This window comes from Phaeodactylibacter sp. (assembly GCF_022763345.1).
Classification (GTDB): domain Bacteria; phylum Bacteroidota; class Bacteroidia; order Chitinophagales; family Saprospiraceae; genus Phaeodactylibacter.
Genome location: NZ_JALEGS010000007.1, coordinates 1 through 49,240, shown reverse-complemented (window position 1 = coordinate 49,240; position 49,240 = coordinate 1). Strand labels below are relative to the sequence as shown.

Below are 49,240 nucleotides of genomic sequence, written 5' to 3'. Positions count from 1 at the left end.
GTCACGGCCACCGAGCAAGCGGAAACAGCCCCACTTGCCACTGCTTTCCCCAACCCCTTCCGGGAGCGCTTCAGCCTGTCGCTGCGGGCGGGGTGGCTGCCCGTACAAGTCAATGCCGTGGTATACGATGCGATGGGCAGGCCCGTCCTCACGCAGCGCCTGTCGGCCGGCTTCAACACACTGGATTTGAGCGGGCACCCGGCGGGCGTTTACACCTGGCGGTTGGAGGAGCAGGGGCGCGTGCTGGAGGTGGGGAAGGTGGTGAAGATTGGTAATCGGTAATGCTTCTCTTTTACAAATCCCAGGTAAATCGTCTATAAGTTTGCGGTCAAATCCATTGGTTTTTCAGCAGATTGGAGGGGTAAGGGAAAATCCGGGAAGCGTAAAAATTTGTACTTTATTACAAAAAATTACATCAAAATTTGTAGTTTAGTACAAAAAATATGATACAGCGGCAGCTTCAGGCGGTGGTTAACCGCTGGTTGTTTCGGGGGAAGATCGTCATTCTATATGGTGCAAGACAAGTGGGCAAGACGACTTTGGCCAAGGTGCTATTGCGTGAGCACGGTGGTGATTTAAATGCCTACTACAATTGTGAAATACCTTCTGTACGGCAAGTATTGGAACAGCAGGAGCCCGAATTGCTGAGGCGTGAGTTTGGTGCACACCGATTGATCGTGCTGGATGAGGCACAGTATATTCCGGATATCGGGCAAATCCTGAAGGTCATAGCAGACCACCTGCCGGAAGTACAGATTATAGCTACCGGTTCTTCAAGCTTTGAGCTGGCGCAGCGGACCGGGGAACCACTCACCGGGAGGGCACTTACATTCACCCTATACCCTTTTTCTTACGAGGAGCTCGGGCAGCTTCACCGGCCCGGCGAAAGGTTGGGCCTGCTGGGAAATTGGTTGCGTTTTGGCACCTATCCTGAGATCGTTCTAGCTTCACAGGAAGATACCAGGTTTTTGCTTGACGACTTAACATCCAGGTACCTTTATAAGGATATTTTCGTCTTTGAGAATATCCGCAAAGCTGATATTGTCCACCAAATATTGCAGTTGCTGGCCTTTCAAATTGGCAATGAAGTTTCGATTCATGAACTGGCTCTTAAACTGAAGGTCAATGAACGTACGGTATCCAGGTACATTGACCTGCTGGAAAAGGCATTCGTTATTTTCCGCCTGCCTGCATTGAGCCGAAATCTCCGCAAAGAGGTAAGTAAAAAGAAGAAGGTTTACTTCTATGATTTGGGCGTGCGTAACAGTATCATACAGCAGTACCAGCCATTGAAGGGCCGGGCAGACCAGGGTGCGTTATGGGAGAATTTTTTAGTTGCAGAACGCATGAAATACCTGCACGCACGCCTGCGATTTCCCAGACAATACTTCTGGCGCACACATGACCATCAGGAGTTGGACTATGTGGAAGAAACAGATGGTCATCTTTATGGGTATGAGTTTAAGTGGAACCCGAAGAAAGCTAAGAAGCCGGTAGCTTTCGCGAAAGCTTACCCAAAAGCGGAGGTCCAAGTACTGCATCAACATAATTTTGAGCCGTTCTTATTAGATTAATGAAGCCGTAACCTTAATTTTTGGGCACATAACGCTCCACCCGTACCTCATCCAAATACACCCGTTGCCCTGCCGGATTGCGCAGGTATAGCCGCAGCTGCCAATCGGGCTCAAAGCCGCGCGGGAGCCGGAAGAAAAAAGCCGCCTCGCCCCATTGATCAGGGGTGCCGGCCTGCCAGATGGAGTAGTGGCTGTTGCCGATGTAGGAAGTAGGGCGCATCAGGCGGCGTTTTTTGCGGCGCCCATCTGCATTTCGCAATTCAGCAAAGAGGATGATGCCCAGGTCCCGGTTCCAGATGCGGTCGGCTGCAGGCATATAGGCACGGAGGCTGATGCGGAGCCAGTCGCCGGGCTGTGCAGTATCCAAAGCAATCTGATCAGACAGGGTGTAGTCGCCATCTGGAGGCAGCAAAGTGCCCTGCCCCTGAAAAACCTGCTCAGTAGAACGGTGCGGAAGACCGGCAGACTCAAAGCCTTCCCGGAAAAGCAGGCCGGCTGCTTGTAGCGTGGTCGTGTCACGGGGTTGCCGCTCCTTCGTGTCGAAGGCAACCATGGAGTGCCAGGTGGGCTGTAGCGTGCCGAAGGTTTCCAGGTAGAAAGCGGCATTGCCCCGCTCTGACCAAATGACGCCCTTCTTCATCTGCCAGGTTTGAAACAGGTTGAGCCAGGCGAAAAACAGCAGCCCCAGCCCCAATCCTGCGGCTGCCCAACGGTGCCTAAGTAAAGGTGCGAAACAGGCCCCCAATCCAAAAGCTAAAAGGGGATAGGTCTCCACCATGGGCCGGGAGCCCAGCCCCGGGAGCCCAGCCCCGGGAAGTAGGTCCAGGCGTAGTAGGAGTAGTGGATGTAGGCGTGCAGCGCCACAAACAGTGCGATGGGCAGCAGCTTGCCCGGAGCATGCCGGCGCAGGCGGAACAGCCCGATCAGGCTGAAGAGCATCACCGGGGTGTAAATCAGCCAGCCATTGGAGAAGTCGAACCAGCCTTTGTAAATCATGGGCTGCAGGAAGTTGAAGCCTTCACCTTCGTAGGGATTGAAGTACAACTGCCCGCTCACATAATACCAGTAACCCAATTGCGGACTAAAGGCGAGCCCCTGCCCCAGACCGGCGAGCAGAAGGAAAGCCGGCCGGCGCAGGAAGAACTGCCAGCGCTCGCCCAGGGTTGTCGCGCTATTCACTCCCCACAGCAGAGGGATGAGCAGGCTGATGACTTCCGGCACTCGCGTCAGGGCAATCAGGCCCACAATCAGGCCGATACCGAATGCTTTGGCCCGGCCGGGGCGGTCGTAGAACCTTTCGGTGAGCCATAAGAGCAGGCAGTAATTGAAAAATAGAAAACCGTGCGCCATCGTAACGTAGGTGGCGTGGTAGAATACGTTGGTGGCAAAAGCAAGGGTAAGCAGCACCACCGCCGTCACTTTGCTGCTGAAATACCGCTGCAGGACCCGGCTGAGCAAAAAGAACCCTGCTATCAGGTAAACGATAGTCGACAAACTGACCGCCAGCAGGTAAGGCTTGCTCCAGCCATCTGCGGGGTAAGCATCAAAGGCTTTCGCCCAGGCGTGGGCCAAGAGGAAAAAGGGCGTTTCCATCACCGGCACGCCCAGGGTGTATTTGATGTAGCGCCGCCCGCGTTCTGTGAGGCGTATGCCAAATTCATCCTCGCGGGGATCGGCAGAACCGGGGTTGGCGGCCTGCAGGCTGCTGATGGTCGCATCGTAGTCGCCAACGTCCTGATTGACCCAAAAAGAGACCACGTGCAGGTAGTAGCTGTTGCTGTCGCCGTAGTACAGGGCTTCATCCCACCGGTCGATGAGCACGTAACCAGCCAGAAAAAGCAGCGTGATGGCGAGCAGGGCCCGTCTGATGATGAGAGGGATGGTATCCAATGGCCTGGGTTTGGTTTCGGGGCTGAAGATAAGAAAGGTTGGGTTGTTTTATGGGCGTTTGGGATTGAATTCGCGCAAAGATCGCGGAGGGGTTTCGCGCAAAGAAAGGCTTGACGATTCTACCCAGCCAGGTATGCCAAACGTAACGTTGAGTCCTTTGTGGCCCATTCTTTGCGCGCGTTGCGTGAAACCAGGGGCAGCGCATGGCTCTGCGCCCTTTGCGTGAAAAAAATGCCAGCCCTCTTACGGTCTATATGCGAGGGTCTTTCAGTGAAACCCCACCTCATTTCCTCCCAAAAACGTACATTTGCTCCTAAACAAGGAACGCCGCCACCATGAAGGACCGCTTTTCAGATGCAAACCTTGGCCGCCTGGCTGTTATCGTGCTTGGTATTGCCTTGCTTTGGTTGCGCTTCCCTGATTTCTTTGCCACGCCCAATCTGGTTATCGAGCCCTATGCCGATGGGCTCAAGGCGTACACCAATATCGAATACCACGCCCGCCATGACAGCTCCTTCACCTACTTCGAGGGGATGAACTACCCTTATGGCGATCATGCTTCGGCTGCTGTTACGCAGCCTCTTGTCTCCGGGCTCATTAAAGTCGTGAGTGATTACGTGGTGGACATCACAGGCTATACCCGGGCGATTGTCAACTTTTCGCTGCTGCTGGGAATATTGCTGGGGGCTTATTTTCTCTACTTGTCTTTTTTGCGGCTCGGGACGGCTCCGTGGTGGGGGGCTGCCGCCAGTTTGGGCATCGTATTCCTGTCTCCTCAAATTTACCGGTTTATCGCGCACTACGGTTTGTCGCATATTGAGGTGATTCCCATACTCTTTTACCTTCTCATCCGGCTGGAGGAAGCGCACAGCCTGAAGTACAGCCTTTGGATGGCCGTGGCGCTGCTGGTCTTCCCGCTTATCCACTTTTACTATTTCGTCATTATGGCGATGACCATATCCTTTTATTTTTTCTTTGGCTTTTTGCGGAAGCCTACGGTGCGCCGGTTTTTCCGCTATCTGCTGCACTTCAGTGTGCAAATTGGGCCGCCTCTGGTCTTCTTTTACCTTTGGATGTACCACAATAATCCGGTGACAGACCGTGCAGCGCGGCCCTGGGGTTTTTTCCACTTTCATTCCATCTGGGAAGATATTGTCACCTCCACAGCCATGCCTTATTTTGCATGGATCAATGAGGAGGTGATCGCTATTCAGGATGGGGGCTTTGAAGGCAAAGGGTACATTGGGCTGGTGGCGTTAATTGGGCTGCTGGTGCTTACCATTCGCTGGGTGAGCAGTGGCTTTAAAGCGCCATTTGTGCAGGCAGGCGGTGATTTGCAGCCGTTCCTAAATAAAATGATGCTGACGAGCCTGGTGCTCCTGCTCCTTTCTTTTGGGCTACCGTTTACTATTCCGGGGCTGGAAGGGCTGCTGGATTATACAGGCCCCTATCAGCAATTCCGGTCGGTGGGGCGCTTTAACTGGCCTTTTTACTATGCCATCAACCTGATTGTCCTCACTGAGCTTTGGGCATGGATAGACCAATCCAAAGAACAGTGGAAGCTGGGTCTGGGCATTGGGGCTTTGCTCTTGCTGGGCTTCGAAGCCTATCATTCCTGTACCGATCCCGACCTGAAACTGGACGACATCCGGCAATTGCACGAAGGGGAGACCTTTGCCGATTTGCCAGGCATCGACTACCGGGAATTTCAGGCCACCGTGCCCCTGCCGTATTTTAACCTAGGCAGCGACAACTTCTGGATTGAAACATCTGGCAATGTAATGCCCTGGACACTCCTACTGGGTATGCAAACGGGGCTTCCTACCACAGGTGCTGCCTTGACTCGTACCAGCCGGAGTCAGGCGTACAATCAGCTGCAGCTGGTTTACGAACCCTACCGCATCCCGAAAATTCTGGAAGACTTCCCCAATGAAAAGCCACTGTTGCTGGTACTGGGTAAGTATCAGTTTGAGCAGCAGAAAGCACGTTTTGGGCATATGCTCATCGGCGCACAACTGCTTTTTGAGAATGATCAGTATGCCCTCTACCGCCTGCCCCTGACGGCATTTGAAGAACGAATTGAGGCTAAGGTACGGGACATCAATTACACGCTCAAAGCAGACAGTGCGGCCTTGTACCCGGTGGCTGGCTTCCTTTCCCGGGATTCCACGCATAACTTTTTTTACGAAAGTTTTGACACCCTTGCTGCAGAGCATTACTACCGTGGCGGCGGGGCTTATGCCGGCGAGGTCAGCCAACCGAACGTCCTTTTTGACGGCACCCTGCCCCGGCAGTATGGTACGGGCTGGTACACGTTTTCTTCCTGGATTTATGTGGATGTCGACCGTCTGGCTACGGGCTCTTTTCACATTGAAGAATACGATGCGGAAAGCGGGGCGCGGTTGCAGGAACAGCACTACCGCATCTACGACCACTTCCGTACCTTTGATAGCAATGGATGGGCACTGGTGGAGATGGGCTTTATCCCGCAGCGTTCCGACAGCCGTATCCGGTTTTGGGTAGATAATCAGGACATCGGAGAGGCACCACTTTTTGTAGATGAGCTGCTCATCCGGCATGATATTGCAGAGATTTATCAGAAAGGGCAGCATTACCTTTTTAAGAACAACCGGTGGTATCCGGTAGAATAATCACAGGCGCATGGACTTGCATATTAAGAACGCTACCATCATCGCACCGGGCAATCCGCACCACGGTCAGGTGCGCAGCGTATTGATCCGGGAAGGGTATATTCAGAAAATCGGGGAAACACCTTTTGAAGGGGAGGATACCCCAGTATTGGAAGCGGAAGGGCTACACCTGTCAATCGGCTGGATGGACTTCGGCGTGCAGGTGGGCGACCCCGGCTTGGAGCACCGCGAGACCCTGCATACCGCAGGTGCAGCGGCAGCTGCCGGTGGGTTTACGGCAGTAGCTGCATTTCCCAATACGGATCCGGTGATCGATACAAAATCGGGGGTGCAATACATTTGCAAAAATGCTGAAGGCAAGCTCGTCAACTTCCATCCTATGGGCGCGCTGACCCTGAAGTGCGCAGGCCGGGAAATTACCGAGATGATCGACATGCAGCGTGCCGGCGCGGTTGCCTTCACGGATGGCCCCATCGCTCTGCAGCATACCGGGGTGATGCTTCGGGCGCTCAATTACGTTAAAGCCTTCGGTGGAGTAGTGGTCAATCAGCCGCTCGACGACCACCTGCGGCACGGCGGGCAGGTGCACGAAGGCATCGTTTCTACTTCCCTGGGCATGCCGGGCATTCCATCGGTAGCTGAGGAGGTCATGGTACGCCGTGATTTGCACTTGCTGGAGTACACTGAGAGCCGTTTGCACCTCGCTAATATCTCCACCGCGGGCGCCGTGCAAATGATACGCGAAGCCAAAGCCAAGGGGCTACAGGTAACCGCAAGCGTAGCCGTAATGAACCTGGTCTACGAAGACGAAGCCACCTCTACCTTCGACTCCAATTTCAAGGTACTGCCGCCCCTGCGCAGCGCTACCGACCGGGAGGCCTTGAAAGCGGGCGTACTTGATGGCACTATTGACATTATCGCCTCCAATCACCAACCGCTGGAAGAGGAAGCTAAAAAGCTGGAGTTCCCCTACGCCGAGTTCGGGGCAACCGGGCTGGAGACGTTGTACGCTTTATGCCGAACGCACCTGAGCGACTGGCTTACTGATGAACTGCTGATTGAGAAAATAGCCGGCAATCCCCGACGCATTCTGGGGCTGGATCTTCCCGAAATCAAAGAAGGCGCAATGGCAGAGCTAACCCTCTTTCAGCCGGATGCCCAATGGATCTACGACCGTAACCGGGTCTACTCCCGCTCCCTGAATTCACCAGTACTGGGGCAGGAACTGCGTGGGCGTGCGCTTGCCGTAGTCAACAACAATCAGTCGTTCGTAAATGCCCATTCATAGAAAATACCGGCAAGGGAATAGGAATTGACCGATATTGAAGCTTATTCACCAACTTTAACCATTACAATATGAGTACACTTGACAATCCTAATGAAACCATTGACCCGAAAGAAGTTTCTCCATGGCCCACAGTCCTACGTTTTGGCCTAATAGGCGGATTATCCCTGATACTTTATTCTTTGCTTAGTATCATTACAGGATACTTAAGTCCTTCATCAGGGGTTAGTGGGGTGATTATTAATTTTTTATTAACAATAGTAATTGTAGGAATATTTACAATTGTAGGAGTTCTGGGTTATCGCAATAATGATTTAAGCGGGAAGATTAATTTTAGACGAGCATATTTAGTAGGAGGATGCATTATATTTATAATGAACATGATTGCAGTCATATTTTCAGTCATATATATGAATTATATTGACCCTAGTTATGCAGACCAAATGATTAACGAATCTATAGCAATGTATGAAAAAATGGGGCTAAATGAGAAACAAATTGAACAAGCTATTGTGAATCTGGAAGAAAGCTCATTAGTTATTAATGCATTAAAGAACGGACTTCTATTTTCTATTGTTTTTTCTTTGATAGGGGGCTTTTTTGTTTCTATTTTAACCAAGAATTAACAGAATCTTGAAATTCTTAAAGGCATTTTTGTTTTTTAGGACCAATACATAGGATTGTAATTTAATTTTATTTATATTCACCGTTGAGGTGAAAAGAGTCAATCTTGTCACTTCGTTGTTTTATTGCGTATTTTTACAATCAGAGATCAAGTGTGTACCCCCATGTTGATATATCCATGATTTTAGCATATGTTAAGAGTTTTTAATTTATTTGTAGTACCGTTTCTAGAATTTGATTCTTTTACAAGAATTAAGTTTTAATCATCAAGGTTGAATGATATTTTGAAACTCAATTGATAGTCACTTATTAGATTGCTTTGCGGTGTGGAGGTATTTGTAAATAGAAACTTCCCTATAAATGATTTTGTTATTGTTTTTTTGCTAAATTTTTCTTCTAGAAGTGTCCTCTGGAAAAATTTTATAGTTTTCAGTTACTCTTTTCCAAAGGGGGGGCTACGTAATAGCGTCGAGCAAAAGAAATCAGGCTTTATAAAAAGTCATATATGCTATTATGTTAATGAAGTCTTTATACAATTGAATTCATTGTCTGCTGACGGTGCAATTATAGGGATAACTTTTAAGTATTTGATACATCTAATGTTTATTAGATCAACTCTCCAATCCTTTCGGATATGGACAGGTGTTTTGGTTTTCTTTCTCAGATATTAAACATAGAACTCATTTTTTCTTTATTTAACTCTCTTAAATTTTTTAAACATGAACGCTCTAAGATTTTTATTTTTTTGTCTCATTACCATTTTCCTTGGTTCCTGCCAAAAGGCTAGCGAAAAACCGCTCATAGAAAATCCTGTTGTGTCTAACAGTGTTTCAGACGAGGAAAAAGTCTGTGATCTTCTTTCTGAGGCTTACAACCTCTGGGATTCCCAAGCGTTTGATTCCTTCTTCAATGACAGTTTATGGGTTTTAATGGATGAAGACTCACTGACTGAGTTTCAATTAGAGATGGTTAGCCTGTATACTACTGAAGGGCTAGATTCAATGTTTGTTGTTAGTCCAGATCTCGAATCGGCTTTCGATGAAGTAGGGGCTTTAAACCTTACTAATCAAGAATTCGATGATCATACTGATGCATGTGCTGAGTCCTTTATTGTTACAAGAGCCTGTATTATTTGTAACGCGAAGGCATGCAGAAACTCCCAAGCTGTAGAGACAGTCGGAAATGTAAGCAACAATTGGCTTATGAGTTTAGCAGGAAATGTAGGTCAATGGATTCATTGTCCATAATTGAGTTTTGCTATAAATTGTAAACTTAGCCAAAGGAGTCTTCGTAGGGCTTAATTGTTACTACGAAGGCTTTTTTTGTGTAGATACTAGAACTGAAATCATTATGCTATTTTGGCTGCTAATTTGAAAAATCAAGCGTTTTCTCAAAAAAACAGCAGAGTAATCTGATTTTTTAACGTAGTAGCAAGTTAATAACGCAATAAGTCTACACCTAGCCATATGTGAATTTAGTGTAGTCCTAAACGAATAAAATCTAAAATTTTATACTTTTGCTTTAGCCCCCGTATATTTGCCGTACAATCAATAAGTATATGCTAAAGCAAAACATAGGCGTCAAGTACGGCATTATAGCAGGTGGGATTACCGTGGGTATCTACCTGCTATTTTATTTGATTAATAAGGAGCTGGTTTTCAATTCTTTCCTAAACTGGGCAACAGTGGGGCTCTATCTGGCTATCGCCTGGAAAGCGATCGATGATGAGCGGCAGGCTATTGGCGGAAAGCTGGAGTTTCAGCAGGCGCTTAAGGTCGGCTTTACGGTCTTCGTGGTAGCCAATCTGGTGTACTACCTCTACTACTATCTGCTGCATGGTGTCTTTGACCTAGGGCTCGAGGAAGTACAGCGGGCCGTAATGTCTGAGACCCTGGAAGCCCGAAAAGGTATGCTTTCGGAAGAGCAGTACAATGCCTTCCAGGAGTCGCTGGAGGGAGATGGCTTGAAAGTCGGCCTGCAAAACACCTTGCTGACCTACGCCCGCAGCCTGATCGGGTATTTCCTGATTTCTCTGGGTTTGGCGGCACTAGCCAGCCGGAAATAATCATCTTTTCTAACTTTTGCGCGTTCTTCACTTTAAGACCAGAAGCTGATACATGGATATTTCAATCGTCGTCCCGCTTTTTAATGAGGAAGAGTCCCTGCCGGAGCTGGAAGCCTGGATCCGCCGGGTGATGGAAGCACATGGTTTCTCCTACGAAATTGTATTTGTGGATGATGGCAGCCGGGATGGCTCCTGGGAGGTAGTGGAACGCCTGGCTCAGGAGAACACCTGTGTCCGGGGCATCAAGTTCCGCCGCAACTACGGGAAATCTGCTGCCCTCAACCGGGGTTTCGCTGCTGTACAGGGGGATGTGGTGGTCACGATGGATGCAGACCTGCAAGACTCCCCTGAGGAACTGCCGGAGCTTTACCGCATGATCACCGAAGAGGGGTACGACATGGTGTCAGGCTGGAAGAAAAAGCGCTACGATCCGGTACTTACTAAGAACCTGCCAAGTAAGTTTTTTAACTGGACAGCCCGCCGAATGACCGGCATTCACCTGCATGACTTCAACTGCGGGCTAAAGGCTTACCGGAATGCCGTAGTCAAAAGCATTGAGGTGTATGGTGATATGCACCGCTACATACCGGTCCTCGCCAAATGGGCGGGGTTTAAGAAAATAGGGGAGAAGGTCGTGCAGCATCAGGAGCGTAAATATGGGACCACTAAGTTTGGTATTGAGCGCTTTATTCGCGGGCCGCTGGACCTGCTTTCGGTCATTTTTATCTCCAAGTTCGGCAAACGGCCCATGCACTTTTTCGGTATGTGGGGCGTCTTCATCTTCGTCATTGGCTTCTTCGCGGCAGGGTATATTGGCATCAGCAAATTGTACCGCCTGAGCCAGGGGTTGCCTACGATTCTGGTCACGGATAATCCTTATTTCTACATTTCCCTTACCTGTATGGTTATTGGCACCATGTTGTTTCTTTCCGGCTTTCTCGCCGAGCTGATCTCACGTACGGCTTCCGACCGGAACAGCTACCTCATTGAGCGGGAAATTGGATCAGTCAAGGCGACAGCAGGGTAAAAAAAGGCACGTACCAATGTTAAACTATACTGACGATTAAGTGGTTTGCCACAGCAAACCTACTCAATGTCAGCATTTACGCTAGGAAATGGCTTGCTCCGATGTCGCAAACCACTTCGTATTGCGTATAATACGTGCCTTCCGTTCCTACTGGAATCTATTGCTTAGCGTTCGTACAATTGCTTGCCAGCTTCCTCGTACTTATCGCCTTCCACCCAGAAAGGGCGGTCTTCGTCATCCGCAATCAGCCGGGCCGTACGTGCCAGCGCCTGACAGAACTTCTGCAAATAATCGAAGTCGATAGAATCCGGGTTGTCAGCTGCCTGATGGTAGTAAGTGCTGATTTCCTCATCAAACTCGGTAAGGCCCGGGCTAAAGCACAATGCCGGTACGCCCAACTTAGCAAAGGAGACGTTGTCAGACCGGTCGAAGAGGTTCTGCTCCGGGGCAGGGTTAGGGAACACATCGAGCCCAAAGATATTGGAAGCTGCTTCCACAAGCCCGTCGGTGCCGGTACGGCCAAAGCCTACGATGGAAACGTAGGAGGGGTCGTTGTAGCCTGCGCCATCCGTATTCAGGTTGAAGATGACCTGTTCCATTGGGATGAGCGGGTTTTCAGCGTAGTATTGACTACCAAGTAAGCCGATTTCCTCACCCGTCACCGCCAGGAAGATAACGGAACGTTTGGGCGGCGCTTCTGCCAGGGCTTGCAGGGCACCCAGGAGCGCGGTCGTTCCCATAGCGTTGTCCCGGGCACCGTTGAAGATGCTGTCCTCCGGGGTGTAGGGAGAGCCGCCGTTCTTACCTGTACCCACGTGGTCAAAGTGAGCAGTGATGAGCAGGTATTCGTCCTTCAGCTCCGGATCCGTGCCTTCGAGCAACCCGATGACGTTGTTGGAAGTGACAGCCCGGCGGGAGAAGCCCTCACTGCTCAGCTCCACCTTTGTCTTTTTGCTATCCTTCATGGCATTGAAGGTCTCTTTATTTTCCTCCTTGATCCAGCCATAAACAAAGTTGGGACTGGATTTGGTGGTTTCCATTTTATCAGCCAGGTTAAGGCTTTCTTTTCCAAAGTAAGACAGGAAGAACTGCCAGGGGAACTGAAGGCGGTAGAGTTCGATCAGGCCAACCGCGCCTTTCTCTTTGGCCAATTTGCGTTTTTTGCTCATAGAATTGAAAACCGTAAGCGGGTCTTGGCCCTCCGGCGTGCCAGGCAATACGAAAACGAGTTTACCTTCCACATCAAGCTTATCGTAGTCATTCGCGCCTGTTTCCTCGTCAACCCAGCCATAATTGGCAAAGACGGCTTTGGTCTTAGTCAATTCAAGGTTGCCGGTCATCATCAGCAGGTTGTCACCCTGAGTGTAGGTCTCGTCTTCAACAACGATCTTGGCCATAGACGGTGGTGTAATGGCTTCAAAAGGGACGGGTTGGTAGTAGCCTTGCGCGCCTTCTACTTGCTTAAGGCCATAAGTTGCGTACTGAGAGGCGATGTAAGCAGCAGCAATATCGTTGCCCATTTCGCCGGTGCGCCGACCCTGTAGCGCATCAGATGCCAGAAACCGGAGATGGGCTTCCATATCCGCCTTGGTGATATCAAATTCAGGGGCCCGACTGTCGTTTTGCGCCTGAGCAGTCGTGAAGCAAACAAAGGCAAGCCAAGTTGCCAGGATTGTCAGTTTTTTCATTAATTCCAATAATTTGGTGAATACGAGTGCTGCCCTTAGAGAGGACTTTTTCGAATAGATGCTAAAGGTAATGATACGGGATGGATTGAGCGGTATTGAATCTACGTAAGTTTCGAATTGGAAGATTGATGACACCATGAGCCTGCTGAAAGGGCGATTGCCGCTGCTATCCGGCTGGTCTTCAACCGCTAGTGCTTCCCCACTGTTGTTAATCCTGAAAAATCCCCGTATTTTTGGAAAAAGGAATAGCGACTTTCCTGATCTGCAAAAGCCTTTATGAAGCGACTTCTACTTTCAATGCTGCTTACCATCCCTTGTGCTTATGCGCTATTTGCGCAGGGCGTGCTGGATCAACCGGTCTCTGCAGAGTTTTGGGAGGTGTCATTAGAGGAGGCGCTTTATCGGCTGGGGGATGAACATAATCTACGGTTGTCCTTTTCTAATGATATCCTTCCACCGAAGATCATTACGGCAAAGTTTGAGCAGCGCACCGTTGGAAGTGCGCTAGGTCAGCTGCTACAGGATACCCCCCTAAGGATTAAGGAGCTTGGAGGGCAAATCGTGATTTTCTTGCCGGTTGATCTTGAATTCACAATCAATGGTATTCTGGTTGATGGGGGCACGGGCGAGCGACTGATTGGTGCCAACATCTTTGATAATAAAAGTGGGAAAGGTACAGTCACGAATGAGTATGGCTATTTCAGCATTACCCTGCCGGCGGGTCCGGTAGCACTGGATTTCTCCTACGTCGGCTATGGTACCCTTTCTTCTGATTTCTATTTGATGGAGGATAAGCGACTTGATCAACAGCTTCGGTCAGACCTTCAATTGCAACCTGTGGAAGTGGTTGGGCATAAGCCCAGGCTTGACCCAAAAATGATTCAGCAGGGTGGGGCGACACAGCTAAACATGGAGCAGTTGGAACAGCTGCCAGCGTTGGCCGGAGAATCTGACCTGGTCAGGGCGTTACAGTTATTACCCGGCGTACAATCGGGTACAGATGGGTTGGATGGGCTGCATGTACGGGGCGGGAGCAATGGTCAAAACCTGATTATGATCGATGGCGTACCGGTCTACAACATATCTCACGCTGCGGGACTGTTCTCGGTATTTAATACAAATGCCGTCAAAAGCGCCCAACTCTACAAAAGTGGATTCCCTGCCCGTTTCGGAGGGCGCTTATCCTCCGTTTTGGACATCCGTACCCGTGATGGAAATAACCAACATTATGAAGCCGAAGCCAGCCTTGGGCTTTTGTCAGGCCGGATGACGCTGGAAGGGCCGATTCAGAAAGGCAAAAGCAGTTTCATTGTTTCCGGCCGGCGCAGCCTGATCGGCTGGTATCTACAACCGCTTACCGAGAGCATACGTTCAGAGGAGGACCGGCAGAGCCTGGTAGACTACGACTTTTATGACATTAATGCTAAACTGAACTTCACGCTTTCAGAGCGGGACGATCTTTACTTCAGTTTTTATACCGGCAAGGACGCTTACCGAAACCGGACCATTGCACTGGATACCCTGTTCGCACAGGATACAAGTGTCTCAGAGCCGGCGCCTTTTCTTTCCTCCCGAAGTGCGCTGGAGGAGATGACCTGGGGGAATACCGTGACTTCCATGCGTTGGACCCATCTGTTTGGTGATCAGTTATTCGCGAGCCTCACCGCGTCTTACAGTGGGCTTGATGTGGGCATCACTTACGAAAGGGGCGATTCTCTGACGAACGTAAGGTCAGGGAGCGTAACGGACCGGTACATTAGCATTGGGCGGTATTTTTCGCAAATTGATGATTTTGGTGCGCGGCTGGATTTTGATTACCGGCCTTCGCCAGTGCAATCTTTTCGGTTTGGGCTTTTTGCCACCCGTCATCAGTTTGAGCCAGGCCTTCTATCGCTGGAGCTGGTTGAAAAATCAGATACCCTCCGCCAGCCGCAGATGCAAGCGAGAGCCATATCTGCCAATGAATTTGGGGGCTACCTGGAAAATATCTGGCAGGTCAGTCCGGAGTTTAAGGTAAATGCGGGGCTTCACCTGGCCGCATTTCAGGTGGACGGCCGTACCTACTCCTCTTTGCAGCCTCGTTTGATTGCCAACTGGAGCATCAATACTCGGCTTCAGTTAAACGGGTATCTGAGCAAGATGACCCAGTTTGTCCATCTGCTTTCCAACTCTACACTTGGTTTGCCCAATGATCTTTGGGTGCCCAGTACTGCATCCGTTAAGCCAGAGCAGAGCTGGCAGTTTGGCCTGTCTTCGACCTGGCAGTTCCGGGAAGGCTGGCAGCTCACTGGCGATTTGTACACCAAGTATATGAGCCAGCTGCTAACTTACTCGGAAGGAGCGCTGTTTTTCAACAATTGGGAAAGCAATCTTACCTCAGGGACAGGGCAGGCATATGGGATGGAGCTATTATTGGAAAAACGGCAGGGAAAAACCACAGGATGGGCTTCCTATGGTCTGGCTTGGGCAGACCGCCGTTTCCCGCTTGTTAATAACGGACGGCGCTATCCCTACAGGTATGACCGCAGGCATAGCCTTACCTTTGCTTTTGTGCACACCTTCAATGAATGGCTGGAATTTTCCGGATCATGGGCGATGAATTCCGGTTTTGCCTTTAGCTTGCCGCAGGGGCGCTATCAGGTTTTCCTGCCAGGGGTTGGAAGCATTAACGTCGTTGATTACGGAGAAAAAAACAGCTTTCGGATGCCTGTTTATCACCGGCTGGATTTGGGGGTGAATCTTTATATCGAAACGGAAAGTGTTCGGCACACGCTAAATATTGGTGTTTACAACCTGTATAACCGCCGTAATCCATTATACTATAACCTGGAAACCCGTTATGTAACCGAGGGCAGCGAGATAAGAGAGGACCGCAGGTTTAGCCCGGTATGGTTGCTGCCATTAATCCCTGCATTGAACTATTCTTTGAAATTATAATTGTATATTCGCTGACATCTCCCTATATTTTAGGGAAAATTGTTGCTAAAGGTGGGCTCCTCACCGATTACCCACTTGTGTCAGAATAATATTTGGACAAACCGCTTTGGTTTTTAAGTTTGTTTTAAATGGTTTTGGCACGGAGAAAACGGATCGTCTATGCTGCGTTTGATTTTTCTGCCGATTTTATTTGGGCTGCTAAGCTTAGTGCTTAGCTGTGAGAAAGTCTTTGATGTCAACTCAGCAATAGACGCCCGCTCTTCCGAACTGGTTGTAGTAAGCAGTTTTACACTGGACCGTACGCTACAGGTCTATGTGTCTGCCTCCGGAAGCATTCTGGATGATGCCCCAATCACCTATATCGATAATGCCATTGTAGAGCTTTATCGCAATGAAGAGTTTCTTACTCAATTGAGTTTTTCTGAAGACAAGGATAAGGTCTCTAACCTGCCATTCTATTCTGCAGGTGACTTCCAGCCTCAAGTTGGGATTAAGTACACCATTAAAGTGGACGCGCCTGGTTTTGAGACAGTCACCGCTAATAGTCAAATTCCTACGCCCATTAAAATGGTTTCTTCGGAAATTTCAGATTTACAGTTTACTGAGATGATGGGAGAGAAGGAGACACAGGTTCGTTACCTTGTAGATATTGCATTCGAGGACCCAGGGCAAGTCGAAAACTACTACCACATCAACCTGCTGAAGCAATTCAGAGAATTTGCCATCATTGAGAGCGATACTCTTTATTTCCGGGAAGAAATGAGACCTGTCGTTTTTTCCAACCAGCTGAATACCAACTTTCAAGTTGCGCATGTCGGTGGCGGATTACTGTTGGAAGATGAAGGCCAGGATGGGCAAACGATTCGGATCACTCTACCTGTTGAATTTAGCTATTTACCTACCCGCGATGAGTTAGGTAAGCTTTTTATCGAGCTGCGCGCGGTTTCCAAAGAATATTACCAGTACTTCTCAACCATAAGCAGGCAGGATGGAGTTTCAGACTCTCCCTTTACTGACCCTGTAATCGTGTACGATAATATCAATGGTGGACAGGGTGTCTTCGCAGGGTTCAGTACATCCAGTGACTCCCTTGTTGTTGGATATTAGCTTTTCCTGATCCTTCATTTTGATCGTATCCCATCTACATCCTATCCGTACTTTAGTTATTTTGTTATACACTTCTTCTGAAAATATTTCTTCTTCGCATAGGGGGACTTCTGATATTTAGTGTCTCTATAGGTGAAATTGCAGAATACATGGCATTAAATACTGTCCATGTCTGAAAGTGAGATTACCTAAAAGAGCTAATATGAACGCCGAAGCAAAATCATCATTTATCGACCTTTTTCCCCTCTTCTCCGTCCTTTCTGCTGAGGACAAAGCGACGCTGGCAGAAATGATGGAGTATAAGGTGAAGCCGAAGTATTCCTTCATTTACATGCCGGGAGATGCTTCAGAATACATTTATTTCCTCGCTAAAGGGACTGTGAAAATTGGGACGCACTCTACAGATGGCAAGGAGATTATTAAGTCACTGATCCACCCTACAGCGATGTTTGGGGAGCTGGGTTTGATAGGCGAGCCTTATTATAAGGACTTTGCACAGGCACTCAAGCAGGACGTTCATGTGTACCAGCTCAAGGTAGCTGATATGAAAAAGCTGATGCAGAATAGTTTTGAGCTCTGCACCTCGGTTATGAATCTATTTGGTGGCCGGCTAGTCCGGGCGGAGGATAAGCTGGAATCTCTGATTTTTAAGGATGCCCGCACTCGTATTATTGAGTTTATCAAAGACGCCGTCAACAAGCGCGGTCGCCGGGTGGGCTACGAAATGCTGCTCAAGCACTCCCTGACCCATCAGGATATTGCCAATATCACCTGTACTTCCCGCCAAACGGTAACACTGGTACTTAATGAGCTTAAAAAATCAGACCTTATCTATTTCAATCGGGGGAAAATCCTGGTAAGAGATATGGCAAGACTGGTTTAGGTCAACAAATAAATCACGAGAATTGGATTAAAAAAGGTATAAGAATCGGATTTAAAGAGAGCCCCGGTAAGCGTACATCGCTCCGGGGCTTTTTTCGTTAGCCTTCATTGAAGAGAACTTTACCTGACGATAATCCGCTGCGCTCCGAATCGCCCTTCTGTATTGATGAGAAGTAGGGTATATACGCCTTTGGGCATAGCCGTCGTGGCTATGGTGTGGCTTTCTCCATTTAAACGAGCCGTGTGTATCAATTTTCCTTGCGTGTCGAATAGCTTTAACTCATATTCATCTTTCGGAAAATTCAGCTGCAGATAATCCCGTGCCGGGTTGGGAAATGCCTGAAACCGAATAGAGGGCTCTGCTTCGTGGGAAGTTGATGTCAACAGCAGGCCTCCTATATCCATACCACGCGCGTCCAGTACAGGGCGAGACCGGATGTCGTCGTCATTATGCAACGTCGCAACTGCAATGAGCCTCAGGTGTTTGGGGTCCCAGTCATTAGAAAGGTCAAAGCTGCCAACCCACGAGTAGGTTTCCCCTATTTCGGGCTGATCAGGTAATCCTGCACTGCTTCCCCATGTATCCTCAACAATATCCCGTACTACGTTCATAAAGGGGTACATCTGTATGGAACCACCCTGCCCAAACAAAGGGTGCCCTGCTACTTCGTTGTAGTAGTTAGATTGCTGGTAGCCAGGCTCTGCACTTCGGATGGAATCCTCTACTACGATAACGCTTAATCTGAGTGTTCCCGGCCCGGGCAGTTCCTGCAGTAGCTCAAGAGATACTTCAAAGCTCAAGCTGCCGGTCACCGCCTGGGGGGCAAAATGTATGTCAAGGTCCAGGTAATCAGGCTCCTCGAGTTGTGCTTCGACCAGGCTTTCCCATTGACCGGTACTGGCGTAAACTGGACCAGCCGGGCCCGGGGTGTCCGATTGATTACGCCAAGTGGAGTACCGAATATGAGGAACTCATTCTTCCAGGCGGTGCTGTGCGGGTTAGCCATCGGGTCTACGGAAGAATGATGGTACGCTAAGATAACCCGATCCGGGTGATCTTCAGCTATTTGAGAGGCAATGAGGTGTGCATTTGGGCACTCCCCACACCAGGAAGAGGTGTAATGTTCCAATAACACCCGGCGCTGAGCAGTAAGCTCAGGGATGCTGCTCAGGACAAAAAGTAATAGCAGGATATTTTTACTTAGCATTAAGCGCCCAGTTGTATTCCCGGAAACTCACCTTGGCACCGTCCTTCACATCCGTTGGAGTGTAACGATTCACGAACGCTTTGACATCATCAAAATCCTCACCGTACCAGTTGAAAATCTGGGACAATTCCAGTGATGTGGCGCTGATTGTATTGTAGGCTTCGTTGTTGATGAATGCTCGTGTTTGCTGCTCCAGGTATTGTTCAAGCTTGTCTGCTGTCCAGGCGTGGTTGAGCAGGGGAGGGCAAGACTGCGCTGCGCAATTGACCGCAAAGTGGATGCGGGGCTCATCATAGCGAGGGCGGATGATATCGTGCTCAATTTGATTGAGCGAATAGGTTTGCCGCCCCAGTTTTATCCATTTAATGTCCCAGGGGTTGCCATCGTAAAGGTCCCGGATACTTTTAACCGGATAGTTATCTACAATGAGCTTGATGGTAAATGCATTATAAGCATTGATCCAGTAGGCGAGCTTTTCATCCCGGCTCCAGCTGTCCATAGGTGGGTGGTTAGCCAGTTCTTCCAGATAGGCGTTCAGGTCTTTATCATTATTTGCCAGCTTTTTGTAGTTGACCGCGCCGTCCTCCGAGGCGTATTGCTGTAGTACTGCCTCCCAAAGACTGTGATCGGGTGTGGAGGCTTCAGGCGTAGATAGGGTGGTCATAATGGCCAGTAAAAAAGAAACGTAGATCATAGTTGAGTATCGATTTATGTGGGGGGAAGATAAACATTCTATCGTTCACAAAACTGATTTCCCGGAAGTGATGTTGCCCGCTCCGGCTTCAAATGTTCCGGAGCGGACATCTGTCTCCTTTTAGTAAGCATAAATCATCGCTTTCGTATCCACAGGCCGGCCATCGATCACCAGGCTGTAATAATAGGTGCCAGGTGTGTACCGATGGTTTTCATAGCCATAGACCACCTGCACAAGCCCAGGATTGAGCTCGACTTCATACCGTGCAAGTTCTCTACCTTGCGCATCTGCAATTCGGATAAAGGCGGTCTTGTAATCAATAGCGGATTCGACCATCACGCCGATCGTAGTGGCCTCATCAAAGGGGTTAGGCCGGTTTTGCAGCAGCGTGAGACCTTTGTAAGTTTTGACCTCCTGAGTGCTAGTTGTCAGGTTGGCAAAGGTTTCTTCTGAAAAATGGCTCTCGATATTGTTGGAGTCCAATGCAGCGGCTGACATGAGATAGACCGTGCCCGGAGGGAGCCAGGAAAGCGTATCCTCCAAAGCAGTTACGGTAACCAAGGTATCAAAGTAGGCGGTCTCTGTCTCAAAGCTCCGGATGCCGAGGCGGTAAAGCCCGGTGCCAGCCTGGTCTTCAAACTTGTAACGTACGCCTGCCAGGGTGGCTTCCAGCTCGAAGTTGTCTGGCGTTGCTGGTCCCATGGCACTCGCAGCAGCGGCACTGCCGTTCAATACGGTATTGCGGGCCAGGTAGTTGAAGTCAACGAAAAAACTGTCAATTTGCCCATCATCATTAGTGTCCACACCGAGGATGTCCTCCATGGTGTGCTGTCGGTCGTGATAGTCCGGTGTGCTGGGGTTGCCATTGCCATGCTCATTGGCAGAAGTAAAGCGGACTGCGGAGTAGCCTCTCTGCCGAAAAGGGATGTGGTCACCACCACGCCCGGCCCGGTCTTCGCGAGATATGATGTTGACTTCAGCAGCTACAGGCACAATGGGCGCAATATTCTCATCATACTGCAATTTGCTGTAGCGAGCCAGTAACCGGGAAGAAGAGGCCCCAAATAGTCCTCCGTTTGAGGAGTAGACCCGGACGTTGATACTGTCAATGGCATTTAAGCCCGGGCAGCCTGGAGGAGAGGCGGTTGCCCCGCAAATGATGCCGCCTACGATGTCGTTGTTGTATACACCGCGGATTTGGATATCCTCCTGCTCTGCGTATTCGGCGAAAGCGTTGGCGCCAAATAGCCCCTGCTCTTCTCCTGTAGTGATCATGAAGACGATCGTCCTGTTAAAAGCATACTGGCTCATCACTCGTGCCAGCTCCAGGACTAAAGCTGTACCAGTGGCGTTGTCCTCTATACCGTGCGCCATGCACTCGGTATCACAAACCTCAGCGCAGCGGCTGTCCATATGCCCTTCAAGGAGTACCACCTCGCTACGGTCCGGCCCAATACCGGGCAAAACCGCAAGGACATTCCGGTGCTGTCCCATGCCACAGATATCCTGGTCAAACTGGAAATATCCAACTTCAAGCCGGCCCTCCTGTGCTGCCGGGAAATTTTCGAACTTGCTATGCGCCCAGCGGCGGGCTGCCCCCATGCCGAAAGTAGCACTCGTTGTGTCAGCGCCTGTATTGCGGTTTTCGAAACTGCTTAATTCCACCAGATAGCTGTACAGCGAATCAGGGGAAACAGATTCCACCAAATCAGCAAAGATGGCATCCGGATGATTGATCAGGGTAGCCGGCTCGTAGGTGTCGGCCGGATAATTGCCCTTCAGGAGGTCTTCCATGACCGGATTGGTAAGCATCAGGTTGGTTTGGCTGTGAACGGCAATTATAGTAAGGACTGCAAAAAGGGAAAGTAAAAGTCGCTTCATGGCTCTTTTTTGTGAGGATTGTAGATTACTAATACCCAAGTATAATAAAGTTGGTTTTGAAAATGTTTTGAAGAGCAGCAAGGAGCGGTAATTGAATTTCTTTAATGTTATATTAACTTTTGCGGGTATGGAATTTCCCGCCCTGCACTATCTTACAGCTGAAACCAAAACCGAAATACAGTAAATGATGAAGTTCAGAATCCTACTCGTACTACTGCCTTTGTCTTTCGCACTGAACAGCGTGGCACAGGATTGTTCTACTTTTTTCCCTTTCAAGGAAGGGGCCTATATGGAGTATACTACCTTCAACAAAAAAGGCAAAGTGGAAAGCATAACTGAGAATACTGTAAAAGTCATCAATGAAAATGATGGCGAAATCGAAGCAGAAATTAGTACTGTCCTGAAGGATAAGAAAGGAAAAGAGTCTTACTCCGGCACCTATCAGGTCTTTTGCAAAGATGGCAAATTGCTTATGGATGTCAACTCCATGTTTAATCCGGTCATGCAACAGTCTTTCAGCGGCTACGAAGTAACAATAGAAGGCGATGCGCTGACTTTTCCCAATGATATTGAAGTCGGCGATGAGCTCCCAGATGCGTCTTCAAAGATTACCACGGCTGCCAGTGGTATCAATATCGCTTCTATGAATATTGAAATAACCGACCGCAAGGTAGAAGGTAAAGCGACGATTTCCACAGATGCAGGGTCTTTTGAGTGCTATAAAATCAGCCAGACTTCCAACATCAAAATGATGATCAGCCGCTCTTACTCTACGGTTGAGTACTTTGCTGAAGGCGTAGGCGTGGTCAGGTCTGAGACTTATGATCAGCGTGATAAACTACAAAGCTATATGGAACTTACCGCAATTGAAAAATAAGGCTCCCAAGCCAATTTGAAGGAAAACTATTGTATGCAGCTTCTTTCGGTCAACCGGGAGGGGCTGTTCTTTTAGAGCTTCGCGAAGTGGAGGATAGCCTTTCTTATCACTTCCGAGACAGCAGTGTAGAACACGGGCATAATCCGGTCTGCATCATCAGTGGGTTGATGATAATCTTCATGGTCCTCTACGCCAAAGTATAGGAAGGGAATATTTTTTTTGTGAAACTCGCCGTGATCAGAGGCGTAGGTCCAGTCGTCAGAGCGTGTTGGCGTTGGCGATTCGTGCCCAAACCTGACCTGTATCGGTGCATCTTTCGCAATGCTGTCTAATGGTGCGCGCAGTTCAGGGTAGTGGCCTGCCCCGCAGATATAAATTTGTTCTTTGGCATTGCGGCCGATCATGTCCATGTTAATATTCAGGACGATGTGCTCTAATGGCACCGTTGGTTCATCTACGAAGTGGTTGGCACCCCGTAACCCAACTTCTTCAGCATCCCAGGCTGCAAAGAGGAGACTGTAGGGTGTAGGATTGGCCTGAAAGTACCTGGCCAGCTCCAAGAGTGCGCCCACCCCCGAAGCATTATCGTCTGCGCCATTATATACTTCACCACCCCGCTCACCAACATGGTCGTAATGTGCGGAAATGACAATAATTGAGTCCGGTGCTTCCGTACCCTTTACCATCGCCAAAAGGTTAGTGGCGCTGTAAGTCTTTTTAGAAAAGCGGCTGTAGAATTGGAAGGGCTGCCGATAGCCTTCTTGTCCTGCAGGTGCTAACCCATATCCTTTAAACCGCTGTAAGACATAAGCGGCAGCGGCAGCATTGCCTTCACTATCGGTTGCCCTGCCTTTTAGTGCATCGGAGGATAAAAACCGGACATGAGCCATGAGCGAGTCGGCAACGATTGTGTTTGCTTGCGCAAATGCACCAACGGAAATCAGCAGGAGGAAAGAGGCAATGAGGTACTTCATAGATACTAATTAACGGCCCCACTCAAAACAGGCGGGGCCGTATGTTTTAACCAACCACGATATTGATCATTCGCTTGGGCACGACAATCACTTTACGGATAGTCTTGCCTTCGATCCATTTTTGGATGTCTTCCAGCTCCCGGGCAGCAGCCTCAAGGTCTTCTTTAGAAGCATCAGAAGGGAAGGAAGCCGTAGCCCGGGTTTTGCCGTTGATGGCGATCGGGTATTCCACCTCATCTTCTTTGAGGTATTCCGGATTGAAAGCCGGGTAACGGCCATCTCTGTGCACGCTGCCCTCGTGGCCCAGCTTTGACCACAGGTCTTCTGTTGTGAAGGGCGCAAACGGTGCCATAAGCACAACCAAAGGCTCCAGGATGTTCCGTTTGTTGCACTTCAGCTTACGCAGCTCGTTGGTCGCAATCATGAAGGCACTTACGCAAGTATTGAAGGAAAAACGTTCGATGTCCTGTTCCACTTTCTGAATAGCCTGATGCAGTATCTTAAGCTCGGCTTTGTCCGGTGCCTCATCGCTTACCGCGAAATTTCCCTCCTTATCGGAAAACAGATCATAGAAGCGACGTAAGAACTTATAGACGCCGTCGATACCCTGTGTGTCCCAGGGCTTGGCCTGTTCGATAGGGCCCAGGAACATCTCATACATCCGGAAGCAGTCGGCTCCGTACTGTGCCACGACATCATCCGGGTTGATGACATTGAATTTCGATTTCGACATTTTGCCGACCTCGCTGTAAGTCATCATTTTACCTTCTCCGTTGGTTTCGAAAGCCGCACCTTTGAACTCCGGACGCCAGTTGAGGAACTGCTGAACGCCTGCTTCATCGAGGTAGGAATCGTCCTTGCCATAATCGCTCACGAAGTCTACATGGACCGGTATTTGAGCCCACTCTGCGTCCGGGTACTGCCCGATCAGGTCAGCCGAGACAAAGCGCTTCTTCTCTGTGCTGTTTTTATCGAGGTAAATAAACTCGATCACGCCCTGTATCATTCCCTGATTGATCAGCTTCCGTGCATATTCCTTTTTGGGGACCAGCCCAAGGTCGTAAAGGAAGTGGTTCCAGAAGCGGCTATAGAGCAAGTGGCCTACCGCATGCTCAGAGCCACCGATGTACAAGTCCACGTCCTGCCAGTAGTCCACGGCTTCTTTGGATACAAAAGCCTGATCATTGCCAGGATCCATGTACCGGTACCAATACCAGGAGGAGCCTGCCCATCCTGGCATGGTGGACAGTTCGTAATCGTATTGCCCCTTGTACTTCCAGTCGTTTGCCCGGCCCAGCGGCGGCTCACCGGTCTCGGTTGGCAGGTACTTGTCGACCTGTGGCAAAACCAGTGGCAGTTCGGACTCGTCAATCAGATAAGGCACGCCATCTTTCCAATAAGCAGGCACAGGCTCTCCCCAGTACCGCTGACGGCTGAATACCGCATTACGCAACCGGTATTGAATCTTCCCACGCCCTGCGCCCTGTGCTTCGAGCCAGCTGATGAGCTTGGGTACGGCTTCTTCGTAAGCCAGCCCATTGATCAGCTCGGAGTTGATGTACTTTCCTTCTTTGGTGGCATCAGCTGCGTCCTCCAGATTTTGCTGGGCATCGAGTATGGGTACGATGGGCAGCCCAAAGTACGTGGCAAAGTTCCAGTCCCGCTGATCACCGGAAGGTACCGCCATGACCGCTCCCGTACCATAGCCCGCGAGCACATAGTCGGCAATATAAATGGGGACTTTCTCTCCGTTGACCGGATTGAGGCAATAGCTGCCAGTGAAGGCTCCTGTTACTTTCTTGACCTCTGCCATACGCTCCACCTCAGAACGGGAAGCCGTCCACTTAATGTATTTTTCGATTTCCTCCTGTTGCTCTGGCTTCGTCAGTTGACCGACGAGTTCATGCTCAGGCGCCAGCACCATGAAGGTAACGCCATAGATGGTGTCTACCCGGGTAGTGAAGACTTCAATTTTGGTATCCGGTGCTTCCTCCAGTGCAAACTTTACACTTGCGCCCTGAGAGCGGCCAATCCAGTTGCGCTGCTGCTCTTTCAGGCTTTCTGGCCAGTCAACGTCGTCAAGCCCGTACAGCAACCTGTCAGCGTAAGCCGTAATGCGCATGCTCCATTGCTGCATAAGCTTGCGTTCCACCGGGTAACCACCACGTTCGCTGACGCCATCTTTGACTTCGTCATTAGAAAGTACAGTACCCAGTTGCGGGCACCAATTGACATAACTTTCTTCCGGGAAGGTGAGGCGGTAGTTGAGAAGGAACAGCTGCTGTTCTCCTTCGGACATATTCTTCCATGCCTCTGCGGTGATTGCAGGCGTTTCCTCATCTGCAACAGCGTTAAGGTTGGCGTTGCCGTGTTGTTCCAGGTGCTTTACAAGCTTGTCGATCGGAAGCGCTTTGTCCGCTGCAGTATCGTAATAGTGGTTGTACAATTGCATGAATATCCACTGCGTCCACTTGTAATAAGCCGGGTCACAGGTTTGTACCTCCCGGCTCCAGTCGAAGCTGAAGCCAATATTATCCAGCTGCTCGCGGTACCGCTTGATATTTTCTGCCGTAGATTTTGCGGGGTGTACGCCAGTTTGAATAGCGTATTGTTCTGCAGGCAGGCCAAAGGCGTCGTAGCCCATAGGGTGCAGGACATTAAACCCTTTGAGCCGCTTGTAGCGGGAATAAATATCCGAGGCAATGTATCCCAGGGGGTGGCCAACGTGAAGGCCTGAACCGGAAGGGTAGGGGAACATGTCCAGTACATAGTACTTTGGCTTATCGGGGGCTATGTTTACTTTGTAAATCTCTTCTTTTTCCCAAAATGCTTTACACTTCTTCTCGATTTCTCCGGGTTTGTATTCCATGCTACAGCTGCGGTTTTGATGGTTGATTAAACGTTGATGGGCAAACAGGAGTTCCCCACTCCGTTTTCAGAGCGCGAAAATAGGTATTTTCCGGTGAAACCTCACGGGGCAGCAGGATGCAATTCGATGGGGGTGGCGTAAAAGCAGAAAGCGTTGTATTTTTATGGGCTAATATGTTTTAGAATATGGTGCAAATCGCGAATCCTATCTACGATGTGGTTTTCAAATACCTCATGAATGACGAAAAGCTGGCCAAGCTTTTGCTCTCTGCCATTATTGGGGAAGAAGTGGTCAGCCTTAAACTCCGCCCGACTGAGCATCAATTTCCTGTTGGTAAAGCGCTAATGGTCATGCGCATGGACTTCAGTGCCCGCATCAGGTACGCTAATGGGGAGGAGCAGCTCGTAATTCTGGAATTACAGAAGGCCAAACTGGCTACAGATATCATGCGGTTCAGGCGGTACCTTGGCGAGCAATACCGCAATAAAAATAATGTGGTACAGGAACCCGCAGAGGAGTATGCGCAGCGAAAGGCACTGCCTATACTCAGTATCTATTTCCTTGGGCATAAGCTTGACCATATCACCGCGCCTGTAATCCGGATCAACCGTTCTTACACGGATGCCGCAACCGGAGAAGTCCTTCAGGGAAGGGAAATATTTATCGAGAGCCTCACCCACGATAGCATTATCATTCAGATTCCCTATCTGACTGGTCGCCGCAGAAATGAGTTAGAGCAATTACTATCACTATTTGATCAATCTTTTATAAATGAAGACCGGCACCTGCTCAATATAGAAGAATCCGAGGTTCCGAAGCGCTACCGTGCACTGCTTCGCCGATTGCAGCAAGCCGTTGCTGAGCCGGAAGTCCGCGAAATCATGGATGCGGAAGATGATCTCATTGAAGAATTTGAGGACTATCAGCGCATGATAGCAGAAAAGGAACGGGAGCTCTTCGAAAAAGAGCAGCGGATCTCGCAGAAGGACCATGAACTTTCGCAGAAGGACCATGAACTTTCGCAGAAGGACCAGGCGCTTTCGCAAAAGGACCAGGCGCTTTCGCAAAAGGACCATGAACTTTCGCAAAAGGATAAAGAGTTGCAAAAAAAGCTTGAACAACTACGCAGAGTTGCTGTCACGCTGACAAAAGCAGGGCAGACCCGTGAAGAGGTTGCCGCCATACTCGGGATCGAGCTTGAAGAGTTGAACGACCTGCTTTTGTGACAAAAGAAAACCAATCAGATCGGCTTGCGCTTCTTTTACTGCAAAATCCAGCCTTATCTTTACACAAACAAAATTGGAAACATGCTGAAAAGTCTGATCAAAGTAGGGTTGCTGTTAGTGGGCGGCATCCTGGTGTACAATTACTTTTTCGGTACGCCGGAAGAGAAAGCACAATCAAAGGAAATATTCACTAGTGTAAAAGACCTCACAAAGTCAGCTTTTGACCTGCTCAAACAGGAAAAACAAAAGTTTGATGAAGGGAAATACGACGAAGCGGTCGATAAAATAGGTGGCCTTCTGGATAACCTCAAAAGCAAAGCTGAACAACTGGAAGACAATCGCGATTTGCTGGACAAGATTGCTGACCTCGAAGAAAAAAGAAAACGCCTAAGCGAGGATATCAACCGGGAAGTACCGGAAAATTATGACAATACATCAGGTGAACGGCCTCCTATGGACAGCTCCAGCCGAAAGGAAATCGAGGATGAATGGGAGGATCTCGTTCGCAAAACAGAGGGCTTGATGGAGGAAATGGAGAAAAAAGAACAGTAGGACCTTAATCGAGCATCGCTCGTGTACATTTTTCAATAGGCGAAATACCATCTATAAGTATGTTGCCCCGATAGGCCCGGCCCTGGTGCGGGTGATAGGCTTCAAAAACGAGATAGTGGACATCCTGTTTGACGAAAAACTCTATTTCGTATTCTTCCCAGCGGGCTTGCCGGATTACAGGAGATTCGAATAGTACCTGAGCTTGCTGACATTTCGTAGCACCGCCATAGATACGCAGCTGCAAATCGCCGTTGTACGTCTCGTAATTATCGGAGTGAGAAAGGAAAAGGGTTAACGTATAACAATCGTTTTTCTTCAGCGGCGCGGATAGCCGTTGTCCAATGCTTTCCCAGGTTCCGTCCTCCCGGGTAATTAGCCCTACGTAAGTGTCGCCATCCTCCGCCGGTTGATAAACGCCCCATTGCCCTGGAAGAATATCTGGCGTTGAGCCTAACTGGCATCCAAACCACCCACTGGGCACTGTGGCCTCCTGAGCACCGTCTTCAAAAGATGCGTTGTTCAGGAAAATAGGTTGCGCCAGTAAAGTAATGCCGGGCAAGCCCGATATTAACAAGACAAAGGCAAGGTTTCTCATGGTACGCTTTTTTAGAAAAACGAAAGCAAAATTCGCTTTGTTGCCTGGCCCATCTGCCTTTGTAGAGGTTTAGGGGTTCTGTTTCGCTTATATTTTCTAATTTTGCGCGTATTCGACAAACCGAACCCTATAATTTGCAGCCTCTTTTACGGCGCACATTGCAAAAACCTTCTATGCTCGAGCAGCAAGACCCACGTCGTTCAGGGAGCCGTCCTAATTACTGGCACTCCATCATCAGCGTAGCATTGGTGCTGTTCGCCCTGGGCTTCTTTGCTCTGACGCTTTTTAATGCACAGCTTATCGTCAATGAACTTAAAGAAAAAGTTAATCTGATCATTGAACTACAGGGGGAAGACACCGATAATATGTCCAGGCAAATCCTGCAGGAAGTAGACCAAATGGATTTTGTCCGTGAAGGCTCCGCTGAGTTTATCAGCAAAGAACAGGGGGCAGAACTGATGCGGGAAGACTTTGGTGACGACTTCCTGAAGCTTGACCTTCCTAATCCTTTGTATGATGTGATTACCTTCAACGTGAAGGCTGCCTATATGCATCCGGATAGTTTAAAGGGAATTCGTACCGCTCTGATTGAACGTGAAGGCATAACTGACGTATACTATCAGGAAAGCCTGGTAAATGATATTGCAGATAATATCAAAACGATTGGTATCGCAGCACTGGCTATCTTATTTCTTTTTCTTGGTGTTGCAGGCTTGTTGATCCATAATACTGTCCGGCTGGCCCTGTATGCTAACCGGTTCCTGATTAAAAACATGGAACTGGTCGGAGCGACATGGGAATTTATAAGCCGGCCATTCTTGAGGCGTGCAATGCTTCATGGCCTGCTTAGCGGTGGGCTGGCGTCCGGGATTTTGTTGCTCCTGTACCTCTATGTTCAAGCGGATGTACCTGGGTTACGGGATATTCAAGACTGGACCGGGATGTTTATGTTGTTTGGTTTACTGTTAACTATGGGGATGGCTATCAATACGGTCAGCACATTCTTAGTCGTCCGCAAATATTTGAAAATGAGAGTAGATGACCTCTACTAAATGATAAATAGTCTAAATTGAAGTCATGAGCAAGCAAAAACCTGGAAAGAAAAAGGTGGTGGTCACCACAGATAAGAAAAGTACAGCAAAAAAAGTGGTAAAACCCACGAGCTCCCGCCGCAGTACCCGGGAAGTTGAGTCACCGCAGGTGGAGCTGGCGTTCGGTAAGTCCAACTACATCCTCATCGCAGGAGGGCTTGGTCTGGTTTTCCTCGGGCTTATTCTTATGGCAGGCGGCGATATGCCTTCTCCAGATGTATGGGAGGACGACATCATTTACAGCGCCCGGCGCACGGTGCTTGCCCCTATCGTCATTTTGATGGGCCTGGGGATGGAAATTTGGGCGATTTTCAAGAAATAGCCGCTTTTCAACGCTCCCTGTCCTATGGGCAGGAAGTTTAATTATGCACAATCATGGAAGAAATCCTTCGTTCTGCACTGCTAGGGATTATTCAGGGAATAACAGAGTTTCTGCCTATCAGCAGCAGCGGACATTTGGAACTGGCTAAGTTTTTTCTGGGCGACGACAGCATGGCACAGGAGAGCTTGCTCATGACTGTAACTTTACACGCCGCAACCGCCCTTTCCACCCTGTTAATCTTCCGAAAGGATGTTGCTGAAATCCTCCGGGGATTATTTCAGTTCAAATGGAATGAAGAGCTGCAGTTCTCCCTTAAAATCATTCTCTCCATGATTCCTGCCGCATTCGTAGGGCTTGTTTTTGAGGAGCAGATTGAGCAATTGTTCGAACAGCGCATTATGCTGGTTGGGTTTATGCTGATTATCACCGGTTTGCTATTATTCTTGGCAGACCGGGCCCGGCGAACGAACAAAAGTGTTTCTTACGGTAATGCCCTGATTATCGGAATCGCTCAGGCTATCGCCATACTGCCCGGGATTTCACGCTCCGGTGCTACCATCTCAACTTCTGTCTTGTTGGGCATTGACCGGGAAAAATCGGCCCGCTTTTCATTCCTTATGGTCGTACCCCTAATACTGGGCAAAATGGCTAAAGATATTCTGGACGGGGAAATGGTGATGTCGGCTGGCCAGGCTGTGCCCCTGGCGGTGGGTTTCGTGGCTGCCTTTATCACTGGCGCAGTAGCCTGCCTTTGGATGATCAGTCTGGTGAAGCGTAGTAAATTGACCTATTTTTCTGTATATTGTTTTATCGTTGCTGCAATTGCCATTTTCATGGTGGCCTCTTAAGACTTGTAGCCGCCTTATTTTATGGGTAGTACCTGATGATACTACCCGTTTGTTGTTTACAAAACACTTTGATGGACATGGAGGGAGATGACCAACCGGTTCCCAGGTATGACTTTAAAACAGGTGCAACACTTTTAGTCGATAAGCCGCAAGGCTGGACATCATTCGATGTCGTAAATAAAGTCCGCTACAAAATCAAGCATCGCCTGAAGGTGAAGAAGATCAAAGTTGGGCATTCAGGCACCCTTGATCCTATGGCTACAGGTCTTCTTGTGCTCTGTACAGGTAAGTTCACCAAAAAGCTGAACGATCTGCAAGGGCTTTCCAAGTCCTATATAGGTACCATGTTTGTTGGTGCGACAACGCCTTCCTACGATGCAGAGTCTGAAGTACAGGAGCGATTCCCTACTGAACATATTACGCCCGAACTTATCGAGCAAGCCCGTCAGCAGTTCACGGGCAAAATACAGCAGGTGCCTCCTATGTTCAGCGCAATAAAGGTAGATGGACAGCCCCTTTACAAGAAAGCCCGGAAGGGAGAGGTCATAGAGGTGGAGCCTCGTGATGTAGAAATCTTTAGCTTTAAGATCACTCGGGTCGAGTTACCAGAGATCGGCTTCGAGGTCAGTTGCAGCAAAGGCACCTACATCCGTTCGCTAGCTCATGACTTTGGGATAGCTTTGCAAAGCGGCGCCTACCTGACCGCTCTTCGGAGGACCAAAGTTGGAGATTTTGATATTAAGAATGCCTGGTCGCTCGACAATCTGGTAGAATTTATCGAAAATGGGCCGGTTGTCGGGGCTGAAAAGGCCGCTGAATAGCGCCTACCGTACAGTTTTTAACTGTTGTGCCTCCTAAAGCCAGATAGGATTTCCTTATTTTGAGATCAAAAATGGGTGATCTTCTTGCTTTTTTCCGTCTGATACTGCTTTTTTCCATTTCCCTGAGCGCCTGCACTGGTGTACAGCAGACTGAGCCTTACGAAGAAAAGGAAAGTGGTGCCGCCCTTGCTATGGAAGAATGGGGCAGGGTCCGGTCTTATCCTGATGGAAAAATTCAAATGCGCAACCTGGCCATTGCCCACGAAGCACAACAGACTCTTCTGGAGTTTCGTGGCAATTCAGCTCAATGGGAGGCAATGGGGCCTAAGAATTTCGGTGGTCGAACGCTCTGCCTGGCTTTCCATCCTAACAATCCAAACATTCTTTATGCCGGTTCTGCCAGTGGAGGGCTTTGGAAGTCCACCTCAGCTGGTGTTGGTGTGGAAGCTTGGGAACGTGTACCCCTGGGGCATCCGGTACTGGGGGTCAGCAGCATTGCCATCAATCCGGATAACCCGGAGGAAATGTATATTGGTACCGGAGAGGTGTACAACTACACGGTCGCTATGCCCGGTGTTTCCAACCGGCTTACCCGGGGTTCATATGGCATGGGCATACTGAAAACGACTGATGGCGGACTGACCTGGGAAAAATCCCTGGATTGGGCATACGAAGAAATGCGTGGCGTTTGGGATGTCCTCATCAACCCGCAGAACACCAACACGGTATGGGCAACTACCACAGAAGGTACTTACCGCTCCCTGGATGCTGGGCAAACCTGGAGCCTGGTGCATGACTTCCCCATGGGTATGGACCTGAACTTACATCCGACCGATACCTCAGTACTGTTCGCGACCTATGGCGGATATGAAAGCCCTCAGGCTGGTATCTTTCGCTCTGCCGATGGGGGCGCAAGCTTTCAGCCTGTACCTGGCTTGCCTACCGACTATTCCGGAAAGGCGATGTTGAGCATCAGCCCTTCTAATCCGGATGTTATCTACATCTCTCTTGCGGATGCCTTCGAGAGCCGTGGGCTTTATAAATCTGAGGATGGTGGAAATAACTGGGACCTAATCAATACCGACGATATAGCCCGCTTCCAGGGCTGGTATTCTCATGATGTGGCGGTTAAGCCTGACAATCCGAATACTATTATTTACACCGGCGTAGACTTGTTCAAATCCGTTGACGGTGGCGCAACGGTTGCTCAGAAAGCCTTTTGGTTCAATTGGTTCTTTGGACAGACACCGGTGGGTGGCCCGGAAGGGCCCTTCGACTACGTGCATGCTGATATTCATGCCGCTTACTATTCCCCTTTTGACAACAACACGGTCTTCGTGGCTACAGATGGCGGTGTTTTTGTATCTGAAGACAATGGCGAGTCCTGGTCAGGGCGAAATGGAGGTTATCAGACCCAGCAGTTTTATGCTAAGTTTTCCAGTAGCCTGACTAACCCTAATCTGGCGATTGGTGGCCTACAGGATAATGCAACAGCCGTTTATCTTGGGGATGACTCCTGGTATCGCGTAATCGGTGGCGATGGGATGTGCACCGCTATTGATCAGGAAAACAACAGTCGAGTATATGGCTCTGCCCAACGGCTGAATATTCGGCAGAGCCTTGATGGCGGGCTGAGTTTCACGCCATTGCCTATCAGCAGCCTTAGTGACGAAATGACAAACTTTAATGGCCCTTTTATCCTTGCTCCTCAAAATCCGGCAACTATTTATGCCGGAGCCCAGCGCTTGCACAGAAGCAATAACTATGGATTAAATTGGGCAGCCACCTCCAGCGAGCCAGTCGACAGCGAAACCGCAAATCCAATCTTAACCATTGCTGCTTCACCCTATGATCAGAATATACTGCTGGTAGCAACGGCTCCATTGCTGGGCGGTACCGCAAAAGTACTGCGCAGTTCGGACGGTGGGGCTTCCTGGAGCCCTGTTAACGGTTTGCCAGACCGGGTTTTTATGGAGATCACTTTCGACGCTTCGACTCCGGGCACCGTGTATGCAGTTTGCTCCGGCTTTGGTACGGATCATGCCTTCAAATCTGAAGATGGAGGCCTCAACTGGTCAGTGATCAGCGCAGGCCTACCAGATGTTCCCGCTAATTCTATCCTAGTTGATCCCGAACAGCCCTCTGACTTGTATGTAGGTAATGATCTGGGCGTTTACGCTTCCTTTGATTACGGGCAGAGCTGGGAATGGTACTCAGATGGCATTGCGGATGCCGTTATGGCTATGCACTTAAGTATCGGGGCAGGGCGCAAACTTCGCGTAGCCACTCATGGATTAGGCGTTTACGAAACTGATCTTCGAGAGATTGTAAGTACTGAATCCCCAATGGCTAGTCGTTCCCGATTGTTGCCGGCTTTTCCAAATCCTGCTGGTGCGGAGCTAACTGTTCCCTTCGAATTAGGCGGTGCAGCTCAGGTAACCCTGCGGGTATACAATAGTCAGGGGCAACTGATGACCACCCTGCTGTCCGGGCAATACTCTGAAGGAAAGCATCAGGCTGCTGTTGATGTCTCAGGTTGGCCGGCCGGTCATTATGCTCTGGTACTGGATGGCACCTTCGACAACGGACAGGCTTTACGCAAAGTGAGTAGTCAGGTGGTAATGCACTAGGTCAAAAATTAACGTTTAGCTTACACAAAGTACCTAACGCTAGGTAGTTTTTGAAGCGCGGTGCCTTAATTTGGGTATTGTGAGCCCGAATATCACCATTTACTTTTGCATCTGTATTTATTTAGATTTAATCCACTTAAATAAAAACGGATGCCAAACTACAAATTACTAAGCCTTACCCTGGCTATAAGTGTACTGTTCTGGAGCTGTGATTCCGAAGAGGATAACAGTTATACCGTGCCCGATACCTACAGCTTTGAGAATGTAAGCTACGATGGACAGGTACAGCGCCTGCAAATGCTCCTGGAAATGAAAAGCTACCTGGGTTCTGCCAATACGCCCGGTACTGTACTCGATGCAGGTCGTCTGAAAGCCATGTACGCTAACGATGCAGCCGCAGCCAATTGGGCTTTGGAATACGATGCCTCCAAACAGCTGAAAAGCAAAACCTTCGAACAAGAGCAAGCCCGGTTTGAAACCCTGATGGAGGCCATCGCCCAGCACAGCCAGTCAACAGTGCCTGGTGAAGAAGGCGTTGCCGGTGTGGTGGTCAGTCTGGATGGTGCCAAGCAATACCTGCTGAATGAAAAAGGCGTGGAATTTGCCCAGTTGATTGAGAAAGGCCTCATGGGCGCCTGCTTCTACTATCAGGCACTGACCGTCTACTTTGGCGATGACCGTATGAACGTTGATAATGAAACTATAACCCCCGGCGAAGGCACCGATATGGAGCACCACTGGGATGAAGCTTTTGGCTACTACGGTGTGCCCACAAACTTCCCACTCAATAAAGATAATATCGCTTTCTGGGGTGTGTATTCTGACCGCCGCGACCCCATCCTGAGTTGCAATCAGCAAATGATGGATGCTTTTATCAAAGGTCGGGCTGGCATCAGCAATGACGACCTTACCGCCCGTGATGAAGCCATTGCAGAAATCCGTCAGACCTGGGAAACCATCACCGGGGCGACTGCGATCAGCTACCTGAACACGGCCATCGGAAGTTTTGATGATATGGCGATTCGTGCACACGCCCTGTCTGAAGCCATTGCCTTTACCTACGCCATTCAGTTCAGCCCGGAAAAGCGTATGAGTAACGCGGAGGTTGCAGCAGTGCTCGAAGACATCGCCGGCAGCAGCGATTTCATGGAAATGGACTTGTACAATACCACTCCGGAACGCCTAAATGCTGCTAAGACCAAACTGGCAGAAGCGCTGGGGCTTATGGAATCCAAGGACAGTTTCTAGGGATTCCGCCGGAATTTATCTCATAGTTTTTAGGCCTGCGCCCATGAAATGGGCCAGGCCAATACCAACCAACCCACTAAATTTTATGCAATTGCTAAAGCCAATTTTTTGTTTTGCCGGCCTTGCTGCCCTTCTTTTGTTTGCGGGTTGCGAGGACGATATGGGCGGTGCACAGCGGCCCTGTGAAAGTGATTTTGATCAGCAGGCTCTGTTTGCCCATACTGTGGATGAAATAATACTGCCGGGTTATACAGCCTTGCAGCTAAATGCAAACAACCTACATGCTGCTGCTTTCGATTTTGCGGAAGCCCCTTCCCCTCAAACCCTGGCGGACGCCCGGGCAGCCTTTGAAACGGCTTATCTGAGTTGGCAGGAGGTCGCGCAGTTCGAGTTTGGTCCTGCGGAAGCGGTAGCCCTGCGTGCCACACTCAATAACTTCCCGCTCAATGCATCCGCTTTGGAATCTAAAATTGACGAGGAAGACTACGACTTCACCAATCCCAACACCTTTGATAAGGGGTTTCCCGCCCTGGACTATCTGCTCTATGGATTAGGAGATGGGAGTGAGGAGGCTGTATCCGCGCAATTTTCGGAGACCAAGTATGCCACTTTTCTAACGGAGCAAACGGCATTTATTGCGGATGTTGCCAAGACGGTCAATGATGCCTGGAAAAACGAGTATCGCGATCAGTTCGTGGTCAATGAAGGTACTGCCGCCGGTGCGTCCCTCAGTCAGATTATCAATGGGCTGAATGAGCATTATGAGATGATCAAGCGGGACAAAATCGGCATTCCGGCGGGTGTGGTTACCCTCGGCTTTACCAATCCGGATAAGGTGGAGGCACCTTACTCCGGGCTGTCACTGGCACTGGCCCAACGAGCCCTGCTTGCTGCCGAACGTTTCTACCTCGGCATCGGGCAGGATGGTCAGAATGGCCCGGGCCTGGATGACTACCTCGAAGCGGTCAACGCCACTAAGGAGGGCGAAAGCCTTAATGCCCGCATTCAGCAGCAGTTTGAAGCGGCAAAAGCGGCCCTTGAAGCGGTGCCTGCACCCTTACGAACCGCAGTGGATGACAATAATGACCTGGCCGTTACCGCCTACAACGAGATTACGAAACAAATTGTGAACATAAAGACCGACATGCCCTCGGTTTTATGTGTGGCTATCACCTATATCGACAATCCAAGTGATTCCGACTAAACAATATCGAGATTGGCTTTCTGCGCCCCGGCGCATTGCCCCGCTTGTCACTTTCCGTATCCTTTTTGGCGGATTGATGGCAACCGGGGCTTTCCGGTTTATGGCGAGCGGGTGGATCGAGCGCCTGTACGGAAAGCCAGATTTCTTTTTCAAGTTTTACGGCTTTGAATGGGTGGAACCGCTCAGTGTAGCGGGCATGTATTGGGTATACGGTGTCGTTGGACTAAGTGCGCTAGGTATTATGGTGGGCTTGTTTTACCGCTGGTCAGCACTGGTCTTCTGGCTGAGTTTTACCTACACCGAGCTGACCGACGTGACCAACTACCTCAATCATTATTACCTTGTTGTGCTGTTGGGGTTGCTGCTGATCTTTTTGCCGGCTCATCGCCGTTTTTCCCTTGATGTATGGCGCAAACCCGCGTTAAGAGTGGAGACCGTGCCAGCCTGGTGTATTTATGTGATCATGCTGCAAGTCGGTATCGTTTATTTTTACGCAGGCTTTGCCAAATTGAATACGGACTGGTTGTTTCGGGCGATGCCATTGGCGGTTTGGTTACCGACAAAGGCAGACTGGCCCGTGGTGGGTGCCTTTTTTGCGCAGCCCTGGGCGGCCTATGTGTTCAGTTGGGCGGGGGCGTTCTTTGACCTTACCATCCCATTCTTCTTATTGGGCCGACGCACCCGTCCCTGGGCCTATGCCGCTGTGGTTGTCTTTCATGTGCTCACTAAATTACTTTTTAATATCGGGCTTTTCCCGTTCATCATGATCTTTAATACGCTCATCTTTTTCCCGGCGTCAGCACACGAGCGCTGGCTGGACAAACTGGGCTACGGCAGTGGAGCTATTGGCAAAAAAATGAATATTCCGAAAGTACAAATATCATTGTTCCGCACTGGGCTTCTCGTTTACTTCGCCATTCAATTCCTGCTGCCGTTGCGGTACCTCTGTTACCCGGGCAATGTCCTGTGGACGGAGGAGGGCTATCGTTTTGCCTGGCGGGTCATGCTGGTGGAAAAGGTAGGGCAGGCCACTTTTACCGTCCGTGATCCGCAGACCGGGCGACAGTCTGAAGTCAATAACGCCGATTACCTGACGGCCTATCAGGAAAAGCAGATGGCTATACAGCCGGACCTGATCCTGCAGTACGCTCATCATTTGGCAGGGGCGTACCAACGGGATTACGGCATTACCAACCCGGAAGTCACCGTCAACTGCTTTGTGGCCCTAAACGGACGGGCAAGCCAACGCCTGATTGACCCCAATGTCAACCTGGCAGCTGAAAGGGACCATCTGATGCCTAAACCCTGGATTTTGCCCTTCAGGCAAAACGAAATCATTACTCAGCGATAAAGCGTGTTGTCATGCTACGAATACTGCATACTGTTTCTATTGTCCTTTTTCCGCTATTACTGCTTGGTCAGCAGTACGGCATTACGGGTGTTGTGGTGGCGAAAGCCAAGGCACAGCCGGTCGGCGGAGCCACGCTTTTTCTGGCGGAAACGGGTGCAGTTGCGGAAACCCACCCGGATGGCACTTTCGAGCTGGAAGCAGAAGTTCCCGGCCCATACAGCCTGACCGTTTTCATGCCGGGCTTCACCACGATAGTCCGGGAAGTCACCCTCAGCCCCGAGCAACCGGTGGCGGAGCTTGAACTGGCGCTGGAGGGCCTGAGCATTGATATGGAATCGGTGGAAGTGCATGCGTCACGGGGTGCCTACAGCATGTCCCGACTAAGAAACGTGGAGGGGGCCGCCATTTATGCGGCAAAAAAAAGTGAACTCATAGAACTGGAGAAAGCCATGGGCAATATGGCTGCCAACAACGCCCGGGAAATCTACAAAGGCGTACCGGGGCTCAATATCTGGGAAAACGATGGCGCTGGCCTTCAACTGGCCATCGGTGCCCGGGGGCTGGACCCCAACCGGACCTCCAATTTCAATACTCGCCAAAACGGGTACGATATCAGCGCCGATGCGCTGGGCTATCCGGAAAGTTACTATACACCACCGGCACAGGCCCTGCAGCGAATTGAAGTGGTGCGCGGGGCGGCTTCTTTGCAATATGGCACGCAGTTTGGCGGGTTGCTTAATTTCGTTTTCAAAGAAGGGCCCCGGGATAAGCCTTTTGAGTTCACTACCGAAAACACCTACGGCTCATTTGGGCAATTCAATACGTTCAACAGCGTGGGCGGCACTGCTGGCAATCTGAACTACTATGCTTTTTACCAATACAAGCAGGGCGATGGCTGGCGCCCCAATTCCGGCTATGAGCAACATACGGCTTTTGGCCGGCTGCAGTGGAAGCCGGCTAAACGGCTTGAGCTGGGATTGGAGTTCACGCATATGAACTACCTGGCACAGCAGCCCGGGGGACTGGCAGACTTCGAATTTCAGCAAGACCCACAGCAGTCCAAACGTGCCCGCAACTGGTTTAAGGTAGACTGGAACCTGGCAGCATTTACCCTGGATTACCGTCTTTCCAGCCGGACCCGTATCAACTGGCGCAACTTTCTCCTCATGGCACAACGGGACGCCCTTGGCGAGCTTGGCCCCATCAACCGGCCGGATCCGCTCCGCGAGCGGGATCTGATTTCCGGACAGTATCAGAATGTGGGTTCCGAGGCTCGGCTTCTGCATCAGTACAAAACCAATCAGCAGCTAAGCACCTTTTTGCTGGGTATTCGGCTATACCGCGGCTTTACTGAAAACCGGCAGGGTGATGCTTCAGAAACTGCCGGCCCTGATTTCCGGTTTCTTAATCCCGAAGACCTGGAGCAGTCCAATTATGAGTTTCCCAGCCGCAATGTCTCGGTTTTCGCAGAGAACCTTTTCAATATTACGCCCCGGCTGAGTATTACGCCGGGCGCACGCTTTGAGTACATCCGTACGTCTTCAGATGGGTATTACAAAGAGCGGGTTTTCTCCGGTGGGGAAGTGATCTTCGAGCGCCGGCTGGAAGATGCACGGGTGAATGAGCGTTCATTGGCGCTGTTAGGACTGGGCATAGGCTATCAGCTCAGGCCAGGAATAGAGCTATATGCCAATTACTCCCAAAACTACCGGGCGATCAACTTCAGTGACCTGGCTGTGGTAAATCCTAACCTCATCATTGACTCCCTGCTGACCGATGAGCGGGGCTACAATGCGGATATTGGTGTGCGCGGAGATGCCCTTGACGGTCGGTTGCGCTTTGATGTATCCGCTTTCTATCTGCGTTATAACGACCGTATTGGGCTGGCAGAAATCACTGTGCCGGACCCCATTGTGATTGAACGCCTTGTAGCCTTTCGGACCAATATCGGAGATGCCCGAATCCTCGGGTTGGAGTCCTTCGCCGAGGCAGACCTCTGGAAGCTTTTCGTGGATCAGGAAAGCCCATGGTCCATACTCGCCTTTGTCAATTTTAGCTACTTGCAGGGGACTTACATCAGTGGTCAGCGGCAGTTTGTGGGCAACGATGTAGAGCTTATCCCACCGGTGAGCCTTAAGACAGGCATAACCGTTCGCCGGGGTGGATTTTCCGGCAGCTATCTGCTGTCCCATGTACGTGCGCATTATTCGGATGCGACCAACGCAGAGGTTGTCGCTAATGCCACCCGGGGCATCATTCCAACCTATACGGTGATGGATTTATCTGCAAGTTACACCTGGAAGCGCTATCGGATACAGGCGGGCATCAATAACCTGGCTGATACCCGCTACTTTACCCGCCGGGCTACAGGTTACCCTGGCCCGGGGATTATTCCCGCAGAGCCGCGTCGGTTGTACATGGGGCTCCGCATCCGAATCTAGGCTTACTGTTCGTCCGGTTTGAACTTCTCCAACTGCTGCCCGCTGCCTGCCTCCTGCTTGTCAGGTACGGGAAGACCGGATTGGGCCTGGTTGATCTCATTACTTTTGATTGGGACAACGGTGTCCTTACCGGTAGCCATCTCTGATGCTTTGTTTTCCGGTTGCGTGGCTTCTACTGTTTCCGGTTCCGGGGGCAGAATTTCCCGCAGTGCTGGGAAGCGTAGGATACCTTTGATGGGGCGGACACTCGTAACGGCAGTGCGGGCACTTTCCAGTTGAATGTCCAGGGCTAGGTTGTAATTCTGCATGGCGGAGTTGTCGATGCGTTCGAGCGGGTAGGTGCTTTGCGTCTCCAAGGTCACAAAGAAGCGCTTTCGGCTCGCATCGGGCTCTACGTCTACAATACGCACATTCAGCGTTTTATCACTACGGCGCACGACGAGATTGCCGATGTAGGGCGTGGCATCGAAGTTGACCGGATTGTAGTGATCTTCAATGTCAATGGCAAACTTCCATTGGAAGGCGAACTCCCAGCCATCCTTTTTCGTCAGGTCGAAGCGGCCGTCCGCTACGTTGGCGATAGGATGGGAACTGGTCTGAATCTCTTCATTGATATCAAAGTATAAATATTTGCCTCCAACAGGCTCTTTGCTGCGTATACGGTAGCTGGCATTCAGTTTGCTTGGCCGGTGATCAATAGGCCCGGCGAAGTTAGCCGATAGCGGCCGGCCGGTGATCGTAAACCGGCAGCCACCCACTTGCCCCTCGGTATCAAAGTAAGGCTCTGCATTAATCGTAGGCTGCCCGTCGTAAAGCCCGGACTGTACCTGCTCAATGGTCCAGAAGTTGCGGGTCATGTATTCCGGTATCCCCTCTACAATGAGGAAGTGTTTGTGCTCAATACCTTCGATCATGAGGGGTAGATCCTGCGCGCTTTGGAAGACCGGGTTGATGCTCTGCAGATAAGCCTGAATGTCTTCAGGGGAGGGCAGTGGGCTAAACATTTTCCACTTGTCACGAATGTAGTCGAACTCTGTGTAGATAATAGTTTCCCAATCCGTACCGGAGAAAGTGGCACTGCCAAGCTTGCCAAAACCCAGGCTTGTGCTTAGCCGAGCGGGCAGCGGCCCGGTGAGATTGAGCCCGCCTTCCATTTCTATACGGTAGTTTTCTTCTGCTGAGGTCAGGTGCTTGAGCATGACCCCCTCAAACTCCCGCAGGTAGTAGGCATTCCCAATAAACTCCGGATTTTCCTGGTAAAAACGCCATAACTTGAGCATGGCTTCGGTGGTGCGGTAGTCGTTGGCTTCGAGCACAAACCGCATAGGCGATACGAAGGATCCCGATAAGGCTACAACAGAAGATTCTCGCTGATGGTCTGTGTCGAGTGCAGCCTGAAAAGCGGCGTATGGAGGGTTCACACCAGCTTCAAGTGCCGCGCGCAGGTAACCGCTACAGGTTTTGTGCATAAAATAGGAGTCGAAGTTTTCATCCGGGTTAACGACGAATTGATTTTCCATACTGCTGAGGGTGAACACGCGGTTGGGGCTGAAGTCCACCTCCTCAAACGAACGCTCAATATCCTCCTTCTGGAAAATATAGTAGAGCAGCCCACCGCCCCGGATGTCTGCCGTTTCCACATCGGTACGCAAGGTGCGCCGGCCGAGGAACTTACTGATGTCCTGTGGCACATAATCCCGGCGGCTGTTTTCGGGCGTAGTGAAGCCGCAATACTCGCAGTGCTTTTTGAAAATGCGTTGCAGGGCATATCCGAGGCTAATCCGGGAATAGCTGCGCTCAGGCGGCCAGCTTTCCCGGCGTGCTTCCTCAAGGCGGCGCTGATAGCGGTCAATGCGTTGCGCATCAAGCTCAGCCATTGGCAGTAAGAATAAAGCAGACAACAGGGCAATCCAGATTCTCATCGCTTCGTATTGGGATTTTTGTTATTTATTCCGGCAAATATAACAATACATAACGCGGTTTGGATGGCAAAATTTTGTGCTGCGATGGTATATTCTCTATCGTTACTTTCAGCGAAGCCGATTATTTATCTCATCAGCATTACATCGCCTGTGAAGACTTCCGTTGCTCCATCGGCAAAGGTGATTTCGGCATAGTAAACGAAGATACCAGGGTTGAGCTCTTCGCCTCTGAATCTGCCATCCCAGCCCATCATATTATTATTGGGCATGATATCCTCCCGCTCGAAGACCAGGCTGCCCGTACGGCTAAAGATCCGCATGACCGGGATGTTGACAAGCGCTTTGTCTCCGTGGATGAAGAACTCATCATTTCTGCCGTCCCCATTCGGGCTAAAGGCGGTGGGGATGTACACCCGTCTGACCCGCTCCACCTTCACATTGATGATGTCCTGTTCGGTACATAGGCTCAGGGAGTCAAAAACCTGCAGGATATAGGTGGTCGTTCGCTGCGGGCTGACATTAATCGATTGCCCGGTGAACCGCAGCTGACTGCTGTCTGATGCAATCCAGGTAAAGACTGGTGCGTCAGCAGAGGTGATGGCACTGAGCAGAATGGTATCACCGAGGTTAATGGTACGGTCCTGCCCGGCGTTGGCTGTTAATACAGGTGCAGGCGCTACAGTTTGTATTTGTTCTGTTTCGCACCCAAAGGAGTCACGTACAATCAAACTGTAACTACCGGCGAACAGGCTCGAAAACACTGGGCTATTGCCGAATACCACACCATCAAGGGAGTACTCGAAGGGGGATGTGCCGCCAGTTACGGTATCAATCCGTAGTTGCCCGCCGTTTTCACCGCTTATACAGGTGATATCGGTAGCGGAAGCTTCGAAATCGAGTGCAGCGGGCTGTGGCAATTCAAAAGATACGCTGTCGAGGCAGCCGCGCTCATTGGTCAGTGTCAGGCTGTAGGGGCCGGCAGTCAGCCCTCTGTTATTGGGCTGAGTGTTACCGTTGGACCAGGCGTAGGTGAAGGTCTCGCCCGGACCAATAGGAACGGCTTCCAGTGCGCCATCTGAAAACCCGAAACAAGTGACGGGCTCAGAAAGGGCGATGGCGGCTTCCAGGGGAGCATTTGGTTGGGGGAGTAGGGCTTCCGTGGTATCCTGGCACCCATCGGTATTCGTCACCGTCACGGAATAAAGGCCTGTGGGCCGGTTGTCCAGGGTATCTGTTGTGCTGCCGGTACTCCAGTTGAAGTCTGTGGGTTGGCCATTGGTACTGACAGACAACTGCCCGTCGCTACCTCCAAAACAGGAAACTTCCTGCTCTACCGCGATGGTGGCGATAAACTCTTCAGGTTGCTCGATTTCGTACGCTACTGGGAGCTCGCATCCATTGGCATCAGTGAGGAGTAAGGCGTAAACACCGGCACAGAGGTCGGTTAGTGCTATCGTATCCGCTCCGTTGGCCCAGCTGAAGGTGTACGGTGGTGTTCCCCCTGATGCTTCTACACTAATGGCACCATCACAAAAACCGAAGCAACTGGTACTGCTTTGGCTCAGGATAGTGAGCTCAAGGGCACTGGGTTCTTCCACAATCATGGTGAAAGCGGTATCGAAAAAGTTGTCCGCAATCGTGATTCCATAAGTGCCAGCGGTCAAATTGGGGAGGCTGGCGATCTCGTTGTCTTCGTTGAGTACACCGGTGCCGGAGAGGCTGAGGTCGGTCTTTTCCCAGCTGTAATCATAGGGTGGGATGCCCCCCATGGCGGAAAATTCGATACTGCCGGTATTCCCGCCATTACAAGCTACTGAATCGGCCTGTGCCATTGGTACGATGCCGGTCAGGAAATCCATCGTAAAGCAGGTATCGCCCACGCACCCAAAGTCATCAGTAACGGTCACGCAGCATGCTGCACCGCCCACCAGATTGTTATTGGAAGGACCTGTCGTGCCGTCGCACCATTCAATGGTGTATCCGCCATTACCTCCGGTGGGGGTAGCTAAGGCCTGCCCATTGGCGTTGCCTTCGCCAATAGCCGGTTGTATTTGCTCAACATTGACTGAAATGGGCTCCAGGACTGTGAGGTTCGTATTGATGATGCTGTCGCAGCCAAGGAACAGGATAATGGTATCCGCATAGGAGCCGGTCTCCGTATAGGACGAGCTGCCGACCTCAAAACTATCACCGGCACAGATGGTCGTGTCAATCTGCGTTACCGGGGTAATGTCGCCGGCATCATAAATATCGAGGGAGAACATACCGGTTGCATTCGAACCATCCCCATCAATCAGTATGTAATAGGTAGCACCGCCCACCAGGCAGCTGAAGTTCAGGGCTTCGTCTTCGTCGCTGGGATCGTAAGAACTTTCGAGGTGCTGGAAGAACCCACTACAGGTGGAAAAAGCCCGGTAAAGGCTGAGCTGAATACCAATGGAGTCAACCAGCCGGTCAGAATTGGCCTCAATCCAGACGTTGCCGGATGGCGGTGCTTCAAAGGAGAACCAAACGGAAGTTTGCACGACAAAATTCGGGCTGAAGGGGTCGTTATTGCTGTCGGCGCAGTAGTTGCCGTAGAGGGTATTCGTACCGATGGTATCTCCGGGCGGGACAGCGCCCAGGTGAAGAGCATCGCATCGCTCGTTAGGTGCATCATCGACATCTGTACTGATTAGCCGAAGGCCGAAAACACCTTCTTCGTCTCCGGGGTCTGTGAAAGCACCGTCTACTAAAATATAGTATCGGGTATCCGGCTCCGGGCAGCTGACCCGCATGTAGACATCCCGATTGTTGGTGGGGGCAGACCAGCTGACCAGTTCGAGGTTGCCGGTACAGGTATCGTTATCAGAGCGGTAAAGGGCTACTTCCACATCAAAGGCATCTCCGGTGTTTTCCGGGTCGCCCAGGGCTTCAATCCAGGCTACGCTTCCGATATCAGGCCCGGTGGTGAACTCGAACCATACGCCGTTGGAATTGGTGAAGCCTCCGTCGTCTGCAGGGTTAGGTTCATTTTGGTTATTGGCGCAGAGGTTATCATACTGTCCGATGGTGGCATCGCCAAGTGTATCACCACGCAGTAGGGTGCCCAGTGTGATGGCCTGGCAGGGCAGATCATTGTAGTTGCCATTCCCGGTCACAGATATAGTGTATTCCAACGTTCCGCCACTGGCGCCACCGTTGGGAAGAGACAGGGTCAAATTTTGTGTTTCATCGAGTCCGGGGAGTGTGACATTTTCGCAGATTTGCTCTTCGCACGAGCGGTCTATAAAACATCCAATTGGGAGTAGTGGGTCATTTTCAAATACTGTAAAACAGACTTCTATGGTTGCGGGGAGGTCATCGGGGCAGCTGAAATCTTCAGCGTACTGCACGTTGGGCAAAGCCGTGTAGCAGGCACCCTGAGCCGGGTAAATAACGATACCCTGGTCTTCTACCTCTACCTGCCAAAGAGGGTCAGGGGCTGAGAAGAGATCGTCACAGGTGGTGGTCACTGTGGCGTCAGTTACGGTCAGTTCAACGGTAACCTGAGCTGGCAACCATAAGCCAGATAGCACAAACAGAACAAGCAAAACGATACGCTCCATACTGAGGGGATTTTTCAGTAGCAAAAATGGTAAAAAAGGATCATCGCGACCTCTAAGATGAGGGTAATAACCCGCAATCTATATTACAGATGAGGCTTAAAGATGCCTCGATCCATAATACAGCAGCACAGTTTAGGACAATTTTAACAGAATTCGGGCGAGAAGGAAAGGGAAGTGTAGTTGCTCGTGCTAAGGTAAGCGATTTTTAGAAAAAGAGCAGAAAAGAGTGGGGGAGTGCTGAAGCAAAATACGGGGTTTAGTGAAAAATAGCTACCTGCATTTGATGTTGCTGTCAGGACTCCCCCAAAATTCAAAGTTTTAGGCGTTCATGGCTTTAATGCCGGGGAGTTCCTTGCCTTCAAGGAATTCGAGCATGGCGCCGCCACCGGTGGAAACGTAGCTAACTTTGTCTGCAAGCCCCATTTGGTTGACCGCTGCAACGGAATCTCCGCCACCAACCAGGGAGAACGCACCGTTTTGAGTGGCTTTGGCTACGGCCTCAGCAATGGCTTTGGTACCGTTGGCAAAGTTGGGCATTTCAAATACGCCCATGGGGCCATTCCAAAGTAAGGTCCTGGAGTTGGCAATCGCCTCCTCAAATTTGGTGCGCGCGTCCGGGCCGACATCAAGCCCCATCCATCCGTCAGGGATTTCATTACTTGCGGCTGCTCTGTGTGCAGCATCATTTGCGAAATTATCGGCAATAATGCTGTCTGCTGGCAAGTGGATAGTGACGTCATTAGATTTGGCTTTCTCAATAAGTTCAAGGGCAAGTTGAAGGCGGTCTTCCTCCACCAGGGAGTTGCCGACCTTGCCGCCCTGTGCTTTCACGAAAGTGTACGCCATGCCGCCACCAATGATCAGGTTGTCGACAAAGTCGATCAGGCGTTCCAGAAGTAGGATCTTATCGGAAACCTTAGCACCACCAATGATCGCTGTGAGCGGGCGTTCAGGGCTGTTGAGCACTTTGTTGGCGTTTTTGATCTCCGCCTGCATCAGGTAGCCGAATGACTTGGCCCCTTTATCAAAGTATTGTGCCACGGTGGTGGTGGAAGCGTGGGCGCGGTGTGCCGTTCCGAAGGCATCATTAACGTAGAGGTCTGCCAGTTCAGAAAGGCTTTTGGCGAAAGCCTCATCTCCCTTTTTCTCGCCCTCATTGAAGCGGGTATTCTCCAATACCAGGATTTCGCCCATAGGCAGTTCGGCTGCCATTTTTGTGGCTTTGTCGCCAATGGTTTCGTCGCAGAAGTGGACCTTAGCACCGGTCAGTTCAGCCAAATGACTGGTAATATGGTTCAGGGTGAACTTCTCCCGGTCGATACTGCCATCTTCCTTAAGCTTTTTCATTGGGCGGCCCAGGTGAGACATCAGAATTGCAGCGCCGCCGTCCTTCAGTATTTGACTGATGGTAGGCAGGGCGGCCCGCATACGTGTATCATCCGTGATGTTATAGTCTTTATCGAGCGGCACATTGAAGTCGACCCTTACCAGTGCCTTTTTGCCTTTGAATTCGAGTTGCATAGAGTTGGAATTTAGGCTATAAAACAAAGAGACCGGAGCAAAGGCTCCGGTCCTGATCTTTTGATCTGCTGATGCTTACTTGTTCAGAATCATATCCGTAAGGTCAGCAAGGCGTGCAGAGTAGCCAGCCTCATTATCGTACCAGCTTACTACCTTTAGCAGTTTGCCGTTGACGTCCGTCATTAAGCTATCGAAGATAGAGGAGTGTGGATTGCGCACGATATCGCTGGACACAAGCGGATCGGTGCTGTACTGTAGGACACCTTTCAATTTGCCCTCTGCCATTTCCTTGAATTTGGCATTCACCTCTTCGGCAGTAACTTCCTTATCCAGCATCACATTGAGCTCGACCATAGAGCCGGTGATGACCGGAACACGCAGGGCGATTGCCGAAAGTTTGCCCTTCAGTTCAGGGATCACTTTACCTGTAGCTGAAGCGGCTCCTGTGCTCGTAGGCACGATATTGAAGGCAGCAGCCCGGGCGCGGCGCAGGTCACTATGTGGCGCATCCTGAATATTCTGATCGGCAGTGTAAGCGTGGGTAGTGGTCATAGAACCTACCTGAATGCCCCAGTTTTCGTGGATGATCTTGGCAACGGGAGCCAGGCAGTTGGTGGTGCAGGATGCATTAGAGAATACATTTGCACGGCGGTCAAGCTCATCGTCATTGACACCGAGCACGATTGTCTGTACATCGCCTCCTTTAGCAGGTGCGGAGATAACAACGTCCTTGGCGCCTGCTTTGAGGTGCAAACCAGCTTTCTCTTTGGAACGGAAGATGCCTGTACACTCCAGCACAAGATCAACACCCAAGTCTGCCCAAGGCAGTTCCTCCGGGTTGCGGATGGCATAGGAATGGATATTTTTTCCGTTCACGATGAATCCATCGTCATTGGCTTCTACAGTGCCTTCAAAAGGACCCTGGGCAGAGTCGTACTTGAGCAGGTGGGCGAGGGTCTGATTGTCTGTCAAGTCGTTAATGGCAACAACTTCGATGCCTTCTTTTTGGAGGAGGTTGCGGAACGTCAGACGTCCGATACGGCCGAAGCCATTGATAGCAACTTTTTTTGCCATGGTTTTTTCGCGATTTAATGATGTTAATGATTTGGTCCGGGACGGAGGTATTGCTCCGTTAAGGGTTCAAAAGTATAAAATTCGCTTTTGAACAGTACACCCCCAGATTATACAAATTTAGGGGGTTTTGCAAGCGGTTGGCAATGATATTTCGCATAGCAGACCGATTGAAACTGACTTAGTGTAAAAATAACAATAATTACCAGATTATGGTTGTTTTTACGCTTTTTTCTCTGTGGCGTTGAACCAAATTTGTGTTGCCGTAGTTCATGAGCATGGTTTTTACAGCGAACCGGGTATCCCTAAAAAGGATTCTTTGATATTTTTTCATGGATGCTTTTGGAAATTCGTGAAAGCCATTATCTTTGCATCGCTCTGGCAAAAAGGTGCCGGGCAGACTTGAAATTAGAACTCGTTTTACGGCTTTTTTACAAAAAGAAGTTGGCAAACGTTTCCAGTTTTAAGTGCAAATATTACTTTTGCATCCCGCATTGAGAGTATGGCCCGTTCGTCTAGGGGTTAGGACGCCAGGTTTTCATCCTGGTAGCACGGGTTCGAATCCCGTACGGGCTAC

The 49,240-nt window shown here is 50.2% G+C and carries 37 protein-coding genes and 1 tRNA gene; 24 read left to right on the top strand and 14 right to left on the bottom strand.

What is annotated here, in order from left to right; genetic code table 11:
- Both MRY86_RS01475 and MRY86_RS01470 read left to right on the top strand, forming a co-directional pair.
- A partial coding sequence (locus MRY86_RS01475) for a T9SS type A sorting domain-containing protein (protein ID WP_293570966.1) occupies nucleotides 1-282 on the top strand: 282 nt, incomplete at its 5' end.
- A gap of 161 nt (nucleotides 283-443) precedes the next feature.
- Nucleotides 444-1,574: an ATP-binding protein gene (locus MRY86_RS01470; RefSeq protein ID WP_293566955.1), complete on the top strand. Its 1,131-nt coding sequence runs from the start codon at nucleotides 444-446 to the stop codon at nucleotides 1,572-1,574.
- Between the two features lie 13 nt (nucleotides 1,575-1,587).
- On the opposite strand, the gene MRY86_RS01465 is transcribed toward MRY86_RS01470, so the two are convergent.
- The gene (locus MRY86_RS01465; RefSeq protein WP_293566956.1) at nucleotides 1,588-2,214 is read right to left on the bottom strand and encodes a hypothetical protein; all 627 of its coding nucleotides are present in this window, start codon (nucleotides 2,212-2,214) and stop codon (nucleotides 1,588-1,590) included.
- Between the two features lie 113 nt (nucleotides 2,215-2,327).
- Nucleotides 2,328-3,464: a hypothetical protein gene (locus MRY86_RS01460; RefSeq protein ID WP_293566957.1), complete on the bottom strand. Its 1,137-nt coding sequence runs from the start codon at nucleotides 3,462-3,464 to the stop codon at nucleotides 2,328-2,330.
- A gap of 335 nt (nucleotides 3,465-3,799) precedes the next feature.
- On the opposite strand from MRY86_RS01460, the gene MRY86_RS01455 reads away from it, so the two are divergent.
- The 6 genes from MRY86_RS01455 (at nucleotide 3,800) to MRY86_RS01430 (ending at nucleotide 11,116) form a co-directional block, all read left to right on the top strand.
- Entirely contained in the window at nucleotides 3,800-6,115 is a 2,316-nt protein-coding gene (locus MRY86_RS01455; RefSeq protein ID WP_293570965.1) for a hypothetical protein, read from the top strand.
- Nucleotides 6,116-6,125: 10 nt separating this feature from the next.
- Entirely contained in the window at nucleotides 6,126-7,403 is a 1,278-nt protein-coding gene (locus MRY86_RS01450) for a dihydroorotase (RefSeq protein WP_293563578.1), read from the top strand.
- 68 nt (nucleotides 7,404-7,471) lie between these two features.
- The gene (locus MRY86_RS01445) at nucleotides 7,472-8,026 is read left to right on the top strand and encodes a DUF4199 domain-containing protein (protein ID WP_293563579.1); all 555 of its coding nucleotides are present in this window, start codon (nucleotides 7,472-7,474) and stop codon (nucleotides 8,024-8,026) included.
- 717 nt (nucleotides 8,027-8,743) lie between these two features.
- Nucleotides 8,744-9,271, top strand: a complete 528-nt coding sequence (locus MRY86_RS01440; protein ID WP_293563580.1) for a hypothetical protein — start codon at nucleotides 8,744-8,746, stop codon at nucleotides 9,269-9,271.
- A gap of 311 nt (nucleotides 9,272-9,582) precedes the next feature.
- Nucleotides 9,583-10,089, top strand: a complete 507-nt coding sequence (locus tag MRY86_RS01435) for a DUF4199 domain-containing protein (RefSeq protein WP_293563581.1) — start codon at nucleotides 9,583-9,585, stop codon at nucleotides 10,087-10,089.
- Between the two features lie 52 nt (nucleotides 10,090-10,141).
- Nucleotides 10,142-11,116, top strand: coding sequence for a glycosyltransferase family 2 protein (locus MRY86_RS01430; protein WP_293563582.1), 975 nt, complete (start codon nucleotides 10,142-10,144; stop codon nucleotides 11,114-11,116).
- Nucleotides 11,117-11,280: 164 nt separating this feature from the next.
- Here the strand turns inward: MRY86_RS01430 and MRY86_RS01425 are convergent, their stop codons facing one another.
- On the bottom strand, nucleotides 11,281-12,804 hold the full coding sequence (locus MRY86_RS01425; protein ID WP_293563583.1) for a M20/M25/M40 family metallo-hydrolase: 1,524 nt from the start codon (nucleotides 12,802-12,804) through the stop codon (nucleotides 11,281-11,283).
- A 276-nt stretch (nucleotides 12,805-13,080) separates the two neighbouring features.
- Between MRY86_RS01425 and MRY86_RS01420 the strand changes: the two genes are divergently transcribed.
- From MRY86_RS01420 to MRY86_RS01410, 3 genes are all read left to right on the top strand, one after another.
- Complete coding sequence (locus tag MRY86_RS01420; RefSeq protein ID WP_293570963.1) at nucleotides 13,081-15,741, top strand: TonB-dependent receptor; 2,661 nt, start codon at nucleotides 13,081-13,083, stop codon at nucleotides 15,739-15,741.
- 159 nt (nucleotides 15,742-15,900) lie between these two features.
- On the top strand, nucleotides 15,901-16,848 hold the full coding sequence (locus MRY86_RS01415) for a DUF4249 domain-containing protein (RefSeq protein WP_293563157.1): 948 nt from the start codon (nucleotides 15,901-15,903) through the stop codon (nucleotides 16,846-16,848).
- A 202-nt stretch (nucleotides 16,849-17,050) separates the two neighbouring features.
- Nucleotides 17,051-17,731 (top strand): Crp/Fnr family transcriptional regulator, encoded by a 681-nt coding sequence (locus MRY86_RS01410; protein ID WP_293563158.1) that lies wholly within the window; start codon nucleotides 17,051-17,053, stop codon nucleotides 17,729-17,731.
- 119 nt (nucleotides 17,732-17,850) lie between these two features.
- On the opposite strand, the gene MRY86_RS01405 is transcribed toward MRY86_RS01410, so the two are convergent.
- The 4 genes from MRY86_RS01405 to MRY86_RS01390 all read right to left on the bottom strand — a co-directional run bounded on the left by MRY86_RS01405 (nucleotide 17,851) and on the right by MRY86_RS01390 (nucleotide 21,513).
- Nucleotides 17,851-18,531, bottom strand: coding sequence for a T9SS type A sorting domain-containing protein (locus MRY86_RS01405; protein ID WP_293563159.1), 681 nt, complete (start codon nucleotides 18,529-18,531; stop codon nucleotides 17,851-17,853).
- A gap of 8 nt (nucleotides 18,532-18,539) precedes the next feature.
- Entirely contained in the window at nucleotides 18,540-18,938 is a 399-nt protein-coding gene (locus tag MRY86_RS01400; RefSeq protein WP_293563160.1) for a hypothetical protein, read from the bottom strand.
- Nucleotides 18,928-19,632, bottom strand: coding sequence for a DUF547 domain-containing protein (locus MRY86_RS01395; RefSeq protein ID WP_293563161.1), 705 nt, complete (start codon nucleotides 19,630-19,632; stop codon nucleotides 18,928-18,930). The genes MRY86_RS01400 and MRY86_RS01395 overlap by 11 nt, the downstream gene beginning before the upstream one ends.
- A gap of 120 nt (nucleotides 19,633-19,752) precedes the next feature.
- A complete protein-coding gene (locus MRY86_RS01390) occupies nucleotides 19,753-21,513 on the bottom strand; it encodes a M28 family peptidase (RefSeq protein ID WP_293563162.1) in 1,761 nt (586 codons plus the stop codon).
- Nucleotides 21,514-21,697: 184 nt separating this feature from the next.
- On the opposite strand from MRY86_RS01390, the gene MRY86_RS01385 reads away from it, so the two are divergent.
- Complete coding sequence (locus MRY86_RS01385) at nucleotides 21,698-22,390, top strand: hypothetical protein (RefSeq protein ID WP_293563163.1); 693 nt, start codon at nucleotides 21,698-21,700, stop codon at nucleotides 22,388-22,390.
- 71 nt (nucleotides 22,391-22,461) lie between these two features.
- Here the strand turns inward: MRY86_RS01385 and MRY86_RS01380 are convergent, their stop codons facing one another.
- Nucleotides 22,462-23,364: a M28 family peptidase gene (locus MRY86_RS01380; RefSeq protein ID WP_293570961.1), complete on the bottom strand. Its 903-nt coding sequence runs from the start codon at nucleotides 23,362-23,364 to the stop codon at nucleotides 22,462-22,464.
- Between the two features lie 46 nt (nucleotides 23,365-23,410).
- The gene (leuS, locus tag MRY86_RS01375) at nucleotides 23,411-26,233 is read right to left on the bottom strand and encodes a leucine--tRNA ligase (RefSeq protein WP_293564010.1); all 2,823 of its coding nucleotides are present in this window, start codon (nucleotides 26,231-26,233) and stop codon (nucleotides 23,411-23,413) included.
- Between the two features lie 185 nt (nucleotides 26,234-26,418).
- On the opposite strand from leuS, the gene MRY86_RS01370 reads away from it, so the two are divergent.
- Together MRY86_RS01370 and MRY86_RS01365 are read left to right on the top strand one after the other, a co-directional pair.
- On the top strand, nucleotides 26,419-27,459 hold the full coding sequence (locus MRY86_RS01370; protein ID WP_293564011.1) for a hypothetical protein: 1,041 nt from the start codon (nucleotides 26,419-26,421) through the stop codon (nucleotides 27,457-27,459).
- An 81-nt stretch (nucleotides 27,460-27,540) separates the two neighbouring features.
- On the top strand, nucleotides 27,541-28,011 hold the full coding sequence (locus MRY86_RS01365) for a hypothetical protein (RefSeq protein ID WP_293564012.1): 471 nt from the start codon (nucleotides 27,541-27,543) through the stop codon (nucleotides 28,009-28,011).
- Between the two features lie 4 nt (nucleotides 28,012-28,015).
- Here the strand turns inward: MRY86_RS01365 and MRY86_RS01360 are convergent, their stop codons facing one another.
- Entirely contained in the window at nucleotides 28,016-28,606 is a 591-nt protein-coding gene (locus tag MRY86_RS01360) for a hypothetical protein (RefSeq protein WP_293564013.1), read from the bottom strand.
- 173 nt (nucleotides 28,607-28,779) lie between these two features.
- Here MRY86_RS01360 and MRY86_RS01355 point away from each other — a divergent pair, with 173 nt between their 5' ends.
- From MRY86_RS01355 to MRY86_RS01315, 9 genes are all read left to right on the top strand, one after another.
- Nucleotides 28,780-29,658: an ABC transporter permease gene (locus tag MRY86_RS01355; protein WP_293564014.1), complete on the top strand. Its 879-nt coding sequence runs from the start codon at nucleotides 28,780-28,782 to the stop codon at nucleotides 29,656-29,658.
- 25 nt (nucleotides 29,659-29,683) lie between these two features.
- Nucleotides 29,684-30,019 carry a DUF3098 domain-containing protein gene (locus MRY86_RS01350; protein ID WP_293564015.1) on the top strand — a complete coding sequence of 112 codons (336 nt, stop codon included), beginning with the start codon at nucleotides 29,684-29,686 and terminating at the stop codon, nucleotides 30,017-30,019.
- A gap of 53 nt (nucleotides 30,020-30,072) precedes the next feature.
- Nucleotides 30,073-30,867: an undecaprenyl-diphosphate phosphatase gene (locus MRY86_RS01345; RefSeq protein WP_293564017.1), complete on the top strand. Its 795-nt coding sequence runs from the start codon at nucleotides 30,073-30,075 to the stop codon at nucleotides 30,865-30,867.
- A 77-nt stretch (nucleotides 30,868-30,944) separates the two neighbouring features.
- Entirely contained in the window at nucleotides 30,945-31,688 is a 744-nt protein-coding gene (truB, locus tag MRY86_RS01340; protein WP_363325372.1) for a tRNA pseudouridine(55) synthase TruB, read from the top strand.
- A gap of 71 nt (nucleotides 31,689-31,759) precedes the next feature.
- The gene (locus MRY86_RS01335; RefSeq protein WP_293564019.1) at nucleotides 31,760-34,318 is read left to right on the top strand and encodes a T9SS type A sorting domain-containing protein; all 2,559 of its coding nucleotides are present in this window, start codon (nucleotides 31,760-31,762) and stop codon (nucleotides 34,316-34,318) included.
- A 150-nt stretch (nucleotides 34,319-34,468) separates the two neighbouring features.
- A complete protein-coding gene (locus MRY86_RS01330) occupies nucleotides 34,469-35,566 on the top strand; it encodes a DUF4856 domain-containing protein (RefSeq protein ID WP_293564020.1) in 1,098 nt (365 codons plus the stop codon).
- Nucleotides 35,567-35,651: 85 nt separating this feature from the next.
- Entirely contained in the window at nucleotides 35,652-36,770 is a 1,119-nt protein-coding gene (locus MRY86_RS01325) for an imelysin family protein (protein ID WP_293564021.1), read from the top strand.
- Complete coding sequence (locus MRY86_RS01320) at nucleotides 36,757-38,121, top strand: HTTM domain-containing protein (protein WP_293564022.1); 1,365 nt, start codon at nucleotides 36,757-36,759, stop codon at nucleotides 38,119-38,121. Before MRY86_RS01325 ends, MRY86_RS01320 begins: the two co-directional genes overlap by 14 nt.
- Nucleotides 38,122-38,132: 11 nt before the next feature.
- Nucleotides 38,133-40,562 carry a TonB-dependent receptor gene (locus MRY86_RS01315; RefSeq protein WP_293564023.1) on the top strand — a complete coding sequence of 810 codons (2,430 nt, stop codon included), beginning with the start codon at nucleotides 38,133-38,135 and terminating at the stop codon, nucleotides 40,560-40,562.
- A gap of 2 nt (nucleotides 40,563-40,564) precedes the next feature.
- Here the strand turns inward: MRY86_RS01315 and MRY86_RS01310 are convergent, their stop codons facing one another.
- The 4 genes from MRY86_RS01310 to gap all read right to left on the bottom strand — a co-directional run bounded on the left by MRY86_RS01310 (nucleotide 40,565) and on the right by gap (nucleotide 48,666).
- On the bottom strand, nucleotides 40,565-42,484 hold the full coding sequence (locus MRY86_RS01310) for a hypothetical protein (RefSeq protein WP_293564024.1): 1,920 nt from the start codon (nucleotides 42,482-42,484) through the stop codon (nucleotides 40,565-40,567).
- 125 nt (nucleotides 42,485-42,609) lie between these two features.
- Nucleotides 42,610-46,071: a gliding motility-associated C-terminal domain-containing protein gene (locus MRY86_RS01305; protein ID WP_293564025.1), complete on the bottom strand. Its 3,462-nt coding sequence runs from the start codon at nucleotides 46,069-46,071 to the stop codon at nucleotides 42,610-42,612.
- 318 nt (nucleotides 46,072-46,389) lie between these two features.
- Complete coding sequence (locus MRY86_RS01300) at nucleotides 46,390-47,592, bottom strand: phosphoglycerate kinase (RefSeq protein ID WP_293564026.1); 1,203 nt, start codon at nucleotides 47,590-47,592, stop codon at nucleotides 46,390-46,392.
- A gap of 75 nt (nucleotides 47,593-47,667) precedes the next feature.
- A complete protein-coding gene (gap, locus tag MRY86_RS01295; RefSeq protein ID WP_293564027.1) occupies nucleotides 47,668-48,666 on the bottom strand; it encodes a type I glyceraldehyde-3-phosphate dehydrogenase in 999 nt (332 codons plus the stop codon).
- A gap of 501 nt (nucleotides 48,667-49,167) precedes the next feature.
- Between gap and MRY86_RS01290 the strand changes: the two genes are divergently transcribed.
- A tRNA-Glu gene (locus tag MRY86_RS01290) sits at nucleotides 49,168-49,239 on the top strand.
- Nucleotide 49,240: the final 1 nt, after the last annotated feature.

What these genes read in the sequence shown, in the direction of transcription:
- MRY86_RS01385 (WP_293563163.1), top strand. Translation starts at nt 21,698, where the DNA reads ATGATGAAGTTCAGAATCCTACTCGTACTACTGCCTTTGTCTTTCGCA.
- MRY86_RS01425 (WP_293563583.1), bottom strand. Translation starts at nt 12,804, where the DNA reads ATGAAAAAACTGACAATCCTGGCAACTTGGCTTGCCTTTGTTTGCTTC.
- leuS (WP_293564010.1), bottom strand. Translation starts at nt 26,233, where the DNA reads ATGGAATACAAACCCGGAGAAATCGAGAAGAAGTGTAAAGCATTTTGG.
- MRY86_RS01365 (WP_293564012.1), top strand. Translation starts at nt 27,541, where the DNA reads ATGCTGAAAAGTCTGATCAAAGTAGGGTTGCTGTTAGTGGGCGGCATC.
- MRY86_RS01330 (WP_293564020.1), top strand. Translation starts at nt 34,469, where the DNA reads ATGCCAAACTACAAATTACTAAGCCTTACCCTGGCTATAAGTGTACTG.
- MRY86_RS01455 (WP_293570965.1), top strand. Translation starts at nt 3,800, where the DNA reads ATGAAGGACCGCTTTTCAGATGCAAACCTTGGCCGCCTGGCTGTTATC.
- gap (WP_293564027.1), bottom strand. Translation starts at nt 48,666, where the DNA reads ATGGCAAAAAAAGTTGCTATCAATGGCTTCGGCCGTATCGGACGTCTG.
- MRY86_RS01305 (WP_293564025.1), bottom strand. Translation starts at nt 46,071, where the DNA reads ATGGAGCGTATCGTTTTGCTTGTTCTGTTTGTGCTATCTGGCTTATGG.
- MRY86_RS01450 (WP_293563578.1), top strand. Translation starts at nt 6,126, where the DNA reads ATGGACTTGCATATTAAGAACGCTACCATCATCGCACCGGGCAATCCG.
- MRY86_RS01325 (WP_293564021.1), top strand. Translation starts at nt 35,652, where the DNA reads ATGCAATTGCTAAAGCCAATTTTTTGTTTTGCCGGCCTTGCTGCCCTT.
- MRY86_RS01310 (WP_293564024.1), bottom strand. Translation starts at nt 42,484, where the DNA reads ATGAGAATCTGGATTGCCCTGTTGTCTGCTTTATTCTTACTGCCAATG.
- MRY86_RS01430 (WP_293563582.1), top strand. Translation starts at nt 10,142, where the DNA reads ATGGATATTTCAATCGTCGTCCCGCTTTTTAATGAGGAAGAGTCCCTG.
- MRY86_RS01465 (WP_293566956.1), bottom strand. Translation starts at nt 2,214, where the DNA reads ATGAAGAAGGGCGTCATTTGGTCAGAGCGGGGCAATGCCGCTTTCTAC.
- MRY86_RS01395 (WP_293563161.1), bottom strand. Translation starts at nt 19,632, where the DNA reads ATGATCTACGTTTCTTTTTTACTGGCCATTATGACCACCCTATCTACG.
- MRY86_RS01345 (WP_293564017.1), top strand. Translation starts at nt 30,073, where the DNA reads ATGGAAGAAATCCTTCGTTCTGCACTGCTAGGGATTATTCAGGGAATA.
- MRY86_RS01470 (WP_293566955.1), top strand. Translation starts at nt 444, where the DNA reads ATGATACAGCGGCAGCTTCAGGCGGTGGTTAACCGCTGGTTGTTTCGG.
- MRY86_RS01415 (WP_293563157.1), top strand. Translation starts at nt 15,901, where the DNA reads ATGCTGCGTTTGATTTTTCTGCCGATTTTATTTGGGCTGCTAAGCTTA.
- MRY86_RS01370 (WP_293564011.1), top strand. Translation starts at nt 26,419, where the DNA reads ATGGTGCAAATCGCGAATCCTATCTACGATGTGGTTTTCAAATACCTC.
- MRY86_RS01355 (WP_293564014.1), top strand. Translation starts at nt 28,780, where the DNA reads ATGCTCGAGCAGCAAGACCCACGTCGTTCAGGGAGCCGTCCTAATTAC.
- MRY86_RS01410 (WP_293563158.1), top strand. Translation starts at nt 17,051, where the DNA reads ATGAACGCCGAAGCAAAATCATCATTTATCGACCTTTTTCCCCTCTTC.
- MRY86_RS01445 (WP_293563579.1), top strand. Translation starts at nt 7,472, where the DNA reads ATGAGTACACTTGACAATCCTAATGAAACCATTGACCCGAAAGAAGTT.
- MRY86_RS01435 (WP_293563581.1), top strand. Translation starts at nt 9,583, where the DNA reads ATGCTAAAGCAAAACATAGGCGTCAAGTACGGCATTATAGCAGGTGGG.
- MRY86_RS01335 (WP_293564019.1), top strand. Translation starts at nt 31,760, where the DNA reads ATGGGTGATCTTCTTGCTTTTTTCCGTCTGATACTGCTTTTTTCCATT.
- MRY86_RS01350 (WP_293564015.1), top strand. Translation starts at nt 29,684, where the DNA reads ATGAGCAAGCAAAAACCTGGAAAGAAAAAGGTGGTGGTCACCACAGAT.
- truB (WP_363325372.1), top strand. Translation starts at nt 30,945, where the DNA reads ATGGAGGGAGATGACCAACCGGTTCCCAGGTATGACTTTAAAACAGGT.
- MRY86_RS01400 (WP_293563160.1), bottom strand. Translation starts at nt 18,938, where the DNA reads ATGCTAAGTAAAAATATCCTGCTATTACTTTTTGTCCTGAGCAGCATC.
- MRY86_RS01315 (WP_293564023.1), top strand. Translation starts at nt 38,133, where the DNA reads ATGCTACGAATACTGCATACTGTTTCTATTGTCCTTTTTCCGCTATTA.
- MRY86_RS01440 (WP_293563580.1), top strand. Translation starts at nt 8,744, where the DNA reads ATGAACGCTCTAAGATTTTTATTTTTTTGTCTCATTACCATTTTCCTT.
- MRY86_RS01360 (WP_293564013.1), bottom strand. Translation starts at nt 28,606, where the DNA reads ATGAGAAACCTTGCCTTTGTCTTGTTAATATCGGGCTTGCCCGGCATT.
- MRY86_RS01420 (WP_293570963.1), top strand. Translation starts at nt 13,081, where the DNA reads ATGAAGCGACTTCTACTTTCAATGCTGCTTACCATCCCTTGTGCTTAT.
- MRY86_RS01300 (WP_293564026.1), bottom strand. Translation starts at nt 47,592, where the DNA reads ATGCAACTCGAATTCAAAGGCAAAAAGGCACTGGTAAGGGTCGACTTC.
- MRY86_RS01380 (WP_293570961.1), bottom strand. Translation starts at nt 23,364, where the DNA reads ATGAAGTACCTCATTGCCTCTTTCCTCCTGCTGATTTCCGTTGGTGCA.
- MRY86_RS01390 (WP_293563162.1), bottom strand. Translation starts at nt 21,513, where the DNA reads ATGAAGCGACTTTTACTTTCCCTTTTTGCAGTCCTTACTATAATTGCC.